The organism is Enterococcus sp. DIV1089c (assembly GCF_050530965.1).
Taxonomy (GTDB): Bacteria; Bacillota; Bacilli; order Lactobacillales; family Enterococcaceae; genus Enterococcus_B; species Enterococcus_B hirae.
The window spans coordinates 1-57,671 of the sequence record NZ_CP172888.1 but is presented as its reverse complement, the minus strand read 5'-3'; the positions used below and the strand labels follow the sequence as shown (position 1 = coordinate 57,671).

The 57,671-nt window shown below is 37.1% G+C and carries 52 protein-coding genes (1 of these 52 running past the window's edge); 11 read left to right on the top strand and 41 right to left on the bottom strand.

Features of this window, described 5'->3' with window-relative positions:
- The 6 genes from nagE to rpsL all read right to left on the bottom strand — a co-directional run.
- Positions 1-1,254 carry the 5' portion of an N-acetylglucosamine-specific PTS transporter subunit IIBC gene (gene nagE, locus IGL30_RS00260; RefSeq protein ID WP_160231418.1) on the bottom strand. The gene continues 723 nt to the left of window position 1, outside the view, so 1,254 of the gene's 1,977 nt are visible here — the first part of the coding sequence; the start codon lies at positions 1,252-1,254; the stop codon falls past the left edge of the window.
- A gap of 9 nt (positions 1,255-1,263) precedes the next feature.
- On the bottom strand, positions 1,264-2,100 hold the full coding sequence (locus tag IGL30_RS00255; protein WP_088745082.1) for a PRD domain-containing protein: 837 nt from the start codon (positions 2,098-2,100) through the stop codon (positions 1,264-1,266).
- A 351-nt stretch (positions 2,101-2,451) separates the two neighbouring features.
- Positions 2,452-3,639, bottom strand: coding sequence for an elongation factor Tu (gene tuf / locus IGL30_RS00250; protein WP_010720459.1), 1,188 nt, complete (start codon positions 3,637-3,639; stop codon positions 2,452-2,454).
- A gap of 171 nt (positions 3,640-3,810) precedes the next feature.
- Positions 3,811-5,895, bottom strand: a complete 2,085-nt coding sequence (gene fusA, locus IGL30_RS00245; protein ID WP_010720460.1) for an elongation factor G — start codon at positions 5,893-5,895, stop codon at positions 3,811-3,813.
- Positions 5,896-5,973: 78 nt separating this feature from the next.
- Entirely contained in the window at positions 5,974-6,444 is a 471-nt protein-coding gene (rpsG, locus tag IGL30_RS00240) for a 30S ribosomal protein S7 (protein WP_010720461.1), read from the bottom strand.
- Between the two features lie 91 nt (positions 6,445-6,535).
- Positions 6,536-6,949 (bottom strand): 30S ribosomal protein S12, encoded by a 414-nt coding sequence (gene rpsL / locus IGL30_RS00235; RefSeq protein ID WP_002294318.1) that lies wholly within the window; start codon positions 6,947-6,949, stop codon positions 6,536-6,538.
- Positions 6,950-7,257: 308 nt separating this feature from the next.
- Between rpsL and rpiA the strand changes: the two genes are divergently transcribed.
- From rpiA to gpmA, 3 genes are all read left to right on the top strand, one after another.
- Positions 7,258-7,941, top strand: coding sequence for a ribose-5-phosphate isomerase RpiA (rpiA, locus tag IGL30_RS00230; protein ID WP_010736793.1), 684 nt, complete (start codon positions 7,258-7,260; stop codon positions 7,939-7,941).
- A 137-nt stretch (positions 7,942-8,078) separates the two neighbouring features.
- A complete protein-coding gene (locus IGL30_RS00225) occupies positions 8,079-8,660 on the top strand; it encodes a recombinase family protein (protein ID WP_010720463.1) in 582 nt (193 codons plus the stop codon).
- Between the two features lie 308 nt (positions 8,661-8,968).
- Positions 8,969-9,655 (top strand): 2,3-diphosphoglycerate-dependent phosphoglycerate mutase, encoded by a 687-nt coding sequence (gene gpmA, locus IGL30_RS00220; RefSeq protein ID WP_010720464.1) that lies wholly within the window; start codon positions 8,969-8,971, stop codon positions 9,653-9,655.
- A gap of 54 nt (positions 9,656-9,709) precedes the next feature.
- Here gpmA and deoD read toward each other — a convergent pair whose 3' ends face one another.
- The 12 genes from deoD to IGL30_RS00160 all read right to left on the bottom strand — a co-directional run bounded on the left by deoD (position 9,710) and on the right by IGL30_RS00160 (position 22,477).
- Positions 9,710-10,417: a purine-nucleoside phosphorylase gene (gene deoD / locus IGL30_RS00215; protein ID WP_010720465.1), complete on the bottom strand. Its 708-nt coding sequence runs from the start codon at positions 10,415-10,417 to the stop codon at positions 9,710-9,712.
- Between the two features lie 21 nt (positions 10,418-10,438).
- Complete coding sequence (locus IGL30_RS00210; protein ID WP_010736792.1) at positions 10,439-11,257, bottom strand: purine-nucleoside phosphorylase; 819 nt, start codon at positions 11,255-11,257, stop codon at positions 10,439-10,441.
- A 211-nt stretch (positions 11,258-11,468) separates the two neighbouring features.
- Positions 11,469-12,635, bottom strand: a complete 1,167-nt coding sequence (gene deoB / locus IGL30_RS00205; protein ID WP_010720467.1) for a phosphopentomutase — start codon at positions 12,633-12,635, stop codon at positions 11,469-11,471.
- A gap of 97 nt (positions 12,636-12,732) precedes the next feature.
- Entirely contained in the window at positions 12,733-13,689 is a 957-nt protein-coding gene (locus IGL30_RS00200) for an ABC transporter permease (protein WP_010720468.1), read from the bottom strand.
- A complete protein-coding gene (locus IGL30_RS00195; RefSeq protein ID WP_010720469.1) occupies positions 13,689-14,822 on the bottom strand; it encodes an ABC transporter permease in 1,134 nt (377 codons plus the stop codon). Before IGL30_RS00195 ends, IGL30_RS00200 begins: the two co-directional genes overlap by 1 nt.
- Positions 14,815-16,377: an ABC transporter ATP-binding protein gene (locus IGL30_RS00190; RefSeq protein ID WP_010720470.1), complete on the bottom strand. Its 1,563-nt coding sequence runs from the start codon at positions 16,375-16,377 to the stop codon at positions 14,815-14,817. The genes IGL30_RS00195 and IGL30_RS00190 overlap by 8 nt, the downstream gene beginning before the upstream one ends.
- A gap of 259 nt (positions 16,378-16,636) precedes the next feature.
- Positions 16,637-17,719 carry a BMP family lipoprotein gene (locus tag IGL30_RS00185; RefSeq protein ID WP_010720471.1) on the bottom strand — a complete coding sequence of 361 codons (1,083 nt, stop codon included), beginning with the start codon at positions 17,717-17,719 and terminating at the stop codon, positions 16,637-16,639.
- A 73-nt stretch (positions 17,720-17,792) separates the two neighbouring features.
- Entirely contained in the window at positions 17,793-18,191 is a 399-nt protein-coding gene (locus IGL30_RS00180; RefSeq protein WP_010720472.1) for a cytidine deaminase, read from the bottom strand.
- Positions 18,192-18,208: 17 nt separating this feature from the next.
- Positions 18,209-18,871 (bottom strand): deoxyribose-phosphate aldolase, encoded by a 663-nt coding sequence (gene deoC, locus IGL30_RS00175; protein ID WP_088745083.1) that lies wholly within the window; start codon positions 18,869-18,871, stop codon positions 18,209-18,211.
- Between the two features lie 14 nt (positions 18,872-18,885).
- On the bottom strand, positions 18,886-20,187 hold the full coding sequence (locus IGL30_RS00170) for a pyrimidine-nucleoside phosphorylase (RefSeq protein WP_034697695.1): 1,302 nt from the start codon (positions 20,185-20,187) through the stop codon (positions 18,886-18,888).
- Between the two features lie 140 nt (positions 20,188-20,327).
- A complete protein-coding gene (locus IGL30_RS00165; RefSeq protein ID WP_010720475.1) occupies positions 20,328-21,344 on the bottom strand; it encodes a LacI family DNA-binding transcriptional regulator in 1,017 nt (338 codons plus the stop codon).
- A gap of 527 nt (positions 21,345-21,871) precedes the next feature.
- Positions 21,872-22,477: a class I SAM-dependent methyltransferase gene (locus tag IGL30_RS00160; protein WP_010736788.1), complete on the bottom strand. Its 606-nt coding sequence runs from the start codon at positions 22,475-22,477 to the stop codon at positions 21,872-21,874.
- A gap of 265 nt (positions 22,478-22,742) precedes the next feature.
- Between IGL30_RS00160 and coaA the strand changes: the two genes are divergently transcribed.
- Positions 22,743-23,666, top strand: coding sequence for a type I pantothenate kinase (gene coaA, locus IGL30_RS00155; protein ID WP_010720479.1), 924 nt, complete (start codon positions 22,743-22,745; stop codon positions 23,664-23,666).
- Positions 23,667-23,725: 59 nt separating this feature from the next.
- Entirely contained in the window at positions 23,726-25,291 is a 1,566-nt protein-coding gene (gene guaA, locus IGL30_RS00150) for a glutamine-hydrolyzing GMP synthase (protein WP_010720480.1), read from the top strand.
- 398 nt (positions 25,292-25,689) lie between these two features.
- Here guaA and IGL30_RS00145 read toward each other — a convergent pair whose 3' ends face one another.
- The 4 genes from IGL30_RS00145 to IGL30_RS00130 are packed head-to-tail and all read right to left on the bottom strand — an operon-like array spanning position 25,690 to position 29,561.
- On the bottom strand, positions 25,690-26,421 hold the full coding sequence (locus IGL30_RS00145; protein ID WP_088745084.1) for a TatD family hydrolase: 732 nt from the start codon (positions 26,419-26,421) through the stop codon (positions 25,690-25,692).
- Entirely contained in the window at positions 26,418-27,752 is a 1,335-nt protein-coding gene (gene qatC / locus IGL30_RS00140) for a Qat anti-phage system QueC-like protein QatC (RefSeq protein ID WP_123874898.1), read from the bottom strand. The genes IGL30_RS00145 and qatC overlap by 4 nt, the downstream gene beginning before the upstream one ends.
- Before the next feature lie 2 nt (positions 27,753-27,754).
- Positions 27,755-28,072, bottom strand: coding sequence for a hypothetical protein (locus IGL30_RS00135; RefSeq protein ID WP_088745087.1), 318 nt, complete (start codon positions 28,070-28,072; stop codon positions 27,755-27,757).
- Between the two features lie 40 nt (positions 28,073-28,112).
- Positions 28,113-29,561 (bottom strand): helix-turn-helix domain-containing protein, encoded by a 1,449-nt coding sequence (locus IGL30_RS00130; RefSeq protein ID WP_088745088.1) that lies wholly within the window; start codon positions 29,559-29,561, stop codon positions 28,113-28,115.
- 530 nt (positions 29,562-30,091) lie between these two features.
- On the opposite strand from IGL30_RS00130, the gene IGL30_RS00125 reads away from it, so the two are divergent.
- Positions 30,092-30,541, top strand: a complete 450-nt coding sequence (locus IGL30_RS00125) for a hypothetical protein (protein WP_088745089.1) — start codon at positions 30,092-30,094, stop codon at positions 30,539-30,541.
- Between the two features lie 511 nt (positions 30,542-31,052).
- On the opposite strand, the gene IGL30_RS00120 is transcribed toward IGL30_RS00125, so the two are convergent.
- Both IGL30_RS00120 and IGL30_RS00115 read right to left on the bottom strand, forming a co-directional pair.
- Positions 31,053-31,193: a hypothetical protein gene (locus IGL30_RS00120; protein WP_014834373.1), complete on the bottom strand. Its 141-nt coding sequence runs from the start codon at positions 31,191-31,193 to the stop codon at positions 31,053-31,055.
- Positions 31,194-31,283: 90 nt separating this feature from the next.
- Positions 31,284-31,865, bottom strand: a complete 582-nt coding sequence (locus IGL30_RS00115; RefSeq protein ID WP_088745090.1) for a TMEM175 family protein — start codon at positions 31,863-31,865, stop codon at positions 31,284-31,286.
- A 217-nt stretch (positions 31,866-32,082) separates the two neighbouring features.
- Here IGL30_RS00115 and IGL30_RS00110 point away from each other — a divergent pair, with 217 nt between their 5' ends.
- The gene (locus IGL30_RS00110; RefSeq protein WP_088745091.1) at positions 32,083-32,274 is read left to right on the top strand and encodes a hypothetical protein; all 192 of its coding nucleotides are present in this window, start codon (positions 32,083-32,085) and stop codon (positions 32,272-32,274) included.
- 98 nt (positions 32,275-32,372) lie between these two features.
- Here IGL30_RS00110 and IGL30_RS00105 read toward each other — a convergent pair whose 3' ends face one another.
- Entirely contained in the window at positions 32,373-33,191 is an 819-nt protein-coding gene (locus IGL30_RS00105) for a ZIP family metal transporter (RefSeq protein ID WP_010720486.1), read from the bottom strand.
- Between the two features lie 167 nt (positions 33,192-33,358).
- Here IGL30_RS00105 and spxB point away from each other — a divergent pair, with 167 nt between their 5' ends.
- On the top strand, positions 33,359-35,089 hold the full coding sequence (spxB, locus tag IGL30_RS00100) for a pyruvate oxidase (RefSeq protein ID WP_430618386.1): 1,731 nt from the start codon (positions 33,359-33,361) through the stop codon (positions 35,087-35,089).
- Between the two features lie 100 nt (positions 35,090-35,189).
- Here the strand turns inward: spxB and IGL30_RS00095 are convergent, their stop codons facing one another.
- A complete protein-coding gene (locus IGL30_RS00095; protein ID WP_088745095.1) occupies positions 35,190-35,711 on the bottom strand; it encodes an HdeD family acid-resistance protein in 522 nt (173 codons plus the stop codon).
- 408 nt (positions 35,712-36,119) lie between these two features.
- Between IGL30_RS00095 and IGL30_RS00090 the strand changes: the two genes are divergently transcribed.
- The gene (locus IGL30_RS00090; RefSeq protein WP_081115159.1) at positions 36,120-37,742 is read left to right on the top strand and encodes an ABC-F family ATP-binding cassette domain-containing protein; all 1,623 of its coding nucleotides are present in this window, start codon (positions 36,120-36,122) and stop codon (positions 37,740-37,742) included.
- A gap of 321 nt (positions 37,743-38,063) precedes the next feature.
- Here IGL30_RS00090 and IGL30_RS00085 read toward each other — a convergent pair whose 3' ends face one another.
- The 4 genes from IGL30_RS00085 to dnaB all read right to left on the bottom strand — a co-directional run bounded on the left by IGL30_RS00085 (position 38,064) and on the right by dnaB (position 42,719).
- A complete protein-coding gene (locus tag IGL30_RS00085; RefSeq protein ID WP_191984885.1) occupies positions 38,064-38,168 on the bottom strand; it encodes a putative holin-like toxin in 105 nt (34 codons plus the stop codon).
- 254 nt (positions 38,169-38,422) lie between these two features.
- Positions 38,423-39,286, bottom strand: coding sequence for a DegV family protein (locus tag IGL30_RS00080; RefSeq protein WP_088745093.1), 864 nt, complete (start codon positions 39,284-39,286; stop codon positions 38,423-38,425).
- Between the two features lie 336 nt (positions 39,287-39,622).
- Positions 39,623-40,915 carry an adenylosuccinate synthase gene (locus IGL30_RS00075; protein ID WP_010720491.1) on the bottom strand — a complete coding sequence of 431 codons (1,293 nt, stop codon included), beginning with the start codon at positions 40,913-40,915 and terminating at the stop codon, positions 39,623-39,625.
- Between the two features lie 436 nt (positions 40,916-41,351).
- Entirely contained in the window at positions 41,352-42,719 is a 1,368-nt protein-coding gene (gene dnaB / locus IGL30_RS00070) for a replicative DNA helicase (protein ID WP_010720492.1), read from the bottom strand.
- Between the two features lie 465 nt (positions 42,720-43,184).
- Here dnaB and IGL30_RS00065 point away from each other — a divergent pair, with 465 nt between their 5' ends.
- Positions 43,185-43,847: a glycine zipper family protein gene (locus tag IGL30_RS00065; RefSeq protein WP_226062565.1), complete on the top strand. Its 663-nt coding sequence runs from the start codon at positions 43,185-43,187 to the stop codon at positions 43,845-43,847.
- A gap of 392 nt (positions 43,848-44,239) precedes the next feature.
- Here the strand turns inward: IGL30_RS00065 and rplI are convergent, their stop codons facing one another.
- Together rplI and IGL30_RS00055 are read right to left on the bottom strand one after the other, a co-directional pair.
- On the bottom strand, positions 44,240-44,692 hold the full coding sequence (gene rplI, locus IGL30_RS00060; protein ID WP_010720494.1) for a 50S ribosomal protein L9: 453 nt from the start codon (positions 44,690-44,692) through the stop codon (positions 44,240-44,242).
- A gap of 5 nt (positions 44,693-44,697) precedes the next feature.
- Complete coding sequence (locus IGL30_RS00055) at positions 44,698-46,671, bottom strand: DHH family phosphoesterase (RefSeq protein ID WP_094940644.1); 1,974 nt, start codon at positions 46,669-46,671, stop codon at positions 44,698-44,700.
- Between the two features lie 238 nt (positions 46,672-46,909).
- Here IGL30_RS00055 and IGL30_RS00050 point away from each other — a divergent pair, with 238 nt between their 5' ends.
- On the top strand, positions 46,910-47,317 hold the full coding sequence (locus IGL30_RS00050; RefSeq protein WP_010736777.1) for a hypothetical protein: 408 nt from the start codon (positions 46,910-46,912) through the stop codon (positions 47,315-47,317).
- 147 nt (positions 47,318-47,464) lie between these two features.
- Here the strand turns inward: IGL30_RS00050 and rpsR are convergent, their stop codons facing one another.
- The 9 genes from rpsR to dnaA form a co-directional block, all read right to left on the bottom strand.
- Positions 47,465-47,701 carry a 30S ribosomal protein S18 gene (rpsR, locus tag IGL30_RS00045; protein WP_002288370.1) on the bottom strand — a complete coding sequence of 79 codons (237 nt, stop codon included), beginning with the start codon at positions 47,699-47,701 and terminating at the stop codon, positions 47,465-47,467.
- A gap of 25 nt (positions 47,702-47,726) precedes the next feature.
- On the bottom strand, positions 47,727-48,239 hold the full coding sequence (gene ssb / locus IGL30_RS00040) for a single-stranded DNA-binding protein (RefSeq protein ID WP_010720497.1): 513 nt from the start codon (positions 48,237-48,239) through the stop codon (positions 47,727-47,729).
- Positions 48,240-48,290: 51 nt separating this feature from the next.
- Positions 48,291-48,590 (bottom strand): 30S ribosomal protein S6, encoded by a 300-nt coding sequence (gene rpsF / locus IGL30_RS00035; RefSeq protein WP_010720498.1) that lies wholly within the window; start codon positions 48,588-48,590, stop codon positions 48,291-48,293.
- Positions 48,591-48,989: 399 nt separating this feature from the next.
- On the bottom strand, positions 48,990-51,488 hold the full coding sequence (gene gyrA, locus IGL30_RS00030) for a DNA gyrase subunit A (protein ID WP_088745650.1): 2,499 nt from the start codon (positions 51,486-51,488) through the stop codon (positions 48,990-48,992).
- A gap of 19 nt (positions 51,489-51,507) precedes the next feature.
- Positions 51,508-53,454 carry a DNA topoisomerase (ATP-hydrolyzing) subunit B gene (gene gyrB / locus IGL30_RS00025; RefSeq protein WP_010736776.1) on the bottom strand — a complete coding sequence of 649 codons (1,947 nt, stop codon included), beginning with the start codon at positions 53,452-53,454 and terminating at the stop codon, positions 51,508-51,510.
- Positions 53,455-54,576, bottom strand: coding sequence for a DNA replication/repair protein RecF (gene recF, locus IGL30_RS00020; RefSeq protein ID WP_034697664.1), 1,122 nt, complete (start codon positions 54,574-54,576; stop codon positions 53,455-53,457).
- Positions 54,563-54,805: a S4 domain-containing protein YaaA gene (gene yaaA / locus IGL30_RS00015; RefSeq protein WP_010720502.1), complete on the bottom strand. Its 243-nt coding sequence runs from the start codon at positions 54,803-54,805 to the stop codon at positions 54,563-54,565. Before yaaA ends, recF begins: the two co-directional genes overlap by 14 nt.
- A 211-nt stretch (positions 54,806-55,016) precedes the next feature.
- Positions 55,017-56,147 (bottom strand): DNA polymerase III subunit beta, encoded by a 1,131-nt coding sequence (gene dnaN, locus IGL30_RS00010; RefSeq protein ID WP_010720503.1) that lies wholly within the window; start codon positions 56,145-56,147, stop codon positions 55,017-55,019.
- Positions 56,148-56,336: 189 nt separating this feature from the next.
- A complete protein-coding gene (gene dnaA / locus IGL30_RS00005) occupies positions 56,337-57,671 on the bottom strand; it encodes a chromosomal replication initiator protein DnaA (protein ID WP_010720504.1) in 1,335 nt (444 codons plus the stop codon).

The following is a 57,671-nucleotide window of genomic DNA, read 5'->3' as shown; positions in this document are numbered from 1 at the left end:
TAATGCTTGATAAAGTTGATTAGCTAGCGTGGCAAATCGATTGTCACCAGTTGGCACTGTTCCTACTTCCCCATTTTCTGCAACTCCAGTATCTTCTTCACGCCCCGGCGTCATCAAATTGAATTTTTTGATGACAAATAAAAATGTAAAGTAATAAATCACACCCATCGCCAAGCCTAATACCAATAGCATTAATGGTTGATTGGCAATAGGTACACGTAAGCTTAAGAAGAAATCAATAAAGCCGGCGCTAAAATTAAAGCCCGCTGTCCAATGGAAGGTTGCTGCGATAAACATTGAAATCCCTGTTAAAGCAGCATGAACGACGTACAATGGCCAAGCGACAAACATAAATGAAAATTCTAACGGTTCAGTCACCCCTGTAAAGAAAGAAGCGAAAGCGGCAGCTAACATCAAAGATGCGGTCACTTTTTTCTTTTCTGGTCGCGCACATTGATAGATAGCAAGTGCACCAGCAGGTAACCCAAACATCATGACAGGGAAGAAACCAGCTTGGTACATACCGGTGACTCCTTTTACCCCTTCACTTGCCCAGAATTTACCGATATCATCAATTCCAGCTAAATTGAACCAAAAAACATTGTTAAGTGCATGGTGTAAACCAGTTGGAATCAGCAAACGGTTGAAGAAGCCATATAGACCAGCACCTAACGCGCCCATTCCAGAGATCAATTCACCGAAACTAACCAATGTATCATAAACTGGTGGCCAAACAAAAATCAATAAAGCAGAAATAATTGCCATTAAACCAGCTGTTACGATCGGTACTGCTCGTTTTCCACTAAAGAAAGACAACGCCATTGGCAATTTAACTCCGCTGAAGCGATTATACATCGCACCAGCGACTAAGCCTGCCAAAATTCCAATAAATACATTTTTATTATTGATTGCATCAAAAGCGATATTCACTTTTTCAATATCCACTTTAGTAAACAATGCAACAGAAGCACTATTGACTAATGTGACTGGTGCTAAAAAGGCGATCAATCCTGCCAATGCTGATGAACCATCTTTGTCCTTAGACATCCCCAATGCTAACCCAACAGCAAAAATGATTCCTAAATTATCTAAGACTGTTCCTCCAGCTTTGATCATAAAAGCGGCAAAAATGTTATTGCCACCCCAACCAGTCGGATCGATCCAATAACCAATCCCCATGAATAAAGCAGCTACTGGTAGGGTTGCTACTGGTAACATCAAGGAACGTCCCATTCGTTGTAAGTATGTTTTCATTTTGTTCTCCTATTCTGTTGTCCCTCGCAAGCGTTCGATATGAATAACTAAATAACCAAGTTCTTCGCTTGTAATAGACATTTGATATTGTTTAGTTAAAAGTACTCGAATTTTTTTTGCGACTGCATAACTTCCTGAATATTTTCGTTTGACTATCTCAATAATCACCTCGTCTAAGACCGCATACTGCTGATTGTGATACCGTTGGATCAACAACCGAAGATGGTTTGCTAAACGAGAATAATTCAGTGCCATTTGTTCGGAATGGATATCGATCCTCAGCTCTTTTTCAATCAACTGGATAATTTCCGACACGATCGTGACTTCGCGAATGCTACGATGATTACTAGTTTGTCCGCTATGACCACTATGGATATGTATCGCTATATAACCCGCTTCATCATATGTATAAGGAATAGCTAAAGTGTGATTCAAATAATCAACTGCCCATTGCGCAATACTAAATTCTTCGTGGTACAGCGCCTCGATTTCTCGCAGTAATTTATTTCGAATAACAATTCCATTACGAATATTTTCAGCAGCAAAAGCAATATGATCCGTTAACGCGATCAACACATGCTCATTCAGCTTTTTCATTAAAACTGTTTCTGCATGATCAATAATGTGTTCAGCAGCAAAAAGAAACTTTTCGTCAATTTGATTCAGCAAACTTTGTAGTTTCATTTGACTTTCTGGCTCCATCACAAACATCCGCTCAATTTCTCGATGAAAAATCAAGTCATTGCGCTTTTTATCGAATCCAACACCTTTACCAATTGCGACCTTTTCTTGTCCATCGTCATCGACTAAGACCGCATTTTGATTAAAAATCTTTTTGATTTTCATAATAATAACCCTTTTTCTGCAGAATTAAAGTTACTTCATGGACCAATCATCCTTTATCAATCTTAAGCTTGACAACAAAAAAAGCATAGAAAAATTCCACCAAAGTCTCCTTATCGACGGAATCTTCCCATGCCTAGTATGATCTAGTCACATGAAAAATAAATATGTTAACGCTTTAATTTTATCGAGGGAACGTTTTTTTGTCAACATTTTTTTCCTTTTGTCAAACAAAATGCTTTCATTTACTCAATAAAGTTTAAAATAAGCCATAAAAAAAGCCATGATGTCTAATGACACCATGACTTTTTATTGTCCGAATACAATGTTGCTTACAATTCAGTTGATCAAAGATTAAGCTTTGATTTCAGTAACGACACCGGCACCAACTGTACGTCCGCCTTCACGGATTGAGAATTTAGTACCGTTTTCGATAGCGATTGGGTGGATTAATTCAACTTCCATTGTTACGTTGTCGCCAGGCATAACCATTTCAGTTCCTTCTGGTAATTCAACAACACCTGTTACGTCAGTTGTACGGAAGTAGAATTGTGGACGGTAGTTAGTGAAGAATGGAGTATGACGTCCACCTTCTTCTTTTGTCAACACGTATACTTCTGCAGAGAATTTTGTATGAGGTGTGATTGTACCTGGTTTAGCTAAAACTTGTCCACGTTGGATGTCTTCACGTGCAACACCACGTAGTAAAGCACCAATGTTGTCTCCAGCTTCAGCGTAGTCTAATAATTTACGGAACATTTCAACACCAGTAACTGTTGTTTGAGCTGTTTCTTCTGCGATACCAACGATATCTACAACGTCACCAACGCGAACTTGTCCACGTTCAACACGACCTGTAGCAACAGTACCACGACCAGTGATTGAGAATACGTCTTCGACTGGCATCATGAATGGTTTGTCGTTGTCACGTTCTGGAGTTGGGATATATTCGTCAACTGCAGCCATCAATTCAAGGATTTTTTCTTCGTATGAAGCGTCGCCTTCTAAAGCTTTCAAAGCTGAACCAGCAACTACAGGAACATCGTCACCAGGGAATTCGTATTCTGTTAATAAGTCACGAACTTCCATTTCAACTAATTCTAGTAATTCTTCGTCGTCAACCATATCTACTTTGTTCAAGAATACAACGATGTATGGAACACCAACTTGACGAGATAATAGGATATGTTCACGAGTTTGAGGCATAGGACCATCAGCAGCAGATACTACTAAGATAGCTCCGTCCATTTGAGCAGCACCAGTGATCATGTTTTTAACGTAGTCCGCGTGTCCTGGGCAGTCAACGTGAGCGTAGTGACGAGTGTCAGTTTCGTACTCAACGTGAGCTGTTGAAATTGTGATTCCGCGTTCGCGTTCTTCTGGAGCACCATCGATTTGATCGTAAGCCATAGCTTGGCCGCCGTTTTTCTTAGATAGTACAGTTGTGATTGCTGCTGTTAAAGTTGTTTTACCGTGGTCAACGTGTCCGATTGTACCAATGTTAACGTGTGGTTTAGAACGGTCAAATTTTTCTTTTGCCATTTTAAAATGTCCTCCTAAAAATACAATATATTTTTTATTTGTCTGATAGGTATGTGATAAACCAAAAGTCTATCACATGCCCATATCATCGATAATTATTTTACACGAAACTATATTAAAAATACAGTCTCTTTAGATAATCTGTCAAACAGACAATCTTGTTTTAAGAAATTATTCAGCTTTACCGCCGTTTTTCTTAATGATTTCTTCTTGGACTGACTTAGGAACATCTTCATAGTGGTCAAATACCATCATAAATGTACCGCGTCCTTGAGTTGCTGAACGCAATGTTGTTGCGTAACCGAACATTTCAGCCAATGGAACAATCGCATTAACGATTTGTGAGTTACCATGTGCTTCCATACCTTCAACGCGACCGCGTCGGCTAGTTACGTGTCCCATGATATCACCTAAGTAATCTTCTGGAACAGTAATCGTTACTTTCATCATTGGTTCTAAAATAACAGGACGTGCGTGTTTTGCAGCAGCTCTTAAAGCCATAGATGCAGCAACACGGAAGGCTGTTTCATTTGAATCGACGTCATGGTATGAACCATCGTAAAGTTTTGCTTTGATATCCACTAATGGATAGCCAGCAAGAACACCGTTATTCATAGATTCTTCTAGTCCTTTTTCAACAGCAGGGATGTATTCACGAGGAACGACCCCACCGACGATTGCATTTTCAAATTCGAAGCCTTTACCTTCTTCGTTTGGTGTAAATTCAACCCATACGTGACCGTATTGACCTTTACCACCAGACTGACGTACGAATTTACCTTCAGCTTTTGTTGCTTCACGGAATGTTTCACGGTATGAAACTTGTGGAGCACCAACGTTTGCTTCAACTTTAAATTCACGTTTCATACGGTCTACTAAAACGTCTAAGTGCAACTCACCCATACCTGAGATAACAGTTTCACCAGTTTCAACGTTTGTTTCAACTCGGAATGAAGGATCTTCTTCAGCAAGTTTTTGCAACGCAACACCCATTTTATCTTGGTCTGCTTTTGATTTAGGTTCAACAGCAACTTGGATAACTGGGTCAGGGAATTCGATTGACTCAAGAATAACCGGTGAGTCTAATGCACATAATGTATCCCCAGTTGTTGTATCTTTCAATCCAACAGCAGCGGCGATATCACCTGAGTACACTTTATCAATTTCTTGACGAGTGTTGGCGTGCATTTGTAGAATACGTCCGATACGTTCTTTTTTGCCTTTAGAAGCGTTCAATACATATGAACCACTTTCAAGGACACCAGAATAAACACGGAAGAAAGTTAGACGACCTACGAATGGGTCAGTCATTACTTTAAACGCTAATGAAGCAAAAGGAGCTTCATCGTCAGCTGGACGTGTTGTTTCTTCGTCTGTTTTTGTATCGATCCCTTTGATTGCTTCGATATCAACTGGAGAAGGCAAGTAATCAAGAACGGCATCCAACATTAATTGAACCCCTTTGTTCTTGAACGCTGAACCAGCTAATACAGGGAAGAATTCAACATTAATTGTTGCACGGCGGATACCAGCAATCAATTCTTCTTGTGTGATTTCTTCACCTTCAAGATATTTCATCATTAGTTCTTCGTCTGTTTCAGCAACAGCTTCGACTAATTTTTCGCGCCATTCTTGAGCTTGTTCTAAATATTCTTCAGGAATTTCAGTTTCTTGAATATCTGTTCCTAAGTCATTTGTATAGATTTCAGCTTTCATTTTAACCAAGTCGATGATACCAGTGAAATTTTCTTCAGCACCGATTGGCAATTGAATTGGATGCGCGTTTGCTTGCAAACGATCATGCAATGATTTTACTGAGTACAAGAAGTCCGCACCGATTTTATCCATTTTGTTACAGAATACGATACGAGGCACTCGGTACTCAGTTGCTTGACGCCAAACTGTTTCAGTTTGAGGTTCAACACCTGACTGTGAGTCAAGTACAGTTACCGCACCATCTAATACACGTAGAGAACGTTGAACTTCAATTGTGAAGTCTACGTGTCCTGGTGTGTCGATGATGTTTACACGGTAACCTTTCCACTGCGCTGTAGTCGCAGCAGATGTAATTGTGATACCACGTTCTTGTTCTTGTTCCATCCAGTCCATTTGTGAAGCTCCTTCGTGGGTTTCACCAATTTTATGGATTTTACCAGTATAGTACAAGATACGCTCTGTTGTTGTAGTTTTACCTGCATCAACGTGAGCCATGATACCAATATTACGAGTTTTTTCTAGCGAAAATTCTCTTGCCATTTTCTTACTCCTCTCTTTATTTAAATCGATTGTAAATTGACTTTCTGCTGTCGTTTAACCCAACAGGCAGAGAGGATCTTACCAACGATAATGAGCAAATGCACGGTTGGCATCAGCCATTTTATGAGTGTCTTCACGTTTTTTAACAGAAGCACCAGTGTTGTTTGCAGCATCCATGATTTCTTTTGCTAAGCGTTCTTCCATTGTGTGTTCACCGCGCAAGCGAGCGTAGTTTACTACCCAACGAAGAGCTAAAGTTGTACGACGTTCAGGGCGAACTTCAACTGGTACTTGATAGTTTGAACCCCCAACACGACGTGCTTTAACTTCAAGAACAGGCATAACATTTTTCATAGCTTGTTCAAACACTTCTAATGGATCATTACCTGTAGATTCTTTAATCAAATCAAAGGCGTTATAAATAATACTAGCTGCAACACCGCGTTTTCCGTCAACCATTACACGGTTGATCAAGCGAGTTACTAATTTTGAGTTATAAATAGGATCTGGTAAAACATCACGTTTTGCAACAGGACCTTTACGTGGCATCCGTAACTCCTCCTTCCGAAATATTCTTCATAGTAATTGCCTTACTCTCTTGACATAGTAAGAACAAGTTTCATTTGTTTAATAATTAAAATTAAGCTTTAGGTTTTTTAGTACCGTATTTAGAACGGCTTTGTTTACGGTCGTTTACACCAGCTGTATCAAGTGCACCACGAACGATATGGTAACGTACCCCTGGTAAGTCTTTTACACGTCCACCACGTAGTAATACTACGCTATGTTCTTGTAAGTTGTGACCAATCCCTGGGATATAAGCAGTAACTTCAATTAAGTTTGACAAACGAACACGAGCATATTTACGTAAAGCTGAGTTCGGTTTTTTAGGTGTCATTGTACCCACACGTGTTGCTACCCCACGTTTTTGAGGAGAGTTCACGTTTGTTTGAGTTTTCTTAAAGCTGTTATATCCTTTGTTCAAAGCAGGTGAATTAGATTTTTCCACCTTTGATTTACGAGGTTTACGTACTAATTGGTTAATTGTAGGCATTCCTTGTTTCCTCCTTCCCACGATTCGCGTCTAGTTCCACACATCCAGGTGGTTCTTTTTTTGCGATAAAAAATAAATGCAATTCTGCATCTTTATCAAATATGCTTTGATAAACAGTCAGCACGTCTCTTTACCAGAGACCTGTAGATAAAGCACCTTGGTTAGGATATCATGAATAAAGTACTCTGTCAACCAGTGTTATGTATTTTTTTTAGCCATTTGAAATTAAAAAAAGGACGCTATCTTTTTCCAATCATTCAATATAAAATAGCTATGAATAGAGACGAAAGAAAAGGTGGGAACAACAGATGAATTTGAAACAAGCAGCTGGAATTGAAGCAGCTAAATTTGTGAAGGACGGAATGATCGTTGGTTTGGGTACCGGTTCTACAGCCTATTATATGGTAGAAGAAATCGGTAGAAGAATGCGTGAAGAAGGATTAAACATCACTGGTGTCACTACATCGAATGCCACTAAAGAACAAGCAGAAAAATTAGGTATCCCTCTTAAGAGTATTGATGAAGTACCCGTAGTTGATCTCACGATCGATGGTGCTGATGAAATCAGTAAAGCATTTCAAGGAATTAAAGGTGGTGGCGCAGCATTACTTTTTGAAAAAATTGTTGCTACGTATTCAAAACAAGTCATCTGGATCGTTGATGAATCAAAATTAGTGGAGCAACTTGGGCAGTTCCCTCTTCCAGTAGAAGTGATTCCTTATGGCGCTCAACAATTGATGCGGATCTTTGATGAGAAAGGTTACCAACCTGTTTTACGTCAAACCGAAACAGGTCAGATAGTCAAAACAGACAGTGGTCATTACATTATTGACTTACATTTAGAAGTGATCAATGACCCTGAAGCTTTAGCAACGTACCTTGATCAACTGGTTGGTGTCGTTGAACATGGACTGTTTTTAAATATGGTTTCAAAAGTCGTCGTCGGCTCCGCACAAGGCGTATCAATTATCGACTCACCTCATCAAAAATAACAACCCTGATATTAGTTATAAAAATTAGCAAAAATAGTTCATTTTAAAAACATAAAAAAACTATCTTTTCAATGGACTTTATGCTACATTTTTACTGTTATCTATAGACAGAAAATCATTGCTAGAAAGGAATCACCATGAAGATTATTGGTTATGCACGCACAACCATAAATGATGTTGATCTTACAACACAAGTGGAGCAACTCTCTAATTTTGGTTGTCAGGAGATTTTTCACGAGACATACAAGTCTAAAGATGCGGTGTCTAATAATATTTGTTTAGAAAAAGTAATCAAGGAAATGCGACAAGGCGATACTTTAGTTATCTGTCAACTTCATCGTCTAGGGAAGTCTACTCGTCAGCTAACAGAACTCACACAATTATTCAAAGATCGTGGCTTACACCTAGTTAGTATCCAAGAAGAGATCGATACGCGTACACCGATGGGGAAAATCTATTTTCAACTAATGGAAGGATTAGCCATTATGGAGTGCTCTTTAATCAAGGAACGGACACTTGTCGGGTTAGATGAAGCACGTAAAAAAGGTAAAATCGGGGGTCGTCCAAAAATCGATCCAAAAACAATTAAAAAAATTCGTCGGCTTTATTATGAAAAAAAAGAAACGATCCAATTAATTTCTACTAAATGTGGTGTATCAGTCGGAACCTGTTATAAATATATCAATCTTCCAGAAAAAGAGATTCAGCAATTATCTTAAACGACTGCCTACATCTTGATATTCTTTCATTTAAAAATGGATTGGCGCAACAAACGCAGACTGTCTGCTAAAGACGAATCAACTGTATATAATGAATAGGTAGGTGGATCAATGACAGTGCAGCCATTGATCCACCTGCCTCTGTTTATCTGTCACTGTAAGAATTATTTTTGTTTTTTTATCTGTCTATCTTCTGATTTTCCCTTTCATTAACTTCATTTTTCAATGGAAATCTAGTCAAAAAAATTGTACAATAAAGCAGAACTGAAATTTTCAGAAATATAACCTATTTTAAAGGAGAGCTAAACATGCCAAAATTAGTTTTTTCTCGTCATGGTCTTAGTGAATGGAATGCATTAAACCAATTTACTGGTTGGGCTGACGTAAACTTAGCACCAGAAGGAATCGAAGAAGCCAAAGAAGGCGGACGCAAAATCAAAGAAGCTGGAATTGAATTTGATGTTGCTTACACTTCAGTTTTAACTCGTGCCATCAAAACATGTAATTTGATTTTAGAACACTCAGATCAACTTTGGGTTCCTCAAATCAAATCATGGCGCTTAAACGAACGTCATTATGGTAAATTACAAGGATTGAACAAAAAAGAAACAGCTGAAAAATATGGAGATGACCAAGTACACATTTGGCGTCGTTCATACGACACTCTTCCTCCATTGATGGACGAAAGTGACGAAGGTTCTGCTGCAAACGATCGTCGTTATGCAATGTTAGACAAACGCGATATTCCTGGTGGCGAAAACTTGAAAGTTACTTTAGAACGTGCTTTACCATTCTGGCAAGACGAAATTGCTCCAGCTTTACTAGACAACAAAACTGTTTTAGTAGCTGCACATGGTAACTCTCTACGTGCTTTAGCAAAACACATCGAAGGAATTTCTGATGAAGATATCATGGATCTTGAAATTCCAACTGGTCAACCACTTGTTTATGAATTAAACGATGACTTGACAGTTGCTAAAAAATACTATTTATAATAAATAAAAAAAGTGGGCAAGCGATTCAATTGAATCACTCGCTCACTTCTTTTATTAATCTGCGATTGCTGTTTCTAAACCGACCTCGATCATTTCGTTAAATGTCGTTTGTCGTTCTTCTGCAGTTGTTTCTTCTCCGGTAAGCAAATGGTCACTCACCGTCATGATTGCTAATGTTTGGACATGATATTTTGCTCCTAAATAGTATAAAGCAGCTGCTTCCATTTCCACACCTAGCACACCTAATTCAGCTAATTTAAACGTTTCTGTTGAATCATCTTTATAAAATGAATCTTCCGAGAGAACATTTCCTACATGTGTGGTAAATCCTTTGTCTTTTGAAATTTCATACGCCTTCAACAATAAATTAAAATCACTGATCGGCGGAAAATGAAAGGCTTGGAAATTTTTCTCGATCATCGAAGAACTAGTAGCTGCTCCTTGAGCTAAAACAAGATCACGAACATGGACATCTTTAGATAATGCACCACATGTACCCACTCGTATCAATTTTTTCACACCGTATGAATGAATCAATTCATGGGCATAGATCGTCGCTGACGGCATCCCCATCCCCGTTCCTTGTACCGAAACACGTTCGCCTTTGTAGGTTCCAGTAAAACCTAACATCCCACGAACTTGGTTGTAACATACCGGATCTTCTAAAAATGTTTCAGCAATATATTTTGCTCGTAAAGGATCGCCTGGAAGTAGTATTTTATCAGCGATCTCTCCTTGTTTTGCTTCAATGTGTACGCTCATCTGACACTCTCCTTGATTCAGTTATAGTAATACTAATACTTCTTTAATCAATGCCTTAAATGATTGTTTGACACGTTGCGTTGTTTCCACCACTTCTTCATGGTTAAGGTTCGCTTGCATGCCTGCTGCTAAATTAGTGATACATGAAATGCCGAGAACTTTCAATCCGCTATGTGCTGCAACGATCACTTCTGGCACAGTGGACATTCCGACTGCATCTGCTCCCATCGTACGTGACATCCGAATCTCTGCAGGTGTTTCGTATGTTGGTCCAGAATAGCCCATATATACCCCTTCTTTAAGAGTCAAATCTAATTGGCTCGCAGCCTCTTTGGCTACTTCACGGTAAGTTAAGGTATACGCCTCGCTCATATCAGGGAAGCGTGGCCCGATCTCATCTTCGTTAGGACCAATCAATGGGTTTTGACCTGTGAAGTTGATATGATCAGTAATCAACATCAAATCGCCAGGAACAAATGATTCATTTACTCCACCACTTGCATTCGTAACAATCACCGAATGAGCCTTTAATGCTGCCATTACCCGCACAGGATAAGTGACAGTTTGCATTGAATGACCTTCATAAAAATGGAATCGTCCTTGCATTGCCAGAACTTTTTTACCAGACAAGGTACCATAGACTAATTGACCAGCATGGCCGACAACTGTTGATGTTGGGAAAAATGGGATTTGGTCATAAGGAATCACGATCGCTTCCTCGATTTCTTCCGCTAACTCTCCTAAACCTGAACCTAAGATCAAACCAAAATCAATTTCTTTTACGCCCTTTTCTAGAATAAATTGAGTCGTTTCTTGTAACATTTCGCTTAATTGGGTCATTTACTTTCTCCTATTAACTATTTTTTTCTACAGAAGTCAAGAAGTTAGAAGCCCTGTCGTTCGACTAGCTAAAAAAACAGGTATGCCTGATTAACAAGGCTTTTCACCTCTTGATTGATACTGTTAAAGCAAGATGGCTCTTTGAACAAAATGATTGACCTATCTTAGTTACGCTTTTTCAGGTCAAATTTTCAAACGCGGTCTGTCATTCCTATTTCAAAAGTTTTAAGAAACTTTCGCCGTTTTCGGTAGCAGGAACATCGAAGTTTTCAGCAATCGTTGCTGCAATATCTGAATAGTAGCCTTGTGGCAAGCTTCCTTGTCCTTGCATTTTTTTGCTGAAAACTAATAATGGTACATATTCACGTGTATGATCTGTTCCAGGGAATGTTGGATCATTTCCATGGTCAGCAGTAATCATCAGTAAGTCGTCCTCTGCCATTGCCTCTAATATTTCAGGAATACGTAAATCAAAATCTTCAATTGCGTGGGCATAACCTACAACATCCCGACGATGTCCAAATAATGCATCAAAATCAACTAAATTAGTAAAACTGATCCCTGTAAACTCTTTTTTCATCACATTTAATAATTGGTCAACGCCATCCATGTTGCTTTTCGTACGGACGAACTCTGTAATTCCTTGACCGTTGAAGATATCGTTGATTTTTCCAACAGCGATAACGTCTTTTCCTGCTTCTTTTAATGAATCTAAAACCGTATGCCCGAATGGATCCAATGCGTAATCATGTCGGTTGCTCGTACGAGTAAAATTACCAGGTTCTCCAACGTAAGGTCGCGCAATAATTCGACCAATCATGTATGGGTCGTCTTTAGTAATGTCACGAACGAACTGACAAATCCGATAAAGTTCTTCTAAAGGAATAATTTCTTCATGCGCAGCAATTTGTAGAACTGGATCTGCGGACGTATAGACGATCAAATCACCAGTTTTCATTTGATGTTCACCATAGTCATCTATAACAGCGGTTCCACTATATGGTTGATTGCAAACAATTTTGCGTCCTGAGAAGTCTTCGATTTGTTTGAGTAATTCATCAGGAAAACCGTTAGGAAATACTCGGAATGGTGTCTTGATGTTCAGACCCATGATTTCCCAGTGACCGGTCATTGTATCTTTTCCTACAGATACTTCCTCCAATTTAGTGGCATAGCCTTGGTGGTTTTTAACCGCTTCGACACCTTCTAATGGGCGAATCGTTCCTAATCCTAACTGTTCTAAATGAGGAATTGTCAAACCAGCTTCTTTTGCGATATGCCCTAGTGTATCTGAACCTTTATCACCAAATTTTTCAGCATCTGGCGCTTCACCGATTCCTACTGAATCCATGACAATCAAATGTACGCGTTTAAACATGATTATTCCTTCTTTCTTTTTTATTATTGCTATTAAATCAAAAAGGGCGAGTCGAAAAAACATTTCCCGTAACCCACCCTTTTTATTCACTAAAAGTTTATTTTGATTTTATATAATTTTTACCGTTTGCTTTAGGTCCAGATGCTTTTCCTAAGAACGCTACTAACACAATAACGGTTAATAGGTAAGGTGCAATCTGCAACAATACTGGCGGTATCGAAGAAATCACTGGTAATTGAGCCCCGATGATACTTAAACTTTGCGCAAAACCAAAGAATAAAGAAGCGCCCATGGCCCCTAGTGGATTCCATTTACCGAAGATCATAGCAGCCATTGAGATAAACCCTTGACCTACGATCGTTCCGGCAGAGAAATTCCCTGAAATCGATTGAGCGAATACTGCACCACCCATTCCGCCAAGTAAACCAGAGATCAATACCCCAGAATAACGCATCGCGTAAACATTGATTCCCAATGTATCCGCTGCTTGAGGATTTTCACCCACTGAGCGTAAGCGAAGTCCAAACTTTGTCTTAAAGATAATAAACCAAGCAAGAATCGCAATTAAAATGGCACAATAAGCTGGTAAAAATGTATTTTTAAAGAAAATTGGTCCAATTACTGGGATTTTTGATAATCCAGGAAATGAGAAATATCCTAAGTTAACTGAAATGTTATCAGTTTGTCCTTTTCCATACCATGTTTTAATTAAAAATACACCCAAAGCTGGTGCCATCAAGTTGATAACTGTCCCGCTGATGATATGGTCTGCACGTAAACTAACAGTTGCTACTGCATGTAATAAAGAGAATAACACACCAACTATCCCACCGACTAAAATAGCGATCCATGGTGTCATGTCTCCTAAGGTAGGACTCATGGTTAGATTAAATACTACCGCACTGAAAGCACCCATAACCATGATGCCTTCTAAACCTACATTGACAATCCCACTTCGTTCAGAAAAAGTTCCACCTAAAGATGTAAGAATTAATGGTGTTGAATAAACCAACGTTGAAGTGAGGATTAAAGCAATTAACTCAGTTGTTGACATTATAATTCTCCTCCTTCTTGACTCTGATTTGTTGGTTTCGATTCAACAGTCTCCACGATCGCTTCTTGTTTTTTACCTTGGAAGAATTTCGCCATAATGAAACGAATCAAGAAGTTGATCCCAACAAAGAAAATAATCAATGCAATCGATACATTTACGATTTCAAATGGTATACCGGCACCTGTTTGCATCCCCAAACCACCGATTTTCAAGATACTGAACAAGAGTGCTGAAAGTAAAATTCCAATCGCTGAACCAGAACCTAACAGTGACACAGCCATTCCGTCAAATCCGATGGCTAATGAAGTTGTTTGGACGAAAAAGTTTTGATACGTTCCTAATCCTTCGACTACTCCACCAAGTCCTGCTAAAGCGCCTGAAATCATCATGGAGAAGACGATCGTACGTTTACTACTCATTCCAGCATACTCAGAAGCAAAAGGATTTAGACCTACCGAACGAATTTCAAAGCCTAACGTCGTTTTCTTCATCAATAGCCAAACAACAACCAGTGCAATCAATGCTAAAAACAAACCAGCATTTACACGAGAACCGCCAAACATTTGTGTCAGCCAAGGTAATCTAAGAGAAGCATTTTGCCCAATCAAATTTGAAGAATCTAAGCTTGAACGATACGTGTCTGGCATGATGTCATGTAAAGCAAAAGTACTTAAATAAAGTAAAATATAGTTCATCATAATAGTGACGATTACTTCACTTGTACCGAAAAAGGCTCTTAACACCCCTGGAATAGCCGCAGCCAAGGCTCCTGCCAAAGCACCTAAAATCACACAAGTCGGTAATAAAATGACTTTTGGCAGATCAGGAAAGGCAAGTGCTACCCACACACTAACGATCCAACCACAGAGTGCTTGTCCCGAAAGCCCGATATTGAAGAATCCTGCTGAGTTCGCAACAGAAAAACCTAATGCAGTAAAAATCAACGGTGTTGCTTGCCGTAATGTTTCACCAATACTTCTTTGAGAACCAAGGGACGCATTTAACATTGAAGAATAACCTTGGCCTGGGTTATAACCAAAAGCTGCCATCAAGATAGCACCTAAAACTAAACCTAGAATTACCGAAAAAATAGGAACTAGGAGATTACGTATCTTTTCATTGCGATCATTCATGTGCGCCACCAACCTTTTCTAACTCTTTTCTTGCTTCTTCTAAAGAATAGCCCGCCATAAGTAATCCTAGTTCATTTTCAGAAGTTTCTTTTGGATCAACGATTCCCACGATTTTTCCTTCGTGGAGTACCGCAATACGATCAGAAACATTCAAAATTTCTTCTAATTCAAAACTAATCAATAAGACCGCTTTGTATTTGTCTCTTTGTTCAATCAAACGTTTATGAATAAACTCGATTGCTCCAACATCTAGCCCACGTGTCGGATTAGCAACGATCAACAAGTCAGGATCACGATCGATTTCCCGAGCAATAATTGCTTTTTGTTGATTCCCACCTGATAATGCTTTTGCTGGCACAAGTTCATTCGTTGTTCGAACATCATACTCTTCGATTAATTCTCGTGCATGTTCATTGATCAAAGAATAATTCAATAAGCCATTTCTACTGTAAGGTTTTTGGTAATAATTTTGTAAAGCAATATTCTCCGCTAACGTCATATCCAGCACTAAGCCATACTTATGACGGTCTTCGGGCACATGTCCTACACCAGCCTCCGTAATTTTTCTTGGCTTTTTATTCGTGATATCTTCATCTTTTAAGCGAATCGTTCCACTTTCTGCTTTACGTAAACCGGTTAACGCCTGGATCAATTCTGACTGCCCGTTACCATCAATACCAGCAATTCCTAAAACTTCTCCTGCTCGTACTTCTAAACTTAGGTCTTTGACTGCGTCCAATCCTCGGTTTTCTTTAACCACTAGATTTTCAATCGATAACACAACTTCTTGAGGCTGACTTTCTTTCTTCATTGTCTTAAATGAAACCGTACGTCCAACCATCATATCTGCCAATTGTTGTGAAGAGACATCTTTTACATTTACTGTACCGATCCCTTTACCACGACGGATAACGGTACAACGATCTGCTACAGCTTTAATCTCATCTAACTTATGGGTGATCAAAATGATCGATTTTCCTTCTTTGACCAACTCTTTCATGATTACAATCAGTTCGTCAATCTCTTGTGGCGTTAATACTGCTGTAGGTTCGTCAAAAATCAAGACATCTGCCCCACGATAAAGTGTTTTTAAGATTTCTACCCGTTGTTCCATTCCAACAGAGATATCTCGGACATACGCATCAGGATTGACCGATAAACCATATTGTTCAGAAAGCTTTTGGATTTCTTCACGTGCTTGGCGACGATCAAGTACCCCTGCTCGACTTGGCTCACTTCCCAAAACGATATTTTCAGTAACAGTAAATGCATCCACAAGCATAAAGTGCTGATGGACCATTCCGATACCTAGCTGGTTCGCTTTTGTCGGACTTGTAATTTTCACTTCTTTCCCATGCATCAGTATTTCACCTGATGTTGGCTCTAAAAGGCCTGAGAGCACATTCATCAAGGTTGATTTTCCGGCACCATTTTCTCCAAGTAAAGCGTGGATCTCTCCTGCTTTCACTTGCAAGTTGATGTTGTCATTTGCTTTGAACGTACCAAACTGTTTGGTGATATTCCGCATTTCGATGACAATATTTTCTTGAACCACAATTTTTCACATCCTAACGATTTCTATCTAGGCAACGATTAACAAAGATTTTTCATAAAATCTCAAATTGAAGCAAAAACTTCAGGGGATTATTCCCTTATCAAGAGGCTGTGAGCAGCATGTTCTACTTCAAGAATTAAGAACAAAAAAACGAAAATAGCTTCTCAGCAACATCTTGATAAAGAAACAATCGTTAGTTATTTACTAAACCATAGCCTTGTCAAACAATTGTCCAACAAGGCTATAGAAATTCGTTTGATTATTTTTCAGGAGTTTCTGGTACTTTGATATCTCCTGAGATGATTTTTTCTTTTGCTTCATTCACAGCTTTTTCTGCTTTTTCTGAAAGTTGACCTTTTGTGATACCAACACCGTCTTCTTTCAATCCGTAAACGGTATGTTCTCCACCAGGGAAATCACCGTCAGCTGATTTTTGAGCTAAGTCTTCAACAACAGTTCCTACACCTTTTAGAGTTGATGTCAAAGTAAAGTTTTTCTTTTCACCGTTTAAAGTGTATTCGCCTTCGTCCGATTGGTCACGGTCAACCCCGATAACCCAAACTTTTTTGTCGCCTGATTCGTTTAATGATTTCGCTTCTTGGAATACACCGTTACCAGTACCACCAGATGCGTGGAAAATGATATCTGCATTTTGTGCATACATTCCTTGAGCAATTGAACGTCCTTTATCTGGCGCTGAGAAGTCTCCTGCATATTGATTCAAGACTTTAATTTCTTTGTTTAATGCTTTTGCACCAGCATCTACACCAGCTTTGAATCCTGCGTCAAAACGATCGATTACTTCACCTTTTACCCCACCAATGAAACCAACAGTGTTTGTTTCAGTTGTGTAAGCTGCGGCAATCCCAGCAAGATAAGAAGCTTCGTTATCTTTAAATGTTGCTGAAACCACGTTGTCTTTGCCGTCGATAACGTCATCAATAATAGCAAAGTTTGTTTCAGGATTTGATGCAGCTTGCTCTTCAATAGCTGGTTTCAATTTATAACCAATACCAAAGATTGTTTTAAAACCTGCATTCAAAGCTTGGTCAATATTAGGGATATAATCTGATTCATTTGCTGATTGGAAATATTGGAACCCATCATTTCCACGTGATAGATCATGATCTTTCCCCCAAGCTTGTAGTCCTTCCCAAGCTGACTGGTTGAATGAACGGTCATCAACACCGCCCGTATCTGTGATCAATGCTGCAGTTGCTGTTTTTGAACCGCTGTTTCCACCGGTTGAATCAGTTGAATCTGATCCGCTGCCACATGCGCCCAATAATAACCCAGCAGATAACGCTACAGCACTTAAACCAAATAATTTTGCTTTTTTCATTTCTGTAAAGCCCCCTAAAATAATTGTTTTATTTTTCAACAGTCAGCTGACTGAATGAACATGAGTGATAATTCTATAGATCTTTTTCTGTAAAGGCGTAAGGTAATAGTTCTTTAACCGTCATTGCCTTAGTCACACCGTTATCCCCTACTAAAGTTACCGGCATGTCTGGTACACAAAACTCAGCCATTACTTGACGACAAGCACCACAAGGAGAAATTGGCTCTGGCGTATGACCAGCCACTACTAAATGAGTAAACTCTTTTTCTCCTTCAGAAACAGCTTTGAAAAAAGCCGTGCGCTCCGCACAATTGGTTAAACCAAACGAGGCATTTTCGATGTTGACTCCTTGATACGTTTTTCCAGATTCAGTGACTAAACATGCACCTACTGGAAAATGTGAATATGGTACATATGCTTTATCCAATGCTTCTACTGCAATGTTGATCCATTCTTGCTTCACTTCTGTCATAAGCTTCCCCTTACTACTTAATAGCCTTCGCCAGTAGATCCTGACATAATCGAAACTCCTGCACTGGTGCCAATTCTTGTCGCACCAGCTTCAATCATTGCCAAAGCTTCAGCTTCGTTATGGATACCACCAGATGCTTTCACACCCATTTCAGGTCCAACAGTTTCACGCATTAAACGAACATCTTCGACTTTTGCTCCTCCAGTTGAAAATCCTGTAGAAGTTTTAACAAAGTCTGCCCCAGCAGCTTTTGCCAGCTCACAAGCTTTTACAATTTCCTCATGATTTAATAAAGCTGTTTCGATGATGACTTTGACTAAAGCACGATCTTTGGCCGCTGCAACCACTGCTTCAATATCTTTTTGGACTTTATCAAACTGTTGAGACTTCATTGCCCCAATATTGATGACCATATCCACTTCATCTGCGCCATTTTCAATCGCATTTGTAGTTTCAAAAGCCTTAGTTTCAGCAGTATTAGCTCCTAAAGGAAAGCCAATTACTGTACATACTGCCACTGGTTCGCCTTTTAATTGTTCTTTTGCTAGTGCGACCCATGTTGGGTTGATACAAATAGAATAGAAATGGTATTTCTTTGCTTCTTCAATAATTCGCATAACGTCTTCTTGAGAAGCATCTGCTTTTAAGATGGTGTGATCGATCATTCGGTTCAATTCCATTTTTTTCTCTCCTTTTATTCGGTGATGATATCATGTATCAATGTAGGCTTTTCAGCCGAGTCACTAATTTGGATATTTTGATAGAGCAATTCTTGAACAGAAGAAATCTCTTTTGTATTACTGTAGATTGTCAACAATGATTCTCCCTCTTTTACAGGATCACCAATTTTTTTATTTAATTTAAGACCAACTGCGTGATCAATATCATCTTCTTTAGTTTTGCGTCCTGCACCTAACATCATAGCTGCAATCCCCAACTCATTCGCAACGAGTTTTGAGACAATACCACTCGATTTGGCTGGCAACTCAACAACATACTTAGCTGTCAGTAACCGTTCTGGTTGGTCTACGATAGAGTCATCTCCACCTTGATTACGGATCATTTCCTTAAATTTGTCTAAGGCTTTGCCAGATTCTAGTGCTTCTTGCAGTAAACTTCTAGCTTCTTCGATTGTTGCTGCTTGATTAGCTAAGACCACCATCTGACTCCCTAATGCATAACACATTTCCAGCAAGTCTTCTGGTCCATTGCCGTTTAACGTTTCAATTGCTTCCACAACTTCAAGACTATTACCAATTGCTTCACCAAGAGGTTCAGACATATCAGAAATTACAGCTACTGTCTGACGATGAGCTAATTTTCCAATACTAGTCATTGTTTTTGCTAAACGTCTAGCATCTTCAATATTCTTCATAAAGGCGCCGTCACCTGTCGTCACGTCTAAAACGATCGCATCTGCTCCTGCGGCAATTTTCTTACTCATGATCGAACTGGCAATCAAAGGAATCGAATCCACTGTCGCAGTCACATCCCGCAAAGCATAAAGTTTTTTATCTGCTGGTGCAAGATTTCCTGATTGTCCAATAACAGCCACTTTACTCTCATTGACAATTCGGATAAACGCTTCATCAGAAAGCTCGATTTGAAATCCAGGAATTGCTTCTAGTTTATCCAGCGTACCACCTGTATACCCCAAACCTCTACCAGACATTTTGGCAACTGTAACACCCACACTTGCGACTAAAGGTGCTAAGATCAACGTTGTCGTATCTCCCACACCACCTGTAGAGTGTTTATCCACTTTGATCCCATCTAAAGGACTTAAATCAATGACATCTCCTGAGTGGGCAATGGCAAGTGTTAAATCCGTGATTTCTCTATCGGTCATATCTTGATAAAAGATCGCCATCAACAATGCGCTGATTTGATAATCTGGAATTTCACCATTCGTGTATTTTGTAATAATATACTCGATTTCTTTTGTCGATAATTCATTTCCGTCTCGCTTTTTTTCAATCAGATCCACCATTCGCATTGCTTGATCCTCCTCGTCTTCATTCGGTATTATACAGGAATTTTCCAAAAGGTAAACCACTTTAGTAAACCAGTTTACTAAGAATACAAAGAGCTACTCACCGCCTTTGTAAACACTTACATAAGCAATATAACGCTGAGTTATCCCTTTGTCAATGTTTTTATGCTCTCACGAATAATTAATTTTGTTTCAAAGACTTTGTTCGGAACTTTGCGTTGTGGGAACTCGATCGTGTCGATCAAAAATCTTGCGGCATAAAATCCAATATCAGAACTTGGCTGTTTCACTGTTGTCAATTGAGGGATCATATACTCGGATAACTTCAACCCATCGAAACCAATAACTGAAATATCATCGGGGATTTTTTTGCCTAATTCATCAATCGCTTGGTAACAACCAATCGCCATTGCATCATTTCCACAAAAAATTGCTGTAAGATCTTTGTGCTTTAAGAGCCGTTTAGACGCCTCGTATCCACCTTGGACCGTCAACTCCCCTTGTTCTACATACTTTCCATTGAAAGGGATTCCATGATCCTTTAGTGCATGACGATACCCGTTGAACCGTTCTTCTAACTGGTAATAGCCTGTTGTTTCTTTGAGCATACCGATTTTGGTATGACCGTTCTTAATAAACAAAGAAACTGCTTGATAAGCCCCCTCATACTCTTTTACGATCAACCGACCATTATCTCTGGTATTCAATCCACGATCAATCAAAATAATCGGCATATTTTTATAAAAACCACTATCTAAAGAATAGTCATCTGGCAAAACATTGGGCGTAGCCAATAAGATTCCATCCACTGAGCGATGAGCCAATTCTTTTAAATACTTGATTTCATTTTCTTGACTATGACGAGAGTTGCAAAGCATGATCACATACCCCAGTGGATTCAAGTAACTCTCGACCCCTTCAATCAATTTAGAAAAGAAGAAGTCAGTGACATCTGGCACGATCATACCAATCGTTTTAGAATGACGATTGATCACATTCGAGGCAAAGTAATCTGGTTTATAATGGTGCTCATTAACAATATTCAGGACTTTTTTTCGTGTTTTATCACTAAAGCGGCTCCCTTTATTATTTAAAATTTGTGATACAGTGGTGACTGAAACACCTGCCATTTCTGCAATGTCTCGGATCGTTAGTTTCACTTCTTCTCCTCCTTTATGATGTAAATTCTTTTTTAGTTTACCAAAAGCATATAAAAAAGAATAGATAGAAAAAAATAAGAAAAAATCTTTTATTCACTAATAAAAATAAATAGCTTGGAAAGTGCCAATTTCCTAAACTGACTTCTTAAAAACTGCTGTAACTGCCGATCATCTGTCATTGTTCTTCTCTTTCATAGGAGTTTTTTCATTGGCTTGAGTAACTAGCGATTGATCTTTTCTATTATTGATTGCACTAGTTATTAGCTCCTTGAAATACGCCACTTTTCAATAGGAAAAAGTTCCACTAGTTAGCTAAGTGTCTCACTCCTTTCATCAACTTTTTTACGATCTCCATATTCCCATGACCTAGAGTACCTATCGCCTGTTTTTTAATAGAAAGAAAGGGACAAAAATAAACCGAAGGACCCGCAAATAGTTACTTCTATTTTAGGATTCTTCGGTTGCTTTTAGAGTGTGTTATTTTGTCATAGCTTTTTATTTAGTCTCAAACACCCACAATCAAACAGTTATTCTTTGATACTTTTGATGATATAGTACCCTTTCTCTTTATGGACGATTTCAGCATTCCCAAAGGTCTCTGCCATTTTGCTTTTTGCACTAGGAGCCCCTTGTTTTTTTTGAATGACAATGGTTAGTGTTCCACCCGATTTTAACCTTGGATATGCTTCGGTTAAAATTTCGTGTACCACTTTTTTACCGGCACGAATTGGCGGATTGCTGACGATTGCTGCATAAGTTTCTTCATGAACTGCTTCATAGATATTCGATTGATGAATATCCACCTGTTTGATCCCATTGCGGTTCGCATTTCCTTGAGCTAATTCTACTGCCCGAGAGTTAATATCGACCATCTCAACAAATCGCTGACTAGCAAAAGCGATCGCCAATCCAATCGGACCATAGCCACAACCAACATCCAAAATTTTGCCATCAGCTGGCAGCTCTTCCCAATTAAAGGTATCAATTAACACTCGTGAACCAAAGTCGACTGTTTCACGTGAAAATACTCCTGAATCTGTTACAAATTGGAAGTTTTTTCCTTTTAATTCAAATGACCATTGTTCAAAGTCATGTTCTGTCGTTGGCTCTTGCGAATAATAATGATTCGTCATATCGTTCATCCTTTTTATATTGTTTCTTGTTTCTTAGTCTATCCTTTTATCAATTGGCATGCAATGTCTATTTTTCCTAGTTTAAATAAATAGTTGATCAGAAACACGAACAGAATGAATTTTGATATATCATCCTTTTTATTTATTCAGTTAACAGTTATTCGCTTAAAAATAAGAGACTTATAACCATTCTCGTTTAGTGGTGGGGTTTAGCCGTGTTTTATGTTAAAATGATTCCATTGATGGGAGAATGCAGGAGGCTATTATGAATGATCCAATGAACTACTACCGTGTGGCAAGAGAAGAATGGCGTGAATTTTATCGTAATGGACAAGCACCTTTGACCCAAGACGAGCTAGATAACATCAAAAGTTTAAATGACCGTATTTCAATGCAAGATGTTCGAGATATCTATGTTCCTCTTGCTCATTTGATTTATCTATATATGAAAGAATTTGAATCTCTTTCGTTAAGTAAAGGTCTATTTCTTCATAAATATGTCGAAGTACCGCCATTTATTATTGGAATTGCTGGGAGTGTTGCCGTTGGAAAAAGCACAACAGCTCGCCTGTTACAAACGATCTTATCACGTACATTTAAACGCAGGAATGTTCAGTTGATTACAACTGATGGTTTTTTATATCCTAATGAAACGTTAAAAGAAAGAGGGATCATGAATCGTAAAGGGTTCCCAGAAAGTTATGATATGGAGATGTTGATCGATTTTCTTAATCGAGTAAAATCCGGTCAGGAAGAAATAAAAGTACCTGTTTATTCACATGACATTTACAATATCATTCCTGGCGAATATGAATTGATCCAACAACCTGATATTCTGATTGTTGAAGGAATCAACACGCTGCAACTGCCTGCTAATCAACAAATCTATGTCAGTGATTTTTTTGATTTTTCTGTTTATGTTGATGCTGATTCATCATTAATTGAAAAATGGTATTTAGATCGATTCGGTGCCTTACTCGACACCGCTTTTCAAAATCCACAAAATTATTACTATCAATTTGCTATTGGCGATCGTGACGATGCATTTAAAATGGCGCAAGAAGTATGGAAAAATGTGAATTTGAAAAATTTAAACGAATATATCTTGCCTACTCGTGGCAGAGCAGATATAATTCTCCATAAAACTGAAAATCATATTATTGATTCGATTTTCATGCGAAAATATTAGCATTTTAAAATAGTTTATTCTATTTTGAGATAAAATTTAAAGGGATAGGGGTAATAAATGTGACAAACGTTGCCGACATGACAAACGTTGAAAAGATTATCGTATTAGACTACGGTAGCCAGTATAACCAATTGATTACACGACGCATCCGTGATTTAGGAGTTTTTTCTGAATTATTGAGCCATCGGGTTTCTGCTGAAGAAGTAAAAGCAATGAATCCAAAAGGAATTATTCTTTCCGGTGGTCCTAACAGTGTGTATGATGAAAATGCTTTTGGAATCGATCCAGAAATCTTTAACTTAGGGATTCCTGTATTGGGTATTTGCTACGGTATGCAATTGATTACGTATAAGCTAGGTGGGAAAGTTGAACCAGCTAAAAACCGTGAATACGGAAAAGCTCAGTTAGAAGTAACCAGTGACGATGCAGTATTGTTCAATGACACACCTAAACAACAAACCGTTTGGATGAGCCACGGGGACTTAGTAACCCAAGTTCCTGAAGGATTTGAAATCGTTGGTACAAGTAAAGACTGCCCGATCGCATCCATCCAAGATACAAAACGTAATTTCTATGGTATCCAATTCCATGCAGAAGTTCGTCATTCTGAATACGGAATCGAATTACTCCGTCATTTTGCTTTTGATGTTTGTCATTGTGAAGGAAACTGGACAATGAATAACTTCATCGATATGCAAATCGAAAAAATTCGTGAACAAGTTGGCGATAAAAAAGTATTGCTTGGACTTTCTGGCGGCGTGGATTCTAGTGTCGTTGGTGTTCTTCTACAAAAAGCAATCGGTGATCAGCTAACTTCCATCTTTGTTGACCATGGTTTATTGCGTAAAGGTGAAGCAGACCAAGTAATGGAAAGTTTAGGCGGGAAATTTGGTCTAAATATTATCAAAGTGGATGCAAGAAAACGTTTCTTAGACAAGTTAGCCGGCGTTTCTGATCCTGAGCAAAAACGTAAAATCATTGGTAATGAATTTGTGTATGTTTTTGATGATGAAGCAACAAAATTAGCGGGAGAAGAAGGAATTGCTTTCTTAGCCCAAGGAACACTTTATACTGATGTGATCGAAAGTGGAACGGAAACTGCTCAAACGATCAAATCTCACCATAACGTGGGTGGACTACCAGAAGACATGCAATTCCAATTGATTGAACCTTTGAACACATTATTCAAAGATGAAGTCCGTGAATTAGGAACACAACTAGGAATGCCAGATTCAATCGTTTGGCGTCAACCTTTCCCAGGTCCTGGTCTAGGTATCCGTGTCTTGGGTGAAATCAGTGAAGAAAAACTAGAAATCGTCCGTGAATCAGATGCGATCTTACGTGAAGAAATCGCAGCAGCTGGCTTAGATCGTGACATTTGGCAATATTTCACTGTTCTACCAGGAATCCGCTCTGTCGGCGTAATGGGCGATGGCCGTACTTACGACTATACAGTAGGTATCCGTGCAGTCACTTCTATTGATGGGATGACAGCAGACTTTGCCCGTATCCCATGGGATGTTTTACAAAAAATCTCTGTCCGCATCGTAAACGAAGTCGCTCACGTCAACCGTATCGTGTACGACATCACTTCTAAACCACCTGCAACTGTGGAGTGGGAATAAAGAGCGAACATAATATGGATGGGGAATGCTTATAAATCAACATTCTTCAATTGCTAAAGAGCTTGATTTTCATTAAAAATGATATGGTTCCCTACCAAAAAATCCCTTGTCAGATTAACGTTTGACAAGGGGTTTTCTTTTATTCACTATTTTTTAAGACCTAGTTCAAACAACTGCTCTGCTTTCAACATAACTATTTTTTGATACATCTGCCATTTCTAATTTTTCAAATTCTCCTAAAGTCTGTACCTCATCAAACGAAAAGAAAGCACACAAACTTTCATAGATAAATTTTTCATCTATATCATGTCTATTTGTTGAAACCTCTAGTATATATGGAGCACAGCCTATTTGAACCTTAGTTTCTTTTACACTACTATAGCAAGCAACGTTATCACTTATAGATTGATATCCTTGCTATCTTTTACTATTTTTTCAGAATTTCTACTAATAATTTCTAAAAGTTTTTCACCTCGAATATCTTCAATTTTTTTTACAGTATTCAAAAGATTCTTTTTTAACTCAAGTAAAGAATCAAACTTTTCAGAGAATGGTGCGTCTGTTTCAACTAACAATCTATCTTTAGGTATTTTCTTAACAATATCCATCCCTTTTTTTGAGTAACACATTTTGAGATTGACTGAAAAATAACATCCTAATCCTATTGCCTTATTTAAGTTTGACTGTGACCCTGTATACCAATGAAGAATATATATATTATCATTTCTTGATATCAAACCAGACAAAAGCTCAATTACCAGTTTATCAGCTTTTTTACTATGGATAGAGACAACTCGATCTCCCAAGTTGTCAACATATGTGATTATTTCAGAGAATACATAAATTTGTTCATCAATTTTTGATGATTCACCATCAATACCTATCTCACCAATAAACTTATGCGTGTCAATTAATTCAAGTAAATATTCAAGCTCCTTCATTCTACTATTTATTAACTGAGGATGAAGTCCAACTGCAATATAAATATCATTTATAAAACCGAATATTTCTTCATTTTTTGGTACGGTTTTTGGCGTATTTGTCATCGTTATTAAAGATAATTCATTTGGAATAACTTTTGGCATTTTATCGAAAAGCTCTAAATGGCAATGAGCATCTAAAATCATCATTGTTGTTCACCAAACTTATTTACAAATGTTTCAATTTCAAGTAAACCTCTCGAATATACATTTGCTAGTTGTAACAAGTAGTCACTTTCTCCTTTTATTGAACCAGTACCATGAATGAGCACCTTGGAAGCTAACGGTTTTTCTTTTATCCGGTTTATCGCATATAAAAACGATCTTAATTGTAACCCTTTTTTATTATTAGTTGCTAGCAAACCTGGTATATTGTGCGCATATTCCGTTCTGTCATTCTGATTGGGAAAACCTTTATAAACTGCTGCTCTCCTTACAATACAAGGAACACAGTGCCCACAGTGGGTATCTGGAGACATATGTGAATACCTAGCTTTTGAAGAAGATGAGCAAGAATTACTTAATGGTAAAGTTTCTGCTAATAACTCTCTGTTAGCGCATTCTAACCCCATCTCTCCTTTTGTTTTATTCCAATAACTATTATTCATCATAAAATGAAAATTATGATCACTTAAAACTTTGTTCCACAAACTAAGATAGTATGGATGCGTAGTACGAGTGGTGTACGCTCCTACACGAAGTGAATCCAACGGTATATTTAAAGCTATTAAACCATTTTCTGGAATTTCTATATTTTTTACATCTACAAATGATTGAGCTGTAAAGACTGCTAAACTAATGAACAGGAACGATCGACTTCTGGTTGTTTTTTCTTTTTCAGAAGGATTTATACTTGTAAAATCTGTCCACAAGCTGATTTGATTTAGTTTACCATCTCCATAAAAATCAGTGAGTTTGGCAAGCACTTTCTTTTGAGAACTTTTTGTCGTCGGATCAGAAGCATGACTGATCAAGAGCATCTGTTTGTCATTTGAAAGATAGTTTATCGTACTAATGAGACTATCCATTCCCCCAGAAAATAAAGATATGACCTCGACCTCTCTTTCTATCATATTAATATTTTGTAAGCCAATAATATCTTCGATATTGGTTGTTCTCCTTGTAAATTCAATATCCCAAATATCTCCTGTTAGAAAGTTTAACATTAAAACTATCTCTTGTTTTGATAGATTCCATAGCTCAATATCCCAAACTGATACTTTCAAACTAAGTTCTCTAGTCCAAGAATCTTGACTATTTTTATTTCTTGAAACATGTTTATCTGTAAAATAAACGACAAGTCCTAGAAATAAAAAGTCCAATCCATGATCAGAGATTATCCCTCCAGCAGTTTTTATCTGCTCAATGACTGAAGCTACTCCAAAATTAAGACGTCTATCCTTATCTAAAAATTGCAAAACATAATCATAGCCATCCGTTTCCCCTGACTCTGTTTGCGCCAAAATTTTAATTTTTGTCATATCTAATCCTCCCCGATTGAACCAAGAATATCGTAAGCTTCGGTGTAAATTTGTTTAACGACATCAGAGACATTCTCACTATCTATATCCAATAGCGCACCACCCTCTACATTATTTATTGAATCACTTACTGCTCCTTGAATAAAATCTGAAATTTGTTCTTGTATTTTGTTCACTTCCTCAACACTACCGGATAATTCTATTAAATTATTTCCAATATCATTTATTAGACGTTTCTGTATAACATTTACTATATAAGTTTCAATTAAAGCTTCTAATTGATGCGATGATACCTTATCAATATCTACTTCATCATTCATACTTTCAGCAAAATCAATAATTGCTTCGTCTAATGCATCCCTATGTAATTTCTGTTCTTGTTTGTTGATAAAAGAAAATCAAGTTTTGAATTTCTCTTGATTTGGGATATATAGAAATACCAAATATAGGGATATTGAACTGTCTGTTCAGCATCGTATTGGAAACAATACAATCATAGTTTTCCTTATGTAGCATCTGATCTGTAACTACCGGGGTTTTGCTGGCTACAAAACGATATCGTCCTCCTAGATAAAGCTCAAGCTTTGCAATAATGTAGCTAGCATATTGTTCAGAATTGGTTACAATCAAAGCCCTAATTTGTTTACTCGTTTCAATCTTTTTTAGTAGATCATGCCAGTAGACAAGTAACAAAGCGACTAATTTTCTGGTAAATTCGTCATTTTTCATATACTTTAATAACTCTTTTTGATCCTTGTTAATTAAATAATTCTTTAGTCCTACTTGAATACTTTCGATTTCTGGAAGTATCTGTTTTAAAAACTGATGATGTTTATCATATAAAATAAAAGAAAGATTTTCCATATAGTCGCCATCATTAATTATTTTATAGCAGATTTCTTGTCGTTCTTCACATTTGATCTGATATTTTATTTCCAAATAATCAAGCAATATCCCAACCATCTTTGTTAAATAAGGTTTTTGTTGGTAGTCATCGCTGCTGTTCTGTATATCCAGTAGCGAACAAACAAACGGCTGTTCAAAGATGTATTTTATCAGATCCTGATCCTCTTCGAGAGATAACCATAGAGAAGTATTTTGCTTCTCATTTGATTCTAGGCATAAAAGATTATTCTGCTCTTTTTCAATGAATTGTTTTTCATTTTTTACTTGGTAAATTTTCATAGCAATATAAAATAAAAGCTGATTATGTTTTCGGTGTTCCAGTTTACGAATTATATCTTGAAGTTGATTATTCGTTATGTATTTTAAGTATAATTGACGACTTTTTTGACAAATTTCTTCATTGAAGGCCTCTTCTAAACACACATATTTTTCTAAAAGTAACTGGATCGTCAACTTTTCAATTAATTGTGTATTTCCCGTTAATCGAATCAATCCTCGAATTCTTAAGTGATATTGCTCTAAGGAAAGGTTGATGCGCTTCACCATTCGTCTTAGAGTGCTCTCTGAAATAAATAGTTGTTCCGTTACTTCCAAGTAGTTCGTATATTTATTTAACACGATTGCTTCTAAAAATTGATACTCAATCGATTCATTCATAATAATTCGGTAAATATATTCTTCTGTGACATGAGGAGCAATTTCTGCAAATATCCCATTCTCACGATCAGTATGTATATTAATTTCTTTTGCATAAGAATCGATATCCATCAAGTCATTTCTCAATGTTTTTGAAGAACACTTTAATTGAGATTCTAAATCTTGAAAGCGATAGGTTTCTCCTTTAAAAAGCAATTCCAGTAGAAGTAACTGTCGTTTCATTTTTTTCGATAAAATATTTAACATTTACTTCCTCCCCTCTTTTTACCAAATAGAAAAAAGCATTCACTTTTTTCTATTTGAATGTTCCTATTTATATTTTAAAGAAAATTTTTAACGAATTAGAATTTTTTTTTCAAAAAAATAGTAAAAATGGGTATAAAAAATATGAAAAATAAGCAATCCTATCTACCAATTTTATAAATAGATCATCTATGGCCTTTTTTTGCCCTTAGACCTTGCAAATAAACAGAATGCTGATCTTGCCAACAGAAAATAGTATCATTCGCCTTCTCATTTTAAAAAATAACTAAATAAATTATTTTAGCGAAATAAATTATTTGATTGAAACATTTATTCAGTAAAATAAACTGCTAAAATTAAGTATTTTATGCTTTATTTTTTTATATTTAAATTTATACTGTTTTTAAAGCAATTAATTAATAACAAAAATTAATAAAAAAAGGCATATATTATACCATTTTAAATGATTAAAAAACTATTTTTATCATAAATGTACTTTTTTACGTCATAACTGTTAGATGGGAGTGTCCAAGGTGAAGAAAACAATTATTATAGTTAGTAGTTTTTTAGGTTTAATTGCTTTATTTTTTATGATTGAATACTTTGCTTCTCCTGTAAAAGATGTTACTTCAAAAGCTGAAATGAAAATGACTACTGGAGCCAAGATGGAATATGTGCCAACAAAAGATGAACTAGTAAAAATTGAAGGAGATCAACTTCAATTACTGGGCATTTACACAGTAGTTGGTATCCATTTCGACAGACATTCTTATGTGACGTTAGCAAATGCCGAACAAGAAGAAATCAACTTTTCTATTTCAATTATAGACAAACAAAAACAGACATTTTCAATCCCCGCCATACAATTCTCACCTCAAAATTTACAGCTCTCTGATTCTTTTGGCTTAGCAAAAAAAGAAGCATGCTACTTTGCTTATAAAAAAAATTATCCTGTCGCAAGTGCCACTCATACAACAGATTGACCAATTAAATATACCTTGTAGGGGTATATTTAATTGGCTTTTATCTTTTTCAATGGAAAGAACCTCGAATAACTTTTCTGTTTATTTTTTTTCTTCTCCCACTCGGCCATTGATCTTTTATACTAACTATTTAATTCGAGACGGCTTGTTTCCTTTGTTTTTCGTCATTTTTCCTAATTTATTTGATCCTTCTTGCGAAGAAAATAAACAGATTATTAAATTCGTTATTTTAAAAAGATAAAATAACACTATGCGCAAAAACCAAAAGTTATTTAATCAGATGGATTAATCTATATAAATTGTTGTCTGCCTATTCATTTAATATTTATACAAAAATATTGTATACCTGCTTTTATCGATAGGTTGGAACTTTTCGTTTTCGTTATCCCCTGTGGGAAACTTTCGGAACAGATTACCTCTCTGATACGTATCTGTGTATAATTAGATACAACGAATCCCGGATCTTTCAATTCTTTAGACTGAAAGATCCGGGATCAAAAATAAACGCTTCTTACTTCTTTAATGCTACAACAAATGGAATCATCATAGATAACAAAATAACCAATAAACTACATTGCCGATGATCTATATAGATAAGGATCGTTATCATGCTCGTAGTTAGACCGATATTCAATTTTTTTTGATTGATCATAAGCATCCCTCTTCAAGGAAGATTTTCCTCTAGAAGTTCGACCATTTTTTTATCTTTTTGTTATATTTCTCTTAATTTTTTTGAACATCTTTAATTACTATATTGAGATTCGATTTTACGGCTAGGAATCAGCCAACCAAGTAAAATCACAGCATTCGTTACTAAAACAGCTATTGGTGTAATGACATAACCTAAAATAATTCCTAAAATATTTAACCCAATTGACCAGTAGGATTTTCGATAGTTATCTAGTAATTCTTTGATATTCTTTTTATTTTTAGGATCAGACTGAACCAACTCTCTTGCTAAAATATAGTAAGCAATATTAGCTCCTAAAGTTACTACACCGTATGTGATTTCTGGCGCTAAACTATGACTATACTCGCTGATCCAAGACGTGACAAAGGGAAAAAATGATAAAGCAAAGATAAAAAAGCTATTCGCCCATAAAACTCGCCAATTTACTTTATGAACGACTTGAAACATATGATGATGATTATTCCAATAGATGACCAATGTAAAAAAGCTGACAATATAGATCATAAAACGATATCTTAAGGCACTTAGCGCTTGCCAGGTGTCAGTGTTCGGCTGGTGAAGCTCTAAGACCAAGATAGTCATAATGATCGCGATAACTGCATCGGTAAAAGCTTCTAAACGATTTTTTGGCATATTTTTGCCTCCTTTTCTGACTTATTGTAGTAAAGATAGCTAGAAAAAAGCAACTAAATCAGTCTATAGTTGGAGGTAACGCTCACTTTATACTGCTATACTCAATGAAACAAGAGGATTTAACTATCGTAGTTCTCTAATAACTAAGCTAAGTTCTTAAGTATATTCTTATTAAATTTAACTTATTTTGGGAACTAGCAAGAAATGAGGGGTTTGTATGGGACAAAGAAATACTTTTTCAACTATTTTCATGCTAGTAATGGTATTCATTATAGGTAGTTTTGTAATTAGCCTTTTTACTAGTATTTTATGGTTTGCAATTAAATTACTCATTCCTATTGCAATCATTATTTGGCTAATTCGTGTAATTTCTGGAACAAATCGTCGACATCATCGAAAATATTACTAATATTGAAAAAAGCAGCACACGACAGATTCCCCAGTCATGTGCTGCTTTTTTCGTTATATTTTTATCAGTTGTTCCAAATGATATATCATTTGATGGTATTACCCTAAAGCTACATCTAGTACCATCATAATGATAAAACCTAACATCACCCCAAAAACGGCAAAATGTCGTTTACTTGATAATGTTTGTTGGGCTTCGGGAATTAATTCCTCAACAACCACATAGATCATCGCACCTGCTGCAAATGCCAGTGCATAAGGTAAAAGGATGGTTACTCGTGTCACTAGCACCGCACCAATCACACCTGCGATCGGTTCAACAATACCTGAAGCTTGTCCATATATAAATGCCTTTGTTCGACTCAATCCTTCTTGTCTTAAAGGAATCGAAACAGCTGCACCTTCCGGAAAATTCTGAATTCCAATACCCAATGCAACCGAAATGGCTGCCAAAACGGCCGCTGTTGGATTATCGGCTGTACTGGCAGCCCCAAATGCTACCCCTACAGCCAAACCTTCAGGGATATTGTGCAAGGTGATCGAAAAAACTAATAAGATTGTTCGTTTTAAATGCGTAGGTAGACCTTCTTTTTCGTGCTGTGGTCCAAAGTGCATATGGGGAAGCGTTTTATCAGCGATATAAAGAAAGACACCACCTAATCCAAAACCAATACTAACGACCAGCCAAGCGATATCGCCATTTTCTTCAGCTTTTGTAATCGCAGGATCAAGCAATGACCAAAAACTAGCAGCAATCATGACCCCCGAAGCAAAACCAAGCATGAGATTCAATACTTCTTTTTTGATTTCTTTAAAGAAAAATACCAACCCAGCCCCCAGAGCTGTCATAAAATACGTAAATGCTGTCCCCGCTAATGCTTGTTGCCACGGGGCTAAGCTTAGTAGCCATTCTGTCATTTTATTCTCCTTTCGTGCCTTTACTTATTACTCTAGCATATTCAAAAAATCATGACTACTGTTTGTGTAAAAAAGCGAATCAGTTGGGCTTTTATTCTTAAAGCACTATACTTTAATTAATAAAGTTACGAAATTTTATCATTCATTTGATAAAGGAGTGGGAGAATATGGCAACAATCAATGCTGGTATCGCAATGGTCAAAGTAATGGAAAGTTGGGGAATCGAGCATATTTATGGGATTCCTGGTGGTTCGTTTAATTCAATCATGGATGCTCTTTATCATGAAAAAGATCAAATAAAATATATCCAAGTACGTCACGAAGAAGTAGGAGCGCTAGCCGCAGCAGCCGATGCGAAACTAACAGGAAAAGTTGGGGCTGTTTTGGGTTCTGCTGGACCAGGTGCCACGCATTTGATCAATGGTTTGTATGATGCACAAATGGATCATGTTCCAGTTGTTGCGTTGCTTGGACAAGTTGCAACTACTGCTATGAACTATAACTCTTTCCAAGAATTAAATGAAAATCCAATTTTTGCAGATGTTAGTGTCTATAATCGGACAGTTATGACACCTGAAAGTTTACCTCATGTAGTGGACGAAGCAATCAAAGCAGCCTATGAAAATAAAGGAGTAGCTATTGTAACCATCCCTGTTGATTTAGGTTTTGCAGACATTGAAGAAGAGAAAATATCTAACGCAGCTACTCATAAAACAGGTACTGTCCTTCCTGATGAAAAAGATGTAATTGCTGCTCTTCCTTTTATTGAAAAAGCTAAAAAGCCTGTACTTTACATTGGACAAGGCACTCGTAATGGCTTTTCACAAATCAAAGATTTTACAGAACACTTTTCCATGCCAGTTGTTGCTTCTGTTTTAGCGAAAGGCATCATTCCAGATAACTATAAAAACTTTCTAGGATTTGCTGGACGTGTGGCCACAAAACCTGCAAACGAAGCATTAGCAGAGGCCGACTTGATTTTATTTATGGGTAGCGACTTTCCTTTTGGTCGTGCGTTCTTTAACCCAGAGGCTGAATTTATCCAAGTGGACATCGATGCTTCAAAATTTGGTCGAAGACATGCTACCTCCCATACCATTTTAGGGGATGCCAATACCACATTAGCGAGATTAACAAAGCTGGGCGAACCACGTCCTGAAGATCGCTGGTATCTAGCCAACCAAGAAAACAAAGCGAATTGGGTAAACTGGTTAAACTCATTCGCTGACCTTGAAGACCAACCGATTCGTCCTGAAGCTGTTTATAAAGAAATCAATCGGATCGCTGAAGAAGATGCGATTTTTGTAACAGATGTTGGGAATACGACGATCCATTCCATTCGATTATTAGACATGAACGGCAAACAAAAACACACGACCTCTGGTTGGTTCGCTACAATGGGGAATGGTGTTCCAGGTGGCATTGCCGCACAATTAAGTTATCCTAATCGACAAGTCTTTACTTTAAGCGGTGATGGTGGTTTTGCAATGGTGATGCAAGATATCATTACACAAGTGAAATACCAACTACCGATTATTAATGTGGTTTTATCGAATATATCGTTTGGGTTTATTGAAGCAGAACAAGAAGATACTGAACAGAAAAAATTTGGTGTGTTTTTAGAAGAGGCTGACTTCGGAAAAGCGAGTGAAGCACTGGGAGCTGATGGTTTCACGATTACTGAGTATCACCAATTAAGACCTGTATTTGATGCTGCTAAAAAATCCCAACGACCAGTAGTTATTGATGTAAAAATCAATAACAAACGTCCTTTACCGGTTGAAGATCTTCATCTTGATCCAAGAAAATATACAGAAGAAGAAATCAAACAATTCAAAGAAAAATACGAAGTGCATGATTTACCTGTATTGAATGAATTATATGAAAAAAGGAAATAATTGAACCTCTACTCTTTGAGAGATTCAGACATATCAACTATAAAAAAAGAAGCAACCAGGAAAATTCAGCCTGATTGCTTCTTTATATACTTTACTTTGTTTATCTGAAAGCATATACGATATGGTTGATCCCAAAGATCATAAAATAAAAACCGACAAGAAAACTTAAAGTCAAAGCGGAGGAAATAGGATTAAACAATAGTATACATCCTAATACCACACCCAAAATATTGATGATTACTGTAAACCAATAGTAGCCTGTGCTATAACCTTTCGCTAAATCAGCTGTAAATAAAGCTAAGATAGAGTCGGCAATAAACCAAATGGCAAAAACAAACGGTAAAGCAACTACTCCTGCACCAATATTGAACAAGAAGAAAATCCCGACTAAAATATCAATGATACCAATAACCAACGGCATTTTCCCTTTATATCCTGTCAATTCTTTCAGACGATTTCGTACAAATAATTCAAATATTCCTTTTAAAAAGGCAAAAATAGCAAAAACAACGACAATCGCCACTAAATTACCAACAGGATCTTGAAAAGAGATTAATGAAACAAGGACAAATAAAATCCCTAAAATTAATGATCCCCAGTCTAGTGTTTTTCTTTCATTCATTTTCATTCCAACTTTCATTTTAATCTATTATTATACTAACGCTATCTTTAAATAACGTCAAAACATATGCTGGCGATGAAAAACTAAAGTAATTTCTTTTCTGATCAGCTTTTGCTGCTATTATTTTTAGTAAAAGCTACTACTTCTTATAATTTGCGTATATTCACTACCAACTTATTCTTCTACTAAATAAACGAGCATTTTGCCTTTCTATCTTAGATACCTTCGAACCTCATCATTGCTTCATAAGTACAAATTTTTTCACTCTTTCATAATTTTTTAGTATTTTTTATTCCCATGTTCCACGTGAAACACAAAGAATAATTGATTACCTTGAAACTTTCTCTTTTCCCCTATATAATTCTAGGAGGTTCGTTAAATATTATAAAGATAAAGTGAGGAAAAAAATTGATTACTGTAAATGATGTAAGTTTGCACTTTTCAGACCGCAAACTATTTGATGATGTTAATATTAAATTTACTCCAGGAAATTGCTATGGCTTAATAGGTGCAAATGGTGCAGGTAAATCAACGTTCCTTAAAGTATTATCAGGAGACTTACAACCTTCTACGGGGACTGTTTCCATGGGACCAGATGAGCGAATGGCTGTATTGAAACAAAACCATTATGATTATGAAGAATATACAGTTTTAGAAACAGTTATTATGGGACATAAACGTTTATACGAAGTTATGAAAGAAAAAGACGCTATCTATATGAAGGAAGATTTCACTGATGAAGATGGTATCCGAGCAGCTGAATTAGAAGGCGAGTTTGCTGAATTAAATGGTTGGGAAGCTGAACCTGAAGCTGCTGTTTTACTACAAGGACTGAATATTCCAGAAGAATTGCACCATCAATTGATGAGTGAACTTACTGGTGGTCAAAAAGTCAAAGTACTTTTAGCTCAAACATTGTTTGGTAAACCGGATGTGTTACTCCTTGATGAGCCTACGAATGGATTAGATATCCAATCCATCAACTGGTTAGAAGAATTTTTAATTGAATTTGAAAATACGGTTATCGTTGTTTCTCATGACCGTCATTTCTTAAATAAAGTATGTACCCATATGGCAGATTTAGATTTTGGAAAAATCAAATTATACGTTGGTAACTATGATTTTTGGTTAGAATCAAGTCAACTTGCTGCAAAATTACAAGCAAATGCCAATGCCAAAAAAGAGGAACAAATCAAAGAACTACAAGAATTTATTGCTCGTTTTAGTGCGAATGCTTCAAAATCTAAACAGGCAACTTCTCGTAAGAAAATGTTAGAAAAAATTACTCTTGACGATATTCAACCTTCTTCACGTCGTTATCCATTCGTTGGATTTAAACCAGAACGTGAAATTGGTAATGATCTCTTACAGGTCGAAAATGTGAGTGTAACGATCGACGGTAAGAAAATATTAAATGATATATCATTTAACTTAAGTAAAGAAGATAAAGTTGCGTTCGTTGCTGAAAATGATATTACAACAACCACTTTATTTAAAGTAATCATGGGTGAGATCACTCCTGATACTGGAACTGTAAGATGGGGCGTAACAACGAGCAATTCTTATCTACCAAAAGATACAACGAAAGAATTTGATAATGAATTGACGATCTTAGATTGGTTACGTCAATACGCAAGTAAAGAAGAAGACGATAATACGTTTTTACGAAGCTTTTTAGGACGCATGCTGTTTTCTGGAGAAGAAGTATTAAAACCTGTCAATGTCCTTTCTGGTGGTGAAAAAGTGCGTTGCATGCTTTCTAAAATGATGCTTTCTAAAGCAAATGTCTTAGTTTTAGACGATCCTACGAATCATTTAGATCTAGAGTCGATTACAGCACTAAACGATGGCTTGATGGCCTTTACTGGCTCTATCCTTTTTGCTTCACATGACCATCAATTTATCCAAACATTGGCTAATCGTATCATTGCTGTTTCTGATAAAGGTGTTATTGATCGAGCAGATACAACTTATGATGAATTTTTAGAAAATAAAGATATCCAAAAACAATTAGAAGATCTCTGGAAGTAAAGCAACAATCATGTAGACTTAAGAAAATAGCCTATCAGGGACATCTCATCAGACGGTGAGATGTCCCTTTCTTTTATGATAAGCACTGTTTTTCACAACTAGCTAGAGGTACCTGAGTTCCATTTACTGTCTATAATCTATAGTATGAAGGAGACCATTATTTTTCTCTTATTTGCTTTATTAACCGCTTTATTTTTTCTAACTGATAAGCTATAATGGATAGTGAAAAAGGGATTGCGCAAACAATCCCTTCATCAGTAATTCGCGCCGTTAAAAAGACGGTAGCTTTGTTTTTAATGTGATAACCATCTAAAAACTCTGCTAAAAGTGATTTAGATGGTTATTTTTTTGGTCTTTTTTGTCAATTAACAACAGCACAAATGTCGCAAATGCGAGCATGAGTTGTATTGCTTCATATACTGACAACTTTATTCCTTTCCAGGGACAAAGCTTTTAACCATAAGCATCACCCCTTGTTCAAGAGATTAGCTACCATCTTTTACACTCCACGAATTACTGGCTTTATTATAGCAAATTTAGGAAGTACTTACTATCGACAAAAGATTTAACTTAATATAAATCAGTTATTTTATATTCTAAAAAAGAACCAATCGAAGAATATTCTTTTTCTTCTGAATGGTTCTTTTTTGGGGCATTTCTTCTACAATGACTACAATTTTTTATCGAGTGATTCCCATTGAGAATATCGCAATACATCCATATCCTGTATGGCTTGCGATGGTAGGCCCAAGCGGATATAACTTGACTTCTTTCATCTTAATATTCTCTTCAAGTAATTGTTTTGTTTTTTCAGCACTTTCTAAATCTCCTGCATAAGCAATATAAACAGTTTGTTCTAATGGGGCGACAATGGTTTTGACAGTTTCCTCAACAATTTTTTGTATCGATTTATTTCGTCCTCGTACTTTGCTGATATTCGTCAAACCTCCTTCCTGATCGACTGTGATAATTGGCTTCACGTTTAGAATACTACCTAGTGTAGCACTAGTTTTAGAGATACGCCCCCCACGTTCAAGGTGTTTGAGATCATCAACGGTTACCCAAGAATGTACTTTTAAGTAATTGTTTTCTAACCATTCTAAGTTCTCTTCTAATGTTTTCCCCTCGTTTTTCAATCGAACAGCTTCCAATACTAATAACCCTTCCCCAACGCTTGCGGCTTTTGTATCAAAGACCTTTACTTGTGGATCTGGATATTCTTCTTTTAATAATTCTACTGCTTGTAACGCACTACTATAGGATCCACTTAAAGCACTGGAAAAAGCAACATAAAGGATAGGAATATTTTGTTCAACGTAAGGACGGAAAAATTCTAAGTATTGACCCACATTGATTTGTGAGGTCGTTGGGGTAGCCCCATTTCTTAATTGTTCCATATAATGATCATAATTAAACGTTTTTCCCAGATCATCTACTAATTCTTCTTCATCTAACTGGATCTTCATTGATAAATAATCAACCTTGGCTGCTTGTAGCACTTGATAAGGCAGATCACAACATGAATCGGTTACGATTTGATACACACCCTTCAACTCCTTCAACTTTTCATTTTACCCTTAACTCCTATTATAGCAAATCTCTTGCATGGAAAATAACGTTAACTATGTTTGTAAAAAGGAAAAACATTGTCTTCGTAAAATTTTAATGGATGATTAAAAAGAAGAACAACGCTCACCTCTAAACCAACTTTGATTACTTATTGAAAAAAAACGCCAAAATCTACAAAAATGTTAAAAACAAATTTCGCAGTTTCGACGTTTTCTTTCTTTACCGCATGAGCATTCTTACCTATACTTCTGCTATTTCGTTCATTCTTAAGGAACAAGAATGTCCTGTCTCAACGAACTTAGCTGAATGGCTTAAATTTGTGCCCAGACGCTTTCTAAGATATTTGTTTGTGTTCTATCAGGTCCAACAGAAAATGTTGAAATACGCACACCTACGAGTTCAGAAATACGTCTGACATAGTTACGTGCATTTTCTGGTAATTCAGCAAGTGTTTTGCATGCTGTAATATCTTCAGACCAACCTGGAAGTTCTTCATAAACAGGTTTACAACGTTTCAATTCTTTCAAACTTGCTGGATAATGATAAATCAATTCTCCATCTAGCTCATAAGCTGTACAAATTTTTACTGTATCAAGTCCACTTAAGACATCAATTGAATTAAGGGATAGATTAGTAATTCCTGAAACACGTTTTGAGTGACGCATCACTACTGAATCAAACCATCCCACACGTCGTGGACGACCTGTAGTCGTTCCGTATTCGCGACCAACTTCACGAATTTGTTGTCCCGTTTCATCAAACAATTCAGTTGGGAATGGACCATCTCCTACACGAGAAGTATAAGCTTTACATACACCAACAACTTTATTGATTTTAGATGGACCTACGCCACTACCGATCGTTACGCCACCTGCGACTGGGTTTGAAGAAGTAACAAATGGATAGGTTCCTTGGTCGATATCCAGCATAACCCCTTGTGCGCCTTCAAATAATACTCGTTTTCCTGCATCTAGGGCATCATTTAAAATGACAGATGTATCAGTAACATACTGTTTGATTTGTTGACCATATTCATAATATTCTTCAAATATCGAGTCAAAATCAATTGGCTCAGAATCAAACATTTTTACAAATTGACGGTTTTTATCTTCTAAGTTTAAACGTAAGCGTTCTTCAAAAATTTCTTTGTCTAGTAAGTCAGCTATGCGGATCCCTACACGAGCTGCTTTGTCCATGTATGCTGGTCCGATCCCTTTGATTGTTGTACCGATTTTATTTTCACCTTTTGCATCTTCTTGTAATTGATCCAACTTGATGTGATAAGGCAAAATAACATGTGCTCGGTCAGAAATACGTAAGTTATCAGTAGTTACACCTTTTTCATGTAAATAAGCTAACTCTTTGACTAATGATTTAGGATTGACTACCACACCATTCCCGATCACACTGATTTTATCTTTATAAAAAATCCCCGAAGGAATCAAATGCAGTTTATAAGTAACACCGTTGAATTTGATCGTGTGTCCTGCATTATCGCCACCTTGGTACCGTGCGATCACTTCAGCATTTTCACTAAGAAAGTCAGTAATTTTTCCTTTCCCTTCGTCGCCCCATTGTGTACCTACCACTACTACAGATGACATTTGAACACCTCGTTTTATTTTATTTAATCCTGAATTATTGTAACAATAACTCATTACTTATTCAACTAAAATCGAATGATTCTTTTATTTATTTTATAAAAACGCTTGAAAAACGAACGATGATAAATTTTAAATAGAAACTAGTGTAAATAAAACTATTCAGAGAAGAAAGTTCCTTTAGTACAAAGCAAATAAGATAGTTTTTTAGGGTTTATTACTCGTTGCCACTGACAGAATCGTAATCTAAACATCTTTGCTTATTAGAAATAATGATTACTAGGGTAGACTGCTTCCTAATTTACTATACTATTATTTCCCAAATGTGATTCTGCTGCGTTTTCTTTTGATAAAGAACAGTTGGAATGATCGATAGCTAAAAAAGCACCTCCAAATTAACGAGATAATTTGGAGGTGCTTTTTTATAGTCAATTTATAATCAATATTCTTCTCTCGGGGATAACGACGAAAATTTGTTGTATTCTTTGATAAACAGTAATTCTACTGTACCACGGGCACCACTACGGTTTTTTTCGATGATGACTTCAATGACATTGTCGTTTTTTGGTTCGTTATCCTCATTGTCTTCGCCACCTTCTCTTTCATAGTAATCATCTCGATATAAGAAGGCTACGATATCAGCATCTTGCTCAATGGAACCCGATTCACGGATATCACTTAATACAGGACGTTTATCTTGACGTTGTTCTACTCCACGGGAAAGCTGGGACAACGCAATAACGGGTACTTTTAATTCTTTGGCTAGCTTTTTTAATTGACGTGAAATATCAGATACTTCTTGTTGACGATTTTCTCTCCCATTTCCTTCAATCAATTGCAAGTAGTCAATCAAGATCAATCCAAGATTTCCTTTTTCCTGCGCTAATTTTCGGCATTTGGCACGAATCTCAGAAATTTTTATTCCTGGAGTATCATCAATAAAGATATTTGCCCGTGACAAACTCCCCATTGCAACGATCAAATTAGACCACTCTTCTTCAGAAAGTTGACCGGTACGCAAATGGCTTGCTTCGATCGATCCTTCCGCACAAAGCATCCGATTGACAAGCGATTCAGCCCCCATTTCCAAACTAAAAATAGCAACTGAACGATCGGTTTTTGTCCCGACATTTTGAGCTATATTTAATGCGAAAGCTGTTTTCCCTACCGCAGGCCGAGCTGCTAGGATGATCAATTCCTCAGGTTGAAAACCTGCTGTCATTTTATCAAGTCCTTGATATCCAGTCGGTAATCCTGTGATTTCTTCATTATTTTGGGCCAGTTGGTCAATATTTTCAATGGTTGAGTTCAAGACTTCTGCAATAGATAGAAAGCCACTGCGGTTTCTTTTTTCTGATACTTCTAAAATACTGCGCTCGGCATCATCCAGAATCGACTGGACTTCTTCCCCTTGTTCAAACCCTTTTGTCACGATCCCAGTAGCTGTTTGGATCAGTGTGCGGAGCAATGATTTTTCTTCAACGATTTTCGCATAATAGACGATATTTGCTGCAGTAGGCACAGCTAACGCTAAATCTGAAAGGTAGCTTAACCCACCAGCATCTTCTAATAAGTTTGCTTGCTCCAACCGATCTTTTACAGTCACTACATCTATTGCTTCATTACGGTCATTTAACTCGATCATTGTTTCAAAAATGATTTGATGTCCCCGACGATAAAAGTCTTTCGGTTCTATGTACTCCATGGCATCAATGATCGTTTCAGCATCTAAAAAAACCGATCCTAAAACCGCTTGTTCAGCTTCAATATTTTGCGGTGGAATTCGATCCTGCCACACTTCATTCATACATATCGCTCCTTGTCTTCAATTGCTTTATTTTACAAGAAAATCGTAAAAAAGTCACTTTAAAAAAGTGAGTGTAATGGTTGCTTATCTTTCGAAATCAATAAAAGAGACAGTCAATACCAAGAATAAGTACAAAAAATACATATGTAGATTCATCAAAATCTTAAACTAGCAAAAACTTTGAGAACGAAGATCCCTTGATAAAATGAAACAACTATAAAAAGTATATCAGTCAAGTGATCCTTTACGCTAGTACCAAACTAGCTATATGTTCAATAGGTTTTGTCATAATCGAAAAAAAAAAAGGAAACTTTTTTTATTTTTTCCTATTTTTTCATTTTTGACAAAAAATAGATCACTTATGATTATTTAATACTATATACTATTGATTGTGCTATAATTCATTACAGAAAACGTTCTCTAGTCCGCACAAAAAATTTTAGGAGGAAATGTGTTACGAAAAAAATGAAACTCGTTGCTATTTTATTGTCTTGTCTGTCTTTATTTGGATCTGTAGTACCAGGAGTAACACAAATCGTTGATGCAGCTGAGAAAACCGCTAGTGTACCAGCTGAAAACCATTTTCAACTAGATAAAGTCACGATTGTCGAATCCAATGAATTATACAAAAATTTTGTGCAAGAAGTGAATCGTCCAGAGATCAAACAACAGTTAATGAATCAGCCAGACTCAGCAGAAACAAAAGCTTTGATCCAGTCTCTTATCTTAAAATATGATGGCGCTGAAGTCCACTATGCTTATGGTGACAATACGTTCGCACGAGGACTTTACGATACTACCGGGTGGTCAGAAAAATTTGTTAATGGTGGTATCAACGATTATGCCACTAGTAAGACAGGATTAGCTAATTTAAGAGACTATTTAGGTTTTTGTTCTGTTGGTTTAGCAGTAAATGGTGCGGGTTATGGTGCTGTAATTGGTGGTGTGATTGGAGCTGTAGTTGGGACAATTATTGGTGCTGCAGTATTAGCCAAACGTTGCGATCAAGGTCAAAGTGATGTAAAAACAATGATTAGTAAAAATAGATCAAATGGAGGAGTGCGGATGACTTTAACAGCAGAATTTCCGATTTGCAGTTTAACGTCACAAACGCAGTGTAGTATATGAGACTGGGAACTTTATTAATTTATTCAACAATCCTTGTGATGATATTACTATTTTTGAAATATCGCAAGAAAAAATAATCTAAGCTTAAAGAGTCTAGGGCATGAACAAAAAAATCTGGTTAATGTCCCACTTTTTTGATCTAGGGTATTAAAAAGCACATAATCTTGTAAGAATAAAGTAGCTAAAATCAATCGAAAAGAAAGTATGCTTTCTATACCATCCTATCAAATATCTTTACCATTAAATGAAGAAAATCAGCCGGATTTTGACATGATTCATCAAAATCCGGCTGATTTCTTTTTGAAGAGAACTCTCAGTCTCTGCGATCATTTCTCAACAAGTCCTATTACAAAACCTCAAGAGACTGCTAACAGAAATGATTGGTGAGGTAGCTATTCTGCTACCACATGCACTTTGATCGTTGCAGTCACTTCATGATGCAATTTGACTGGTACGTTCGTGTAACCTAACGTACGGATTGGGTTATTCAATTCGATTTTTCGTTTATCTAGTTTTACTTTGTATTGCTTGTTCAATCCTTCAGCAATTTGTTTTGAAGGGATTGAACCGAATAAACGTCCATCTTCACCCGCTTTGGCTTTCAGTTCGACAACCGTTTCTTCTTTTTCTAAAAATCCTTTTAGTTCTTTTGCTTCTTCTAAAATTTCAGCTTCTTGTTTTTCTTGTGCCTTTTTTTGTCCAGCTAATTGGCTAATACTACTTTTATTTGCTTCTTTTGCCAGATTATTTTTTAATAGGAAATTTTGTGCGTAACCATTCGGTACTTCTTTAACGTCACCTTTTTTTCCTTTACCTTTTACATCTTGTAAGAAAATGACTTTCATATCCATTACTCCTTATCATATAATTGATTCCTATTTTCTTTGATTGCAGCAAGTAAACGCTGTTTGGTTTCTTCTACTGTGACACCTTCCAATTGGGTCGCTGCATTGGTGAAATGACCGCCGCCGCCAAGAGACTCCATGATCACTTGAACATTGATCGTGCCCGAACTACGAGCACTGATCCCGACTAGCCCGTCCGTTCGTTTCGTGATGACAAAAGCCCCATTGATATTGATCATTGATAAGAGGGTGTCTGCCGTTTTCGCAGCGATCACACTATTATATTCCTTTTCATCTGTCCCAGCTGCTACGACAATATCTGAAGTTACATATTCGCTCTGTGCAATCAAATGGCTGATTTCCAAATAGGTTGCTAAATCTGAACTCAATAAATATTGTACTAGGGAAGCATCCGCACTACAAGACCTTAAATAACTTGCTACATCAAAAGTTCGTGCCGTTGTGCGTACATTAAAACTGTTCGTATCAACAGTCATGCCTGCCAATAACAACGTCGCTTCAAAACGATCTAAGCGATTCGAGCGATTGCTTTGATACTGAATTAGTTCTGTTACTAACTCTGAAGCAGAAGAAGCAGAAGATTCGATATACGTCAACAGCGGCTTACTTGGGAACTCCTCCCCACGTCGATGATGATCAATAATAACGATCTTATCAAATTGCTCATATAGGCTCTGAGAGATCGATAGCGAGGGTTTGTGGTAATCTACCATAACTAGCAGGTCTTCTTCTTTTTTAAGCTCCATCGCTTTTTTGGGCGAAATCAGCTGTGCTTCTAGTTCAGGGTGTTTATGAATTTCCTCTAAACATCGTTCTACGTCTGGAATAATCTCGTTTTCATCAAGTACGATATACGCTTTTTTTTGATTGAAACGAGCTAAGCAACTTACCCCAAATGCTGAACCAATGGCATCCATATCGGGGAATTTATGCCCCATGATAAATACATCGCCAGTTTCAGTAAAAATCTTACGAAGTGCAGTACTCATCGCTCGTGAACGTACACGGGTTCGTTTGACTGACTTAGCTGATTTTCCTCCATAGTAAACAGGTTTTGCTCCCTCACGTAGTTCTTTCACGACAACTTGGTCGCCACCTCGAACTAGAGCAATGTCCAAATTATTTTGGGCTTCTCCCCCAATTTCATCTAACGAATCTTGACCGTAAGCAATCCCCATACTTAGAGTAATTGGCAAATTTTGTCGCTCTGCTTCTGCACGTAAGCGATCCAACAGATCAAATTTTTTGTCCATCATTTTTTTCAAATCAATCATTTGTGCGACAAAGAAAAAGCGTTCTGCAGTGATCCGCTTAAAAAAGACATGGTATTCGTTCATCCAATCAGACACCATTGTAGTCACAAATGAATTGAGATAAGAAATTTCTTTGTCATCTAACTTATCGATAGCATCTGCATAATTATCAATTGATAAGATACCAATCACTGGTTGGCTGTTGGTTTGATGGAGCTTCAACAATTGATTTTGGGTGATATCGTTGAAATAAACGACCCCCTTTACTGTATCCATTTCAAATTGAAAGGTTCGATCTGCTAAATATACTTGTTTTTTCTTTTTTTCTTTTGCCGAAAAAAAAGCATCTAATAGTTCTTCTTCTGTTAAGCTGCTTTGATCTTTGATTTTTAAGGCGAGTGGGTTCAACCATTCAATTTTTTGGCTTGTTGGTTGGTACGCAATCACTCCTACTGGCATCACTTCGGAGACATAAGCAAGATTGTTCTCAGCCACCGTTGAGGCTTGTTGGATTTTTTCACGATTTTTTATCATTAGCCATCGTTTTAATTTCAACCAATAACGTAAGCCAAAAAGGTTCATCAAAAGCACAACCAAAGCGCTAACAAAACGAAATGGCATAAATAATACAACCAGTACTTCAAGCAATAAAAATAAAAAAATGAAGAGAGGTCTAGGGGTTAAGTTTTCTTTTTCTTTTTCCATCTTCTTCCTCCCATAGTTGATTAGTTTAATTTTACCATAACTTCCCGTATTCAAGCGACTAAACAAATGCTTGATTATTTAACTGAAAATACTTTTCACTGTATTAAAAAAAATGGTAGAATAACTTGTTTTCAACCTTGAGATGACAGTTATCATCTAACCTCAAACCGAAATAAAGCAAATTATTACTACTTTGAATGTTCAAATGAGCAATTTATAAAAGGCAAAGGAGCATTATATGAATAAAATGAACAAATTAAGCTTCCATCATATCGGTAAACCAATCGATCTGGAAGAAATCAAAGATCATCCAGAAACAAAGTATAGTCCTTTATTCGATATGTACTCACTGGATGTGAAAAATTCTTTATCTATGCCAATCGAACTCCATGCCTTTGGTCCCGATTGTCGTCTTGATCCAATCATTCAAAAAGAAGCTCATGTTGCTTTTACAGTCGATAACATTGAGCTAGCATTGAAAGGACAAGAAATCATCATGCCTCTTTATCAACCTTTCGCTGGCTACCGTTGTGCAATGATCTTAGTCAATCAGCAACCGATCGAGTTGATTGAGAGCAGCTTGTCGGAAAGTCAGATTTGGGGAGATGGAATTTTTAAAGATAGTATTCTTTATCCCCAATCCTAAACGAAAATCGTGGATGCTTTTCTCTATGATTCTTCTAAGTATAGATGACACTCTTTTTTTTGATAATAAAACATCTAAACATTCATTCTCAAAAAGTAAAAAACGAGGGAACGGTAGTAAAACCATTTCCTCGTTTCATTATTTCAATTAATCTTCACTTACGAAAGGTAGTAAGCCCATGATACGTGCGCGTTTGATAGCAACAGTAATTTTACGTTGGTTTTTAGCGCCTGTACCTGTTACACGACGTGGCAAGATTTTTCCACGTTCTGAGATAAATCTTTTTAGTAATTCAATATCTTTATAATCGATATATTCAATATGGTTAGCAGCAATATAGTCTACTTTACGACGTTTACGTCCGCCTCTTCTTTGTTGTGCCATTCTATTTCCCTCCTATCAAATTCGTTTAGAATGGTAAATCATCGTCTGAAATGTCGATCGTTGAACTTGAACCAAATGGATCAGAATTGTCACGATCAAAATCAGGCATACCGTTGGATGATTGAGATGTTTGATTATAGTTATTACTTCCGCCAAAATCATTTGTCGATTGACCAGAGCTTTGGTAACCGCCAGTTTGTTGACGATTTTCAGATGCAGCACGACTTTCCAATAATTGGAAGTTTTCAGCAACTACTTCTGTTACGTATACACGTTGTCCTTGCTGATTATCATAAGAACGAGTTTGGATACGTCCAGTAACTCCTAAAAGAGTCCCCTTACGAGCATAGTTTGCTAATGTCTCTGCTGATTTACGCCAAATCACACAATTAATAAAGTCAGCCTCACGATTGCCGTTTTGGCTAGTAAAATTACGATTAACAGCTAAAGTAAACGTTGCTACTGCAGTGCCACTTGATGTATATCGTAAATCCGGATCTTTAGTTAGACGTCCAACTAGTACAACATTATTAATCAAAAGATTCATCTCCTCTCATCGTTGTTCTATTGTTCCACATGAAACAATAAATTATGCTTCTTCTTTCACGATCATGTGACGAATGATATCGTCGTTGATTTTAGCAAGACGGTCAAATTCATTGACAGCAGTTGCAGATGATGGAGAAGACACTTTAACGATGTGATAGATACCTTCACGGTAACCGTTCATTTCATACGCTAAACGGCGTTTTTCCCAATCTTTAGATTCGATAACTTCAGCTCCGTTATCTTTCAAGATTGCATCGAAACGTTCGATTAAAGCAGTTTTTGCTTCTTCATCAATGTTTGGACGAATAATGTACATGATTTCATATTTCGTATTTTCCATTGATTTTCACCTCCCTATGGACTTTCGGCTCTTAGATTCCCAAGAGCAAGGAGAGTTTTCTAATAAATTAGACTACTCACAATCTTTAATTATACACGTATAGAGTGAAAAAAGCAATAAGCTGAAGGGAAAATAGTGTAGAAAGAAGTTTTTAATAAAATGCTTTACTAAATGACTGCCGAAAGTTCTCTTTTTGAATCTCTTGAAAAACACGATCTCCTACAATAACAAAGTATAAAAACTACAAGAGCTATTCGTAGGTGGATTCTTTTTTATGTTGCAAAAGAATCCATAAACATAAAACAATAATAAGCCACAACCTCCGATAATCATTGTGTATCGGAGGTTGTGGCTTATTTTTACAAGCTTCCCATCGCTGAGACAAGCCCTGTTTTTTGACTATTCTTCTGTTTTACCTATTGTGGTATCTTCCACGGTCTCTGTTGGTGTCTCAGTTTCTTCTGTTCTTTCTGGCTCGACAGCCGCCATTGTCACAACCTTCGTATCAGCTTCCATTTTGATCAAACGTACGCCAAGTGTAGCACGTCCAGTTTGAGAAACAGTTGAGACATTGAAACGAATAATAACGCCTTTATCTGTGATCAGCATGATATCTTCTGTTCCAACAATCGTGGCTAGTCCAGCTAATGGACCATTTTTTTCAGTGATATTGGCTGTTTTGATCCCTTTACCGCCGCGACCTTTCACTGGATACTCTTTCACTTTCGTTCGTTTACCATAGCCTTTTTCAGTAATGATCAAGACTTCATGATTTTCATTCATCAAGGCAGCACCAATCACATAATCGTCTTCTCTTAAACGAATACCTCGAACTCCTGACGCTGTCCGTCCCATGTCCCGAACAGCTCCTTCCGCAAACGTTACCGAATAACCATCATGTGTACCAATGATAATGTTTGATTGACCATCTGTTAACAACACGTTGACTAATTCATCGTCTTCTTTTAAGCCAATCGCAATCAATCCATTACTGCGGATATTCGCAAAAGCAGTTACGGTGGTCCGTTTCACCGTTCCTTGACGAGTAGTGAAGAAGAGGTAATGTCCTTCTTGAGCTTCACCGGTGACTGCAATAATTGCTTGAATTTTTTCACTTAAATCGATCCCTAACAAGTTAATGATCGGGATTCCTTTCGCAGTTCGACCATATTCTGGAATTTCATATCCTTTGGCACGATAGACTTTCCCGTTATTGGTAAAGAACAGCAAGGTGTCATGTGTCGAACAAGAGACAAGGTTTTTGACGAAGTCATCGTTATGCACGCCCATTCCTTGTACACCACGTCCACCACGACGTTGTGCTCTAAATTCATTGTTCGCTAAACGTTTGATATACCCATTGTTCGTGAGTGTAATAACGATTTCTTCTTCTTCGATCAAGTCTTCATCTTCAAGACTTAAAACTTCACCCACTAGTAATTCTGTACGACGTTTGTCACCAAAACGTTGGTTTAATTCTGCTAACTCTGTTTTGATGATTTCGGTCACACGTTCTGGACGAGCAAGAATATCCGTTAAATCTTCGATCAATCGTAATAATTCTTGGTATTCATTTTCGATTTTCTCACGTTCTAAACCAGTTAGACGACGTAAACGCATATCTAAGATCGCTTGTGCTTGTCGATCAGATAATTCAAAACGATCAATCATCGTTGTTTTTGCTTCATCGTCAGATTTAGACCCACGGATAATTGCAATGATTTCATCAATATGGTCCAATGCGATCCGTAAACCTTCTAAAATGTGAGCTCGTGCTTCTGCCTTTTCTTTTTCAAAAATCGTTCGGCGAGTGATCACTTCACGCTGATGCTCTACATAGTTTTCAAGTATTTGTTTAAGACTCAGTACTTTAGGAACGCCTTTTTCAATGGCCAGCATATTGAAACCAAATGAATTTTGTAATGAAGTCAACTTATACAGGTTATTTAAAATAACCGAAGCACTTGCATCACGGCGGATATCGATAACGATCCGCATTCCTTCACGGGAAGACTCATCACGCAAATCCGTAATTCCTTCAATCCGTTTATCGCGGTGTAATTCAGAGATTCGTTCGATCAATTTTGCTTTATTGACCATATAAGGAAGTTCCGTTACGATAATTCGTTCTTTGCCATTAGGCATCTCCGTGATTTCTACTTTTGCTCGAACGGTTATTGAGCCTTTCCCCGTTTCGTAAGCACGGCGAATACCTGATTTACCCATCACGAGACCACCGGTTGGAAAATCGGGTCCAGGTAAAACTTCCATCAATTCATTGGTCGTTACTTCTGGATTTTCCATCAATAGATCGATCGCTGCTACTACCTCAGATAAATTATGAGGGGGGATATTCGTCGCCATACCAACTGCGATCCCTGTTGTTCCGTTAACTAGCAGATTAGGAAAGCGTGCTGGAAGTACGACTGGTTCCCTTTCTGTATCGTCATAGTTACTTTGGAAATCTACAGTATTTTTATTGATATCCCGTAGCATCTCCGTGGCAATTTTACTCATACGTGCTTCGGTGTACCGCATCGCAGCTGCTCCATCACCATCGACAGAACCAAAGTTACCATGTCCATCCACTAGCATGTACCGATAACTAAATGGTTGTGCCATCCGTACCATGGATTCATAAATAGCACTGTCTCCATGGGGGTGATACTTACCCATAACATCCCCAACGATTCTGGCAGATTTTTTATGGGCTTTATCTGGGGTCACACCCAATTCGTTCATCCCGTATAAAATACGGCGATGAACAGGTTTTAACCCATCTCGAACATCCGGTAGTGCACGAGCAACAATAACACTCATCGCATAATCGATGAAGGAGTCTTTCATTTCGCTAGTTAGATTGACATCATGGATGTTCTCTCTGATTTCTTCACTCATCTTTTTTCCTCCTTCATGACTAAATATCTAAGTTTTTCACATAATGGGCATTTTCTTCAATGAATGCACGACGAGGTTCCACTCGATCACCCATTAACATTTCAAAAATTTGATCAGCTGCGATAGCATCATCCACACTAACACGAGCCATCATACGATTGCTAGGGTCCATCGTTGTTTCCCATAGTTGATGGTCATCCATTTCACCTAACCCTTTGTATCGTTGAACACTTGGTTTTGGTGTAGCTGGTAGAGAAGCAACTACTTGTTTCAAATCTTCTTCAGCGTTTTTACCGGGTTGTACATACGTGATTTTTTTCCCTTGTTTTACCCCGTATAGCGGCGGTTGTGCAATATAAACATATCCCGCTTCAACAATTGGGCGCATATAACGATAAAACAAGGTTAAGAGCAATGTTCGAATATGGGCACCATCGACATCGGCATCCGTCATAATCACTAATTTGTGGTAACGAGCTTTGGAAACATCGAAGTCTTCACCGAATCCTGTTCCCATAGCGGTAAATAAAGAGCGGATTTCTTCATTGGCTAGAATTTTATCCATACTTGCTTTTTCAACATTTAAGATTTTCCCACGAATCGGTAAAATTGCTTGAAATTCACGATTTCGCCCTTGTTTTGCTGAACCGCCGGCAGAATCTCCTTCGACGATGAACAATTCGCATTTTTCTGGATCATTACTTGAGCAATCCGCCAGTTTACCAGGCAAATTACTGATTTCTAATGCGCCTTTTCTTCTGGTTACTTCACGGGCACGTTTCGCTGCTAGACGTGCTTTAGAAGCCAACAATCCTTTTTCAATGATTTGTCGTCCAACACTTGGATTTTCTAACAAGAATTTCATGAAATGCTCGCTAAACAGACGATCTGTTACTGTCCGAACTTCAGAATTACCTAATTTTGTTTTGGTTTGCCCTTCAAATTGTGGATCTGGGTGTTTGATCGAAATTACTGCGGTCAGTCCTTCCCGCACATCTTCACCAGTTAAGTTATCATCATTTTCTTTCATCAATTTTTGTTTACGTGCATAGTCATTGATCACACGTGTCAACGCTGTCTTGAAGCCAGATTCATGCGTACCACCTTCATAAGTATGGATATTATTTGCAAAACTCATGATGTTGGAGTGGTAACCATCGGTATATTGCATGGAAACTTCTACCGTGATGTCTTGTTGTTCTCCTTCTAAATAAACTGGCTCTGGAAAAATGACCGTTTTATTTGCATTCAAATATTCCACATAGCTCTTGATCCCACCGTCATAATGGTACTCTTTTACTACTGGAGATTCTTCTCTCTTATCTTCAATCGAGATCTTCATTCCCCGGTTCAAGAATGCTAATTCGCGGATACGGGTCGCTAGCTTATTAAAATCAAAAACTGTTGTTTCCGTAAAGATTTCTGGATCTGGTATAAAATGAACAGTTGTCCCGTTTCGATCGGTTTGTTCAATAATCTTCAGATCATCGACAACAGCACCACGACGATATTCCTGATAGTACACATTTCCATCTTTGTAGACTTTTACATCAAGCTGAGTGGAGAGCGCATTTACAACCGAAGAACCTACCCCGTGAAGACCACCAGATACTTTATAACCGCCTCCGCCGAATTTCCCACCAGCATGGAGTACCGTAAACACCGTTTCTACCGCTGGACGACCAGTTTTGGCTTGGATATCAACGGGGATACCTCGGCCATCATCGATGACAGTAATACTGTTATCTTTTTCAATTATTACTTGGATTTTCGTCGCAAATCCTGCTAGGACTTCATCGATAGAGTTATCAACGATTTCCCATACTAAGTGATGTAATCCTTCCGAACTTGTGGAGCCGATATACATACCAGGACGTTTTCGAACGGCTTCAAGTCCTTCAAGAACTTGGATCTGACTGGCATCATATTCTTTTGCACGTTCTACTAAACTTTTTTCATCTGTCATTTAGCCTTCTTCTCCTTTTATTTCCCCTTGCTGAACATAAAAAATCTCTGGTTCAACAGTCATTTTGTTTTTTACATGATCAAGTGTCGTTGTTGTTAAGAAAGTCTGTACCTTTCCTTCAATCGTTTCTAGTAAATGTAGTTGGCGATTATCATCTAGCTCACTCATTACATCATCAAGTAAAAGAATTGGATACTCCCCAGTTTCTTCTTTGATCAAATCAATTTCAGCCAACTTAACACTTAAAGCAGTGGTCCGCTGCTGTCCTTGAGAACCATACGTTTGCACGTTTTTTTGATTGACGAAAAAAGAAAGATCATCACGATGTGGTCCAATTGTCGTTGTTCCGCGAAACATATCTTTCTTTTTGTTTTGATTCAACAATTCTAAAAATTGTGTTTGGATCTCTTCTTGTGTTTGTGTACTTAAAGAAGAAAACGAGGTGACATATTCAATCTCTAATTGCTCTTTTTGATGGGTGATTTGTTGGTGCAATGTATTTGCCCAAAATTCCAGTCGTCGAACAAACTGTGCACGTGCTTTCAATACTTTACTTCCAAATTCAGCTAACTGTTCAGATAAAATATCTAAATAAAGTAAATCTGTTTGTTTTTTTTCATTCAGTTGTTTCAAATATTGATTTCTTTGTTTTAGGATACCTTGATATTGAACCAAATCGTAAAGATAGATCGGATTGATCTGTCCTAACTCCATATCAAGAAATTTTCGCCTGATCTGCGGACTACCCTTTACTAATGAAAGGTCTTCAGGTGCAAATAAAATGACATTTAATTGACCAACATAGCTACTTAATTTTTTTTGTTCGATATGATTGATCTTTGTTTTGCGTCCCTTTTTTGAAAGAAGGATCTCCAAAGGAATCTTAGAGGTTCCTTTTGTCACTTCGCCCTGGATCAGTGCTTGCTCGCCTTGCCATCCGATCAATTCTTGCTCACTGCTGGTACGGTGACTTCTCGTCATAGCCAAAACATAAATACTTTCCAAAAGATTCGTCTTACCTTGGGCATTTTCTCCTAAAAAAATGACAAGGTTTTTAGTAAACGTAATCTTTAATTCCTGATAGTTTCGATAATTTTTTAGATACAGCTTATTCAGCCTCATTATCGTTTATTCCTTTTTTTACCATAAAAAAAGTTCCCACTTCTGGAACTTCAACCATCATGCCGGGATAAAGTTTTCGTCCACGACGATTCTCTGGTTCGCCGTCTACCAAGACAGTGTTTTCAGCTAAATACCATTTTGCTTGTCCACCACTGCTAATTACTGTGACTTCTTTTAGCATTTGACCCAACGTCATAAATTCTGTTTTTAGAATGACTTGTTGTTTCAATGTTCATCCCTCATTTTCATTAATAAATGTATACTCTATTATACCTTTTTTTAGGCAATAAAACAAATTTATCCATATATTTTTCCATATAAGACGATTTAAGCGAAAAAAGGTGTTTTAAACAAAAATAAACAAAAAGCCTTAAAAGTGATTTTATGGCTTTTTGTTTATTTTTTGTTTTTTTCATTACTTTTTCAAAATGATATACAGATTAGTTCGTACGTACTGGTGTGATTAACTGGATAAATTGAACACCATCTTCTGTTGGTTCTAATGTAAACGGACGAATAGAAGAAATAAATTTCACTTTGATACTCATATCACCAAACGCACGTAACGCAGCTTTCATGTAATCAGGGTTAAAGGAAATATCCAAAGGATCCCCACTACTTGCCACATAATTCAGACTTTCTTCTACTTTTCCGATTTCAGGCGAGTTTCCATATAGAATCACCGCATCTGATTGGATGGATAAACGAACGATATTATTACGTCCTTCATGAGAAAGTAATGAGGCACGTTCAATCGCTGCAAGGAAACTTGGAACAGAAAATTCTACTTCTGTGTTGAAGCTTGAAGGAATCAACCGATTAGTATCGGGGTAGTTTCCTTCCAACAGACGGGAATAAAAATACATGTTTTCTGTTTTAAAGAGTACTTGGTTTTCCATGATACTGATCTCAACGATTTCTTCTTCATTTGTCAATGAACGAGATAATTCAGTCAGACTTTTACCAGGAATCACGATATCAAAATGATCAGCTGCTTGTTCAACTGGAATCACTCGTTGGCTTAGACGGTGGGAGTCAGTTGCTACAGCCAAAAGAGAATTTCCTTCTAAAATAAAATGGACCCCTGTTAGAATTGGACGACTTTCATGTTGTGAGACAGCGAATACTGTTTCATTGATCAATTTCGTTAAGACATGTACCGGTAATTTCATTTGATTATGGCTTTCAACGACAGGTAAATGAGGATAATTGTCTGCATCTAACCCATTGACTAAGAAGTTGGCTTTTCCTGAAGTAATGGCTACTTGTTTATTCTCTAAGACTTCAAGAGTAAAGGTGTCTTCTGGTAAGCGACGGATAATTTCACTAAAGAAACGAGCTTGTAACACAATTGCTCCAGTTGATTCAATTTGCATTTGGGCTTTTTCATTTTCAACAGATAAAAAAGTTTCAATAGAAATATCTGCATTACTCCCAGTTAGTGTTAATCCTTCTTGAGTCAAAGTAATTTTGACTCCAGTCAAGATTGGAATAGTGGTTTTACTTGAAATAGCACGTTGAACAGTTTGCAATTCTTGCATAAAACTTGCTCGATTTAAAGTTACTTTCATGTTGTGTCTCCTTTAAGCGTTTATTTATTATTAGTTAATATATAAATAATAAAAGTATTAGGTACTGTTAATTCTGTGGAAAACTAAAAAAATGCAAGAAATAAAAGAAAAAACAGCTGTGGAAAATCTGTGTATAACTTTTAGGCTTTTTTTGATTTTATCCACAAAGCGTTTTTTCGTTTTTCAAAGTTAATTTAATAAGAAATTTTTGATTTCGGATACTTCATTTTGCATGCTGACACTTGATTCCATTAATTGCTGGATTTTTTCGTGAGCATGAATCACTGTTGTATGGTCTTTCCCACCAAATTCAGCACCAATTTTTGGTAAAGAACTATCCGTTAGCTCTCTTGCTAAGTACATAGCGATTTGTCTCGGTACAACGATTGATTTGACACGTTTTTTTCCTTTTAGGTCTTTTAACTGAATATGATAATATTTCGCGACTTCTTCTTGGATCTGTAAGATAGATAATTGCGGATGACCTTTACCAGATTTTAGTGTTTTCAGTGCATCTGCAGCTAAACTAGTTGAGATATCTTCACTATTCATCGCAGCAAATGCTTGAACGCGAACGAGTGCTCCTTCTAATTCACGGATGTTTGAATCAATTTGTCCGGCAATGTAACTCAAGGTATCATCGGGTATTTCCAAACGTTCGGCTGCTGCTTTTTTACGTAAAATCGCAGTTCTCGTTTCTAAATCGGGTGGTGTGATATCAACTGACAATCCCCACGCAAAACGTGAAACCAAACGTTCTTGTAATTTTGGAATCTCATTTGGTAAACGATCACTCGTCAATACAATTTGTTTTCCTTCATTGTAGAGTGCATTGAAAGTATGGAAAAATTCTTCCTGTGTTGCTTCTTTTTCAGCAAAGAATTGAATATCATCGACCAACAAAAGATCGACGTTTCGGTATTCTTGGCGAAATTCCTCTGCAGTTTTATTTTGGATCGAGTTAATAAAGTCATTGGCAAATGTTTCACTACTAACGTATTTGACCTTTGCATCAGGCTCGCTTAACAACATTTGATGTCCGATAGCATGCATCAAATGGGTTTTACCAAGGCCGACACCACCATAAAAGAACAAAGGATTATAAATGGAACCAGGGTCTTCTGCAACGACTAAAGCTGCCGCATGAGCCATTTGGTTTCCTTTACCGATAACGAAGGTATCAAATGTATATTTTGGGTTCAACATCGCCTTCTTTATTGGATTTGCAACAGGTATTTTAGGACTTTTGATTTCTTCGACGACTTCTTGCTCCACCTCTTCACCAGTTACAAACCTTGGAATGATCTCTTTTCCAGTTAGCATGTAACCAACTTCAACAATTTTGGTTGTTAGATTCTTTTCCCAATATTCTTTATGAATTTTACTTGGTACTTCGACGACTAATTGACTCTGATCCAATGAACGTGGATGAGCGGTTTCGATCCAAGTATTATAGCTCGCAGGTGAGAGATCCTTTTGATAAGTTGTTTTTAATTCGTTCCATAAAGCATCGAGGGATACCAT

Coding starts and splice junctions, on each gene's coding strand:
- IGL30_RS00255 (WP_088745082.1), bottom strand. CDS start 2,100: ATGAAAATCAAAAAGATTTTTAATCAAAATGCGGTCTTAGTCGATGAC.
- tuf (WP_010720459.1), bottom strand. CDS start 3,639: ATGGCAAAAGAAAAATTTGACCGTTCTAAACCACACGTTAACATTGGT.
- fusA (WP_010720460.1), bottom strand. CDS start 5,895: ATGGCAAGAGAATTTTCGCTAGAAAAAACTCGTAATATTGGTATCATG.
- rpsG (WP_010720461.1), bottom strand. CDS start 6,444: ATGCCACGTAAAGGTCCTGTTGCAAAACGTGATGTTTTACCAGATCCT.
- rpsL (WP_002294318.1), bottom strand. CDS start 6,949: ATGCCTACAATTAACCAATTAGTACGTAAACCTCGTAAATCAAAGGTG.
- rpiA (WP_010736793.1), top strand. CDS start 7,258: ATGAATTTGAAACAAGCAGCTGGAATTGAAGCAGCTAAATTTGTGAAG.
- IGL30_RS00225 (WP_010720463.1), top strand. CDS start 8,079: ATGAAGATTATTGGTTATGCACGCACAACCATAAATGATGTTGATCTT.
- gpmA (WP_010720464.1), top strand. CDS start 8,969: ATGCCAAAATTAGTTTTTTCTCGTCATGGTCTTAGTGAATGGAATGCA.
- deoD (WP_010720465.1), bottom strand. CDS start 10,417: ATGAGCGTACACATTGAAGCAAAACAAGGAGAGATCGCTGATAAAATA.
- IGL30_RS00210 (WP_010736792.1), bottom strand. CDS start 11,257: ATGACCCAATTAAGCGAAATGTTACAAGAAACGACTCAATTTATTCTA.
- deoB (WP_010720467.1), bottom strand. CDS start 12,635: ATGTTTAAACGCGTACATTTGATTGTCATGGATTCAGTAGGAATCGGT.
- IGL30_RS00200 (WP_010720468.1), bottom strand. CDS start 13,689: ATGTCAACAACTGAGTTAATTGCTTTAATCCTCACTTCAACGTTGGTT.
- IGL30_RS00195 (WP_010720469.1), bottom strand. CDS start 14,822: ATGAATGATCGCAATGAAAAGATACGTAATCTCCTAGTTCCTATTTTT.
- IGL30_RS00185 (WP_010720471.1), bottom strand. CDS start 17,719: ATGAAAAAAGCAAAATTATTTGGTTTAAGTGCTGTAGCGTTATCTGCT.
- IGL30_RS00180 (WP_010720472.1), bottom strand. CDS start 18,191: ATGACAGAAGTGAAGCAAGAATGGATCAACATTGCAGTAGAAGCATTG.
- deoC (WP_088745083.1), bottom strand. CDS start 18,871: ATGGAATTGAACCGAATGATCGATCACACCATCTTAAAAGCAGATGCT.
- IGL30_RS00170 (WP_034697695.1), bottom strand. CDS start 20,187: ATGCGAATGGTGGATCTGATTGAAAAAAAGCGAGACGGAAATGAATTA.
- IGL30_RS00160 (WP_010736788.1), bottom strand. CDS start 22,477: ATGACGAATCATTATTATTCGCAAGAGCCAACGACAGAACATGACTTT.
- coaA (WP_010720479.1), top strand. CDS start 22,743: ATGAATGATCCAATGAACTACTACCGTGTGGCAAGAGAAGAATGGCGT.
- IGL30_RS00145 (WP_088745084.1), bottom strand. CDS start 26,421: ATGATGATTTTAGATGCTCATTGCCATTTAGAGCTTTTCGATAAAATG.
- qatC (WP_123874898.1), bottom strand. CDS start 27,752: ATGACAAAAATTAAAATTTTGGCGCAAACAGAGTCAGGGGAAACGGAT.
- IGL30_RS00135 (WP_088745087.1), bottom strand. CDS start 28,072: ATGAATGATGAAGTAGATATTGATAAGGTATCATCGCATCAATTAGAA.
- IGL30_RS00130 (WP_088745088.1), bottom strand. CDS start 29,561: ATGTTAAATATTTTATCGAAAAAAATGAAACGACAGTTACTTCTACTG.
- IGL30_RS00120 (WP_014834373.1), bottom strand. CDS start 31,193: ATGATCAATCAAAAAAAATTGAATATCGGTCTAACTACGAGCATGATA.
- IGL30_RS00115 (WP_088745090.1), bottom strand. CDS start 31,865: ATGCCAAAAAATCGTTTAGAAGCTTTTACCGATGCAGTTATCGCGATC.
- IGL30_RS00110 (WP_088745091.1), top strand. CDS start 32,083: ATGGGACAAAGAAATACTTTTTCAACTATTTTCATGCTAGTAATGGTA.
- IGL30_RS00105 (WP_010720486.1), bottom strand. CDS start 33,191: ATGACAGAATGGCTACTAAGCTTAGCCCCGTGGCAACAAGCATTAGCG.
- spxB (WP_430618386.1), top strand. CDS start 33,359: ATGGCAACAATCAATGCTGGTATCGCAATGGTCAAAGTAATGGAAAGT.
- IGL30_RS00095 (WP_088745095.1), bottom strand. CDS start 35,711: ATGAATGAAAGAAAAACACTAGACTGGGGATCATTAATTTTAGGGATT.
- IGL30_RS00075 (WP_010720491.1), bottom strand. CDS start 40,915: ATGTCATCTGTAGTAGTGGTAGGTACACAATGGGGCGACGAAGGGAAA.
- dnaB (WP_010720492.1), bottom strand. CDS start 42,719: ATGAATGAAGTGTGGCAGGATCGAATTCCACCGCAAAATATTGAAGCT.
- IGL30_RS00065 (WP_226062565.1), top strand. CDS start 43,185: ATGAAACTCGTTGCTATTTTATTGTCTTGTCTGTCTTTATTTGGATCT.
- rplI (WP_010720494.1), bottom strand. CDS start 44,692: ATGAAAGTCATTTTCTTACAAGATGTAAAAGGTAAAGGAAAAAAAGGT.
- IGL30_RS00055 (WP_094940644.1), bottom strand. CDS start 46,671: ATGGAAAAAGAAAAAGAAAACTTAACCCCTAGACCTCTCTTCATTTTT.
- IGL30_RS00050 (WP_010736777.1), top strand. CDS start 46,910: ATGAATAAAATGAACAAATTAAGCTTCCATCATATCGGTAAACCAATC.
- rpsR (WP_002288370.1), bottom strand. CDS start 47,701: ATGGCACAACAAAGAAGAGGCGGACGTAAACGTCGTAAAGTAGACTAT.
- rpsF (WP_010720498.1), bottom strand. CDS start 48,590: ATGGAAAATACGAAATATGAAATCATGTACATTATTCGTCCAAACATT.
- gyrA (WP_088745650.1), bottom strand. CDS start 51,488: ATGAGTGAAGAAATCAGAGAGAACATCCATGATGTCAATCTAACTAGC.
- gyrB (WP_010736776.1), bottom strand. CDS start 53,454: ATGACAGATGAAAAAAGTTTAGTAGAACGTGCAAAAGAATATGATGCC.
- recF (WP_034697664.1), bottom strand. CDS start 54,576: ATGAGGCTGAATAAGCTGTATCTAAAAAATTATCGAAACTATCAGGAA.
- dnaN (WP_010720503.1), bottom strand. CDS start 56,147: ATGAAAGTAACTTTAAATCGAGCAAGTTTTATGCAAGAATTGCAAACT.
- dnaA (WP_010720504.1), bottom strand. CDS start 57,671: ATGGTATCCCTCGATGCTTTATGGAACGAATTAAAAACAACTTATCAA.